Consider the following 57,323-nt stretch of genomic DNA (forward strand, 5'->3'; position numbering starts at 1 on the left):
CTGGTACGGCGCGGTAACAGCGCGACTACGCCAGCTCGAAGAGCCCCGCGGCGCCCATGCCGCCACCGATGCACATGGTGACGATGCCGCGCTTGGCCTTGCGCCGCTCGAGCTCGTGAATCAGCGTCGCGGCGAGCTTGGCGCCGGTGCAGCCCAGCGGGTGGCCGAGGGCAATGGCGCCGCCGTTGACGTTGAGCTTGTCGCTCGGGATGCCGAGCTCGCGCTGCACGTACACGGACTGCGACGCGAAGGCTTCGTTCACCTCGATGAGATCGATGTCCTTCATGCTGAGGCCGGTCTTTTCGAACAGCTTCTTCACGGCCGGAATGGGACCGATGCCCATGATCGCCGGATCCACGCCGGCGGTGGCGAAGTGACGGAACCACGCCTTGGGCTTCAGGCCCAGGGCCTTGGCCTTCTCGCCGGTCATCACCAACGTGGCAGCAGCGCCGTCGGACAGCGGTGAGGCGTTGCCCGGCGTGACGCTGCCACCTTGAGCGAAGCTCGGCTTGAGCTGCGCCAGGGCTTCGGCCGTCGTCTCGCGAATGAGCTCGTCGGTGCGGAAGTCGAAGGTCACCCGCTTGCCGTTCTCGAAGCGGATGCCGCGCACCGTCACGATCTCGTCCTCGAACTTGCCGGCCTTGCGGGCCGCGGCGGCCTTCTTCTGGCTCTCGAGGGCGAAGGCGTCCTGCATCTCCCGCGTGACCTCGAAGCGCTTGGCCACGTTCTCGGCGGTGATGCCCATCGGCGTGTAAGCCGAGGGGTCCTTCTCCATCAGCTCCGGGCTGGCGCTGATCTTGTTGCCCGTCATGGGCACCATGCTCATGCTCTCCACACCGCCGGCGATCACGATGTCGTGATAGCCGAGGGCGATGGACCCCGCGGCCAGCGCGATGGCCTGCAGCCCGCTGGAACAGAAGCGGTTGATGGTCATGGCGCTGGTCTCGTTGGGCAGCCCGCCCAGGAGCCCCGCGAGGCGCGCGACGTTGAGGCCCTGCTCGCCTTCCGGCATGGCGCAGCCGAGCACCAGGTCGTCCACCATTGCGGGTTTGACCTGCGGCACGCGCTCGAGGAGCCCGCGGATCACGTCGCCCGCGAGCTCGTCCGGGCGCTTCTGTGCCAGCGAGCCCTTGTACGCACGGCCCACTGCGGAACGAACGGATTCGATGATGGCAATGTCGGTCATGGCTTAGTTCCTCAGGGGCTTGTTGTTCATCAACATGTGCTGCATGCGGTCCAGCGTTCGCTGCTCGCCGCACAGGCTGATGAAGGCCTCGCGTTCCAGGTCCAGGATCTGCTGCTCGCTCACCGGCGCCGCGGCGCCGCCAGCACCGCCACACAAGATGTAGGCGAGCTTCTTGGCGATCACGCCGTCGTACTCCGTGGCGAAGCCACCTTGCACCAGCGTGTCCACCAGCATGGAGATGGTCGCCACGCCGCTCTCTCCCGGCAGCTTGTAGGTCTTGGGCATGGGCGGGTGATAGCCGGCCTCCGCCATGCCGATGGCGCGGGCCTTGGCTTCGGTCACCAGACGGGCCTTGTCGAAGCTGATGCCATCCGTCTTGCGGAAGTAACCGAGCTCCTTGGCCATCTCGGCGCTGGTGGCCACGTTGGCCATGGCGATGTTCTTGAACACCGCCGCCACCAGGGATTGCACGATCACGTCGGCGCCCTCGGGAATGCCTTCCAACGCGCGCCACAGGAGATTCGTGCAACCGCCGCCGGCGGGGATGAGCCCCACGCCGACCTCCACCAGGCCCGCGTAGGTCTCCGCCGCGGCCTGCACGGCGTCCGCCGCCAAGCACACCTCGAGGCCACCGCCCACGGCCATGCCGAAGGGCGCGGCCACCACGGGAACCTTGGCGTACTTCATCTTCTGGCCGGCCTGCTGCAGCGCGTCCACCATCTTGGACAGCTCGTCCCACTGCTTTTGCTGAGCCGCGACGACGACGCCGAACAAGTTCGCGCCCACGCTGAAGTGATCGCCCTGGTTGGCGATGACCAGCGCGCGGTACTCGCGCTCGGCGAGCTCCGTGGCGTCGTTCAGCATGCTGATCACCTCGGGATCGATGGTGTTGGCCTTGCTGGTGTAGGTGATGGAAAGGACGCCGTCGCCCAGATCCCAGGCTTCTGCGCCGCCGTTCTTCAGCACCGGCGCGTTGCCCTTGCGCAGCGCCGGCAGCGGCAGTGCCCGCGGGTCCTTCTTCAGCGAGACGTACTCGCCCTTCGCCAGCTCGAAGACCTTGCCGTCCGCGTAGAACGCCTTGGCGCCCGCGGCCTTCATCTTCTTCACGCTCTCCGGGATCGCGAGGCCGTCCTTTTCCATGCGCTCGAGCACGGCGGAAAAGCCCATGGCGTCCCAGCTCTCGAAGGGACCGAGCTCCCAGTTGTAGCCCCAGCGCATGGCGTCATCGATGGCCGTGATGCTGTCCGCGATCTCGCCCACCATGTTGGCCGCGTACAAGAGGGCGCGGCTCGTGACCTTCCAGGCCCAGGTGCCCGCGGGCCCGGTGTCTTGGAACAGCTTCTTCACGCGCTCACGCGGATCCTCGATCGATCCGATCTGCTTGCACGTACCCTTGATGTCCTTGTTTCCGCCCTTGGCTCGGTACTCGAGCTTGTACGGGTCGAAGGTCTGGATGTCGCTGCCACTCTTCTTGTAGAAGCCGCCCCGGGTCTTGTTGCCGAGGAGCTTCTTCTCGACCATCGTGCGGATGTAGTCCGGCAGCTTGAAGACCTCGCGCTCCGGGTCCTTCTCCAGCGCCTTGTAACAGTTGTCCGCAACGTGCATCACGGTGTCGAGGCCCACCATGTCCGCCGTGCGGAAGCTCGCGCTCTTGGGGTGGCCCATGGGCAGGCCCGTGATGGCGTCCACGTCCTCCGGCGCCAGCTCGTCCTTCAGCATCTGGTGGATGCCGAGCAGCATGGCGTGGGTGCCGATGCGGTTGCCGACGAAGTTGGGCGTGTCCTTCGCGATCACGATGCCTTTGCCCAGCACCTCGCGACCGAAGTCCGCCACGCGATCCATGATCTTGGGATCCGTGTCCGGCCCCGCCACCAGCTCCAGGAGCTTCATGTAGCGAACCGGGTTGAAGAAGTGCATCACGCAGAAGTGCTTCTTGAAGCGGTCGCTGCGGCCGCTCATCATGTCGTGGATGCGGAGGCCGCTGGTGTTCGACGCCACGATGGTGTCGGCCTTGACGACCTTCTCGAGCCGTTCGAACAGCTTCTGCTTGATGTCGAGCCGCTCGATGATGGCCTCGACGATCAAGTCGCAGCTCCCGAGCTTGTCGAAGTCGTCCTCCAGGTTGCCGGTCTCCACCAGGGCCGCGCGGCTCTTGTGGAAGAACGCGGCCGGCTTGGACTTGATCGCACCCTGAAGCCCGCCCTCGGCAAAGCGATTGCGCGCGCGTGGGTCTTTCTTCTCGGCGTCCGAGAGGTTGGGCGGAACGATGTCCAGGAGCACCACGTTCACACTCGCGTTGGCGAGGTGAGCGGCGATGCCGCTGCCCATGACCCCTGCGCCAATGACGCCGACGCGTCGGATCGGTTCAGTCATCTCGTGCCTCGTTGGGTAGGTGGGGACAAAAAGACGCGGGAACCTTTGGGCCGCCGGCCGGCGGTTGCAAGCGAGGCCCGGGGCCTCCGTGATGGACCGCAGCTTTTGGCCGGATCCCGCCCGCTTTTCTCGATCAGGATGTTGGTCCGCCGCGGAACAAAGGCGTTCCGCCAGCCACCCTGGGCGTCCCTTCCCCCGAGGTTCGGAGCTTGGCGCCGTGGTCCGCGTCCTGCACGTCGCGAGACAGATCTCGTCGCGGACGAGCGTCGTAGCTTCTGGCGCGTTTCGTCGATTGCTTGGCGCGATAGTCGGGTGGGAGCCGATCGAGCCGCTCGTACAATGTCCCATGCGCAGCATAGGGGTGATGGTCCTGGGGCTGGTGGTCGTGGCCTGCAGCTCGCAGGCCGGAAACAACGGCGGTGGAGGTAGTGGCGCGAACGGGGGCACCGGCGGCTTCGGCAACGCGGGGGGCTCCGGCAACTCGGGTGGGGCCGGCAATGCCGGGGGCGCCGGGGGCGCTTCTGCCGGCACCTGCATGGACATCATGGCCTGCATCGTGAAGTGCCCCGACGCCGACGCCACGTGTCCCGACACCTGCTACGCGGCCGGGAACCCAACGGGTCAGAGCCAGCTCTTGGCGCTGCTCGACTGCATGTCGAAGAACCAGTGCAACGACGCGCCGTGCACCGAGACGCAGTGCTCGAACGAGCTCTCCACGTGCCTCGACTCCAGCACGGATCCGGGCGGAACCACCAATCCTGGCGGAAACGTTCCGCCCGGCAGCATTCCGCCGGAGCTGGTCGGTGACTGGAGCAGCGCCGGCGCCGACGAGGTTTCGGAGCTCATCTTCGGCGCCGACGGATCGGCGCAGCACATCAACTACAAGAACTCCGGCATCGGTTCCTGCGGCGTGTCCATCGTCGCGTCGTGGAAGGTCGGATCGGTCGTCGCATCGGGCGATCAGCTGACGATAACCCTGGGCCCCGGCTCGACCTCGGTGGTGTGGGACGCGGGCTGCGGCGAGAGCTACGTGAACCCGACGGAAGGGCGGGTTCTGACCTACAAGTATGCGCTCCAGACCACGGGAACGCCCGGCATGTGGCTCACGGACCTGTCCTGCACCGGACAGTACTGCGAGGACTTCTACAAGAAGTAGGCCGCTGCCTGCCACGCCCAGGGAGTGTCGAGTTGCCACCGCCGCAGCGACGATGTGATACGTCGCCTTCATGTCGAAATGGACACTTGGAGCGGCGCTCCTGCTCCTGTCGATCGTCGGCTGCTCACGATCTCATGGAACCAATCGAGCCGTCGATTCCGGCTCCAGCTCTGGGACGAGCACGAGCTCCAAGAAAGTCGACCTTCTGCCGGTGACTGACGGACTGCAGCCGCCGCACCTGCGTGAGGCTCCACTGTTGGAGAAGGTCGCGCGTATCCCCGCTCGTGAGCATGGCGCGAAGGGTGAAACCGTAGCAAGCAGGGTCTACGGAGACGGCACGTACTACATGCTCGTTTCCGAGCTGAACGGAGCTCCCGTGTCGCCTCGCTGGTCGAAGCTCTCGTCCCTCGAGCCCACCGGCGTCGAGCAGCTGAAGGCGCTGTTCGCTCGCGCGTGTAGCAGTCCGGACACCGTGCGCACGGACGACAGCGGGCACGTCGAGTACCGCGTGACGTCGGAGCGATGCACGCGAACGTTCGTCAACGGTTTGCCGTCGAACCAGTCCCCCGTCGTCAAGGCGGACGGCATCATCAATGCGACGATGAAGCCCATCCCCCCGGGCCCGTAGTCGCTTGGCCGAAAAAGGGTAGAGCCGCGCTCACTTCTTGGGCGAGAACTTCCAGCCGTGTTCGGTCCTGAAGAAGGGTCGCGTCAGTCCGGGGCGCTCTTCGCCGTTCCGCCGCACGATGGGCCGCACCAGCGCGAACTCGAGATCTTGGGTGATCTTCTCGTTCTCGCTCGCCTTCAGAACGCCGCGCTCGACCACCTCGACACGCACCACTTCGGGGACTTCTGCTTCGGACTCCCTCGGCTTGATGAAATCGCCCAGCGCGGCGTCGAATTCGTCGCGCTGGATCTGCTTTTTCGTCAGCGCTTGCATCTCTTCGAAGCTGAGCGCGAGCTCCGTCGCCGTCCGAGTATCCCCGGTGTACACCGCGCGATAGAAACGCAGCGCCACGTCTTCAACGCTCGCGTCATCCTTGACGGGTGTGGTGGAGGGCGGAGCCGCATCGCTGACCTCCGCGCTCGCGACCGGTTCGGTCACCACGACCGGCGGCGCCGGCCGAGGGCGGTGCTGCTCCGAGCCACAGCCCAGCACCAGCAGCAGAGCCAGGCCGCTCGAGAAACGCATGAGGGCAGCTACGCAACGGGGGGCTCGATTGTGTCTGTGCTGCCGCAACGCTACGCCTCATCCCAGTGTTGGGCGCCGGCGCCGAATCACGAAGATCTCGCCCGGCATTGCGTTGCGAGCGCAGCTTGGAAGGGGCCTGCCGGTGGCCAACCACTGTTCGCGGCAGAGGGAGCTCATGGCGGCGAATCGCTCGAGGAGCTCTGCGTACGAAGTCCGGACACACACAGTCTCGCCGGCGGCAAGAGTTGCACGCTGCGCATTAGCGTAACGCTCGCCCTGTGTCGTCACATACAGTCACGCGAGCATTCTATCACGGGGCGGCCCGCAAGCAGCGCGCTACGCGACGGGCCGACCGATGGCCATCTTGGTCGTCAGGATCCAGCCCGAGCGCAGGCCGAACCAACCGTAGGCATAGGGCGCGCCCGTCTCGGGATGCGCGAGCACCAAGATGGTGCCGATGCCGAAGCCGTCCCGTTCGGTCCCGCGTCGCGTGTCGTGATCGTGCTGGTAGCGGGACGCATCGGCGATCCGGAGCAAGTAGGCGTTGGGGTGACCCGCGACGGCTTTGGGCGGTGCCACGACGAACGCGACGTGACCCGTGTTGACGGATCGAATCTCCTTGGGCCTCAGCCACGCGATCACGTCTCCGGGCAGGGTGTCCGCCACGCGCGCGACCCGCGCCCAACCCCAGCGCGGCTTGTCGGCTTTCGTTCGAGCGATGCGGCGGTAGTAGTCCCGCGCCAGTGGCCGTCCTCCGGCAGTCCACGCGACCGCGGAGCCCGCCTTTGGTGCGGAGCGGCGGAGCACCCAAGCAACCATGCCGGAGCAGTCGAACTCGTAGCTCCCGGCCTTCTCGTTGACGCGGGTTACGTGGCTGTAGCGGCCTTCCACGAGGTTGTTCTGGATGCCATCGACCACGCTCATCACCCGGGGTCCGCGGCTTTCCGTATCCTCGGCCCGAGCTCCGGTCGCCGCGAGGGCGATGGTGATGCCAAGCGCGAACCTGGTGCCAAGCATGACCAGAGTCTGTCACTGCATTCGAGTACTTGCCAGCAACGCGATGGTAGTGTCGGCGCGCCATGCCCAGCGAGAGAACCTCGAAACCGCTTGCGGGGTTGCGCGCTGCATGGCGCGAGAGCGCTTGGCCTGACGTCGCGATTGCCATGCTTCTCTTCATCGGTACGCTGCTTCTGCTTCGCGTCTACCTGTTCGACGCAATGCCTACGTTGCGCGGAAAGGTGGACTATTGGTCGGACGAAGGTACGGTCCTGTACAACGCTGACCGCCTGCGTCGCGGGCACGTGCTCTACCGAGACTTCTTCGACTTCAAGGGGCCAGTGGGCTTCTTGCCCTTCGCCTTTGGGTTCTCAGTAGCCGGTCCAGGCGTTGCGAATGGGCGATTGGCGATGTTCGTCGTCATCGGACTGCTCACGGTCGCCACCTACGCTGCGACGAGGCTCGTCACCGAGCGTCGCGTCCCCTCTGTTGCCGCTGCGCTGGCGGTCCCACTCGTGGCCTGGCCGATGTGGCCATTCGCATACCAGGACTTCACGACGCAGCTGTTCTTGTTGCTCGGCGTGGTCGCACTGCTTTGGCAAGGAAGCCTCACCTCCCGCGCTGCGGTGGCCGGGGTCTCGTGCGCTCTCGCAGCATGGACAACTCTCTCCCAGGGCCTACCAGGGGCAGTTGCACTCATGGTGGCCATCGCGCTCTTTGCCTATGTGACCGACGGTGCGCGTGGCGCGCTTCGGGTGGGTGGGAGCTTCTTTGTGGCGCTCGCGGCGACCAGCGGGGCAGTTGTTGGGACGTTTGCGGCGCAGGGGGCGGGAACCGCGCTGGTGCGTTCGGTGTTTGTGTTCCCTTTCCGCTACTACATGTCGCCCATCAACCAGATCGTCTACGGCGCGGATCGCCAGGACTATGTCGACCGATGGGCGAAGGTTGGAGTCTTGCCTGGTGAGCTAGTGCGAATCATCACGGCGGCAACTGTCACCCTGCCGTGGATTGCGCTCGTTGTCGGTGGCTGCGCGGGAGGGATGCTGCTGGGAGCTGCTCTGCAAGCTCACCGCGTTCCCCGGCGAAGCCCGGCGGAGGCCAAGGACCTCCTACGGTGGACCGTGCCAGGCGCACTTGCCGCGCAAATGCTCCCCATAATTGCCGGAACTACTCGTTCGGATCTGGCTCATATCGGGTTCGTGGTTCCAAGCGCCGTGGTCGTGACGTGCATGGCTCTCGGACGCCTGCCTGCATGGTGGGACGGACGCACGTTCCCGCTGCTTCAACGCCTTGGTTTGGCGCCGCTGGGTGTGGTCGTCGTTGCCGCACTGGGGTTCTATGGGTTTCACGTTCGCGAGCCGTTCGTGAAGCGGGACCTGGACGTGGAGGCCAAACGGAGACTTGATGTGGGATACATCACCGCGCTCACGCGTGAAGACGACACCATCTTCTCCCCGCGTTTGGGCGGATACACCTACCTGCTGTCTGGGCGTGACAACGCGACGCGCTACGCCACGTTGGGTTTCGGGGAATACTACGAGTCGCAATGGCCCACCGCGGCCTTGGAGGTGCGCGAACACCGTCCGAAGCTGCTCATCGCCAACCGCCGCGAGCTGGACGCACTGGTGCGATTCCAGCCCGAGCTTCGCGGTCGCTATGTTGCGGTGCCTGGCGGCTACCTCTTGACCGAGGGCGCTGGGCCGCATCCGTCCTTGGGAAAGACCTTCCGCATCGAGCGTTCGAACCTACCTTCACGGCCTGTCCTCGGTAACGTGGAATTCGGTCGCGTTACGCCAAATGTCCCTCGGCTTTCGGCGCGTTTGACTGAGGTGGGGCGTCCGCCACAGCAGGTACTGGCCATCTGCCATGGCAATCGGTTGGCGGTCTTCGCCGGTGGGCGTGCCTTCGTGGGCACGCTTGCTGGCGACGGCCGCAGCTGGAAGGGGCAGATGTTCCACGGCAGGTCTTCGGTGGGGACGTTCGAAGCGCGAGTGGTCGGAGATTGAGCCAGCAGCGTCCTGGGTGATACACCTTGGCCGAGTCGTGAAGCTCATCATCCAGATCCCGTGCTTGAACGAGCGTGACCACCTGCCGGCCACGTTCGCGGACTTGCCGCGTCACATCGACGGCATCGACGAGATCGAGGTGCTGATCATCGACGACGGCAGCACCGACGGCACCAGCGAGGTGGCGGCGGAGCTCGGGGTGCATCACATCGTTCGCTTCCCCAAGAACCGGGGGCTCAGCGCGGCGTTCATGGCCGGTATCGACGCCTGCATTCGGCTCGGGGCGGACGTCATCGTCAACACGGATGCGGACAATCAGTACCGCGGGAACGACATCCAGCGGCTGGTGGCACCCGTTCTCAGCGGCCAGGCGGACATCGTGGTGGGGGATCGTCAGACGGACACCATCGAGCACTTCTCGCCGCTGAAACGTGTGTTGCAGAAGTGGGGGACCCGCGTGGTGCGTCGCGCTTCCGCCACCCACGTGGAAGATGCCACCAGCGGGTTTCGCGCCATGAGCCGCAAGGCCGCCTACCACGCCTTCGTGCACAACCGCTTCAGCTACACGCTGGAAACGCTGATCCAAGCGGGGCGCGCGGATCTCGTCGTGTCCAACGTGAAGATCCGGACCAACCCCAAGACGCGGGAGAGCCGTCTCTTCACCGGCATCCCGGCGTACCTCAAGCGCAATGGTCCCGTCATCTTTCGGTCCTACGCGATGTACCGCCCGGTGCAGACCTTTGCGTACCTCGCCGCGCTGCTGCTCTTGGCGGGCATCGCGATCATCGCGCGCTTCGTGGTGCTGTACCTGCAAAACCCGGGGTACAGCGGGCACATTCAGTCTTTGGTGTTGGGGGTGGGCTGCGTGATCCTGAGCTTCATGGTCGGTCTCGTGATCATGATCAGCGACCTCTTGGCCATGAACCGCCGGCTGATCGAGGAAGTGTTGAGCCGCGTGCGGCGCCTCGACGCGCAGCTCGACCGTGAAGAGCAGCCCCAGGTGGAGGGGGTGCACAGCACCGGAGCCGTACCATGGCGTCCGGGAGGTACCGCGTCGCGCCAACAAAAGAAGACGGAAGCTCGGGTGGAGGAAGCGAGCCCGTGAGCGCAGATGCAGACGGCGTGCTCGTCGGCAACGTGTACGACAAGTACGGCACCAAGAACCCCATCGCGCGGGCGATGATGAGCGAGTTCCTCGCTGCGGTGACCGACCTCTACTCGCGCGTACGACCGGCATCCGTGGTGGAGGTGGGCTGCGGCGAGGGCAACCTGGCTGCACACTTGTGGACCAACGCTCCCCGACCGAGGACCTTCGAAGCGTGCGACGTGAGTCTTGGGCAGCTGTCGTCCGGGCTCCCTCCCGAGATCGTCTTTCGTGAAGCGTCCATCTACGAGCTGCCGTGGCAAGACACGAGTGTGGACCTGGTGGTGTGCTGTGAGGTGCTGGAGCATTTGGATGATCCGGCGCGGGGACTGCGGGAGCTGGCCCGTATCTCGAAGCGCGCGGTGCTCCTGAGCACGCCGCGGGAGCCGCTGTGGCGCGCGCTGAACCTGGCGCGCGGCAAGTACTGGCGCGATTGGGGGAACACGCCGGGGCACGTGCAGCACTTCAGTCGGCGGGGACTGACGCGGCTGGTGGAGCGAGAGCTCGAGGTGAAGGCGTCCAAGAGCCCCGTGCCTTGGACGGTGCTCTTGGGCGAGCCGCGGCGTTAGCGAAGCAGCAGCACCACCAGGACCACGATCAGGCCTGCGACGGCCAAGGCGTACAGGGGCAGGCGCGAGCGATACAGACGCCCGAACGCCCGGCCAGCCTCCGCGGCATCCGCGAAGCGCTGCTCCGGATCTCGGGCCACTGCCCGGAAGAACCAGCGATCGAAGCGCGATGGCAGGCGCTCCGCCAGACCCTGCTCGCTGGCGCGAAGGGAAGCCGGGGCGATGTCACCTCGGACCAGCTCCACCGAGAGCTCCGCCAAGCTGGAGCGCTCCTGGGCGTGACGCCAGTAGAGCTTGCCCGTGTACAGGTAGTACACGAGCAGGCCGAGCGCCCAGACGTCCGCCCGAGGTGAGGGGACCCAACCTTCGCGACCCTGCTCCGGAGCGGTCCACATCGGCGTGCCGAGGCCGGCACGCGTACTGTTGAAGGTGGCGGCGTCCATGCTCTTGGCGACGCCGAAGTCACCGATCTTGAGCTGGGCGTCCCGGGTGACGAAGACGTTGTCCGGCTTCAGGTCCCGGTGGACCACGCCCGCGGCGTGAGCGGCGGCGACGGCCGCGATGAGCTGACGGGAAAGGCGCTCAGCCACCTCGGCGGGAAGCGGCGCGCTTCGCTCCATGAAGGCATCCAGGGTCTCGCCTTCCACGAGCTCCATGGCCAGCCACGGCCTGCCGTCCGTCACGCCGGCGTCCAGGGTCTTGGCGACGTTCTCGCTGTCGATGCGCGCGCCGACGCGTGCCTCGCGCTGGAAGCGGTGGAGTGCCTTGTCTTCCGTGAGCAGCTTGGGGTGGAGCACCTTCAGCGCGACGCGGGTGCCGTCGGTGCGCGTCGCCTCGTAGACGTTGCCCATGCTGCCGCGGCCGATGCGGCGCACCACGCGGTGTCCGGCCAGCTCGTCGCCGGGGGCGAGCACGGTGCGGACATCGGGGTCGGAGCGAGGCACGATCCCCTTTTACCGGGATGTCGACTCCCTCCCCACACTGTTCTAGCTTACCGCCCGCATGTCACGCGCCCGGGCCTTGTTTCTGCCCTCCGCCGAGCCGGATGCCAGCGGGCGTCCCCACGCGGACCCGCGCGTGGAGCGCGTCGCGCTCGTCGTCACCGTGCTGGCGTGCACCTGGTTTGCCCTCGCGGCGTTCTGGGGCATCAACGCACCGTTCGGCTCGGGGCACGTGTCCAGCATCGCTGCCCGCGGGATCATCGCGGAGAACATCTGGCAGTGGCACATATTGGCGCCGGTCAAGCAGATCGTTCTCGAGCCGCCGGACCCCGCGCTGTACTACAGCCACCACCCGTGGGGTCTGTACTGGCCCACCGCGCTCATCTACAAGATCTTCGGTCGACAGGATCTGGTGTGCCGGCTGCAGGCCGCGCTGCTCAGCTCCGCCTGCCCCGTCCTGCTGTACGCCACCGGTCGCGCCCTGTATGGCCCCGTTCAAGGGGCCGTTGCCGCGTTGGCCTTCGCCACGCTACCCATCACGCTCGCCTTCGCGAACTTCAACGGCTACGAGGTCGCCGTCGTCTTCGCTGGGTTGTTCGTCACGTGGTCCACGATTCGCATGTGGCAGACCTGGCGCAAGCGGTACCTGTTGCTGTCGATCTTGGGCGTCCTTTGGGCCGTGAACACGGACTGGGAGGTCTACGTCTTCTTGGCACTGGCGGTGGGAGTGCTGGGGACGGCCGGCATCGTGCTGCCGTCGGGCTGGTTCGGTCGGGTCGACATTCGGCGCTTCGCCCAGTGGTGGATGTTCGCCGTTGGGATCTCGGTGCTCGGGGGAGTGGGCTATCTCGCCGTATTCAAGCACTTCAATCACTTGGATGATCTGCTGCAATCGGCCACGCAGCGGTCGGCTGGCAATGATCTGCCGCTAGAGAAGGTCCTCGAGCACCGACGCTACTGGATCGCGCTGATGTTCACGCCCTTGGCGATCTTCATCGCCAAGGCAGCCGTGCCCCTCTTTGCCTTGCGCTTCGTGCTGCTCCGCAGAGTGCTCGACATCTTCCCGTTGGCGCTCCTGGCCATGGCCGGCTTCGAGTACGTGTATTTCAAGCAAGCGGCGGACGTGCACATCTACTGGCCCCACGTCTTTTCGCCGTACTACGCGTTGTCCGTCGCCGTCTTCGCGCACGTCTTCGAGCAGTCGCTCTCGAGGCTCGTGCGCTGGATCCGCCGCCGCGAGGCGGTGCGAGGGCCCGCCTACGCGGCGCTGGGCGTGTCGGCCCTGGTACCCCTCGCCATCTTGCCCGACGGCGCTTCGACCCTGGTGTACTCGAAGCATACGGGGCAGCGGATGAACGACGATGGCCACGTCATCTACCAGGACGTGGATCGCGCCGCCGCGTTGGAATGGATCCGCCACCACATCGAAGGCCGCACCACAGTCGCTACGTTCGGAATGCAGACCGGTTGGTCCGTCGAATGGGCGCTGGACCGACCGACGCGGGCGACTCGCACGTTGCCCAACCCACGGACCAAGCAGCCGGAGCGCTACTTCTTGTTCGATGCGCGCTTCCTTGCGGGGGAGCAGCAGCTCACCCTGATGAAGTCGTTTGCCATCACCACACTGGGCCCCATCTGGCTCTTGGATCGCGAGGCGTCGCGCGGCCCGGCGGACGTTCACATCCTCGCGGCGAAGCAGCCGACGCTGCTGCAGCGTTACTTCATCGCGCCGGTGGATCCGGTCTACCGCGTGGAGAAGGACCCGTTCGCCACCTGGGAAGTTCGCTACCACTACGAACAGACTCCCAACCCGCCTCCCACCGAGCCTGCCGCCACTGCGGAGCAGCGTCGCATTGCCCACAACGTCGCCGTGGCCAACGGAGATACCGCGTTGGCTCAGCGGCTGGAGGGGGAGATCGTGGCGGAGCTCGATACCAGCGTGGCCACCGACTACGAAGATGGTACGCGGCTCATCGGCCAACACTACGACTCCAAGCTGCGCCACGAGCTGTGGCTCTACTTCCGCGCCGGCGGTCCCGCGCCGGGAGCGCGTCGCTTCAGCATCCGGACGACGGTGCTGGAGAAGAAGCCGCTCAGCCTGGTGACGGCGGACGACAAAGTGAAGGGCGTTGCTGCGCTCTTCGAGATCGACCCTACGCTGTGGAAGAAGGGCTTCGTCTACGTGGCGCAGGCCGAAATCCGCAAGCGGCCGGGGCGAGAGCGCTTTGTCGGCTACTGGATGCAGAATCTGCCGCGGGCCGTGGGCGGAAAGACGAGTATCCGGCTGCTCGAGCTTCAATGAGGCCGTGGTAAAGATGCGCTCGTGACCTCCCAGCATCCTCTAGCTTCGGCAAACGTTCTCGTCACCGGCGGCGCCGGGTTCATCGGCTCTCACTTGGTGCGCGAGCTCGTGCGGCGTGGCGTCGGTCGCGTCGTCGTTCTCGATTCGCTGCGCTACGGAGATCCCGGCAACCTTGGCGCCCTTTCGGACAACGTGCGCCTGGTGAAGCACACGTTGGGTTTCGACGACCGCGCCGAGCTCGAGCGCGCTCTCGATGGCGTGAGCTACGTCTTCCACCTGGCGGCGGAGAAGCACAACCAATCCAAGGACGACCCGGCGCGGGTGTACCGAGCCAATCTCGAAGGCACCCACACGCTGTACGAGGTGGCCGCCGCAGCGGGCGTGAAGAAGGTCGTGTTCAGCTCCTCGCTGTACGCCTATGGCCGCATGAAGGGCGAGCCCTTCTCCGAGACGGAAATCCCGAAGCCGCAGACCGTGTACGGCATCACCAAGCTGGCCGGTGAGCACGTGCTGCGCTTCTTCGAGGTTCAGCACGGAATGGAGTGGAACGCGCTCCGTTACCTGTTCGTGTACGGCCCCAAGCAGTTCGCAGGCATGGGCTACAAGTCCGTCATCGTGAAGAACTTCGAGCGGCTCCTCGCCGGACAGCCACCCACGGTGTACGGGGACGGCAGCCAGACCCTGGACTACGTGTACGTGGACGACGTGGTCGACGCCACCATTGCCGCCATGGAGCAAGGCGTCAGCAAAGAGGTGCTGAACGTCGGGTCCGGCAACGCCACTTCCGTGGCCATGCTCATCGATCGGATGATCGCGGTGAGTGGCAAGCAGGTCGAAAAGCAGTTCGAGCCGCCGGATTGGACGGCGGGCACCACGCGCGTGGGCAACGTCGACAAGATCGCCCGCGTGCTCGGCTGGAAAGCGCGCACGTCCCTCGATGAAGGATTGGCGCGCACCTTCGCCTGGATCTCCGAGCACAGCGCCGGAACATGAGCCGCGTCGCCGACCGGCTCCGCGCACTCTCCGCCAGCGACGCGGCCTGGTGGACGCTGGTCCTCGCCTTCACCATCGCCGTGCTCTTGCCCTGGTGGAGCACGCGGATCCTGCCGCTCATGGACTACCCGATGTTCCTGAGCTTCGTGCGGGTGTTCCAAGACCACGACAATCCCGCCTCTCCGTTCCATGGCAGCTACACCCTCGGTTTGCCCTTCTCTCCGCTGGTGGCGCCGATATTGCTCACGGCAGCCCTGGCAAAGCTCACCTCGATCGAAACCGGCGGCCGCCTGCTGTGGACGTTCTTCGCGTTGGGGCTGCCGGCTTCGGCTTGGTTTCTGACGCGCACGCTCGGCCTCAGTCGCTTCAACGTGCTCTTGGTCTTTCCGCTGGTGTTCGCCAAGTGGACCAGCTCCGGGTTCACGGGGTTCGTGACCGGCCTGCCGTTGGTGTTGCTGGCCTATGCGCTCGCAGCCCGCTACCTCATGCATCGCAGCCGCGGACGCGGCATCGCCGTCGGCGCCCTCATGATCGTGCTGGTGATGTGGCATGCGCTGATCGTGGCTCAGGCGCTGCTGGGCCTCGGCATCTTGTGGCTGTGTTGGCGCGCCCCGAACGTCAAGACTCGGTTCGTCGCGCTTTGGCCCATGGCATTGCCAGCGGTTCTCCTCGCGATCTGGTTCTTCTACAATTTCGTGGGTCATGGCGCGGGAGCGGGGGCCAAGATGACGCCGCCGTTCTGGCCACCGCCGCGAGAGCTGTTCGACGCACAGAAGATGTTCTGGGCGGTGCTCATGCTGTGGCCGGACTCCGACTTGTACGCGAAGGCGCTGCTCGTCGCGCTCGTCGTCGGCATCCTGTTCGGCGCTCGCGCGCGGATCTTCGCCGCGCCGGACGCCCCCACGGGTGATTGGCACGTGAAGAACCCCATGGCGGTCATCGCCCTGGTCGCGTTCGTTTGCTACTTCGCATTGCCCATGCACGCCTTTGGCGTCGCCATCATCAGTCAGCGCTTCGTGTGGTTCGCCGCGGTGTTCATGGCCGTCGCTTGGGACTGGCCTCGACATCCCATCGCTCGCGCCGTGGCGATTGCCTTGCCGGTGCTGGTGGCGGCGCGCTTCTTGTGGGAGGTGAACGCCCACTTCCGGGCGTTCAATCGAGAGACCGTGGCGGCTTCTCGCCTTATCGACGAAATTCCGGATCGGTCCACGCTCATCGCGCCGCTCGGTAGCGCGGAAACCAAGGCGTTCCTCAACAAGCCCATCCGAGAGGTGCAGCAGTACGCGACCATCCGCAAGGGCGGCCTCCCCACGACGTCTTTCGCGGGCTACGGCATCAACTACGTCCGCTACGTGAAACGCAATCCGAAGCCCGAGCTCTTCCCGTACAACTACCTGCGACACCCGCAGCTGCCGGAGTTCGACTACGTGTTGCTGCGTTCTCCCAGTCGCACGGAGCTCACGTCCCCGCGCCTTCATCTGGAGCGCACGGATGGCGACTGGGCCTTGTTCACCGTCTGTGGCAGCCACGCCCGCCCCCGCTGCTGAACGCCTTCTTTTTGGGCTCTCCTGGGTGCCTGAATGCGATGACGGAGCGCGCAGAGGGACGTGCTACTCGACTGGGTCATGGTTTTTCTGGTCCGGCGCGGCAAAGGGCCGAAGCGTCCCCTCTGCGCGGAACTAGAGACGACATTCGCGAGTGAAGGCTGGCGAGCTCAGCGCGGGGTGAGTCTGCGCAGCGCCTCGCGGATCAGCTGGTCCAAGGGCAAGCGTTCGGCCTCGGTGCCGAGCGCCGCGACCCCCTTGCAGCACTCTGTCTTCTTGAAGCCCATGGTGACGAGCGCCACGCGGAGCTTTTCGCACTTGTCCTTCGCATTCTGAGCTGCGCCCGCGTGCTCCGCCTTTAACGATGCCTCAGCCACGAAGATGTCAGGAGAGCCGTCTTTTTGTTGGTGCGGCGCGATGCCCGCCGCGCCGCGGAATTTTCCGCCGGTGCGACGATGAAACATTCGTGAAGCACAGCGAAACACGTCGTTGTCGAAGCTTTGATGGCGGCAGGCCCATCCCTTCGCGTAAAATCCGGCTTCTATCCTTTCGGAGGTTTTCATGAAGCGAGTGGCCACCGTGGCGTGTGTGTTGGGACTGCTCGGCAGCAGCCTGTCCCTCTCGTGCAGTAGCTCGGACGATGGCGGGGCAAGTGGCGGCAGCAGCGGCAGCGGCGGCAGCTCGGCGACGGGGGGCGCTTCCGGCAGCAGCGGCAGCGGTGGCAGCGGCGGCACGTCGGCGACGGGTGGAACCGGAGGTGGGACCGGGGGCAGCGGGGGATGCGCTGGCGCGGATACCAACAACGATCCGAACAACTGCGGTGGCTGCGGCTTCGTGTGCCCGACGGGGGCGAGCTGCGCGGCCGGCAAGTGCAAGTGCCCCACGGGCACGGATGCCTGCGGCACCGAGTGCAAGGACGTCACGTCGGACAACGCCAACTGCGGCGCGTGCGGGAATCCGTGCAGCGGCGTGGAGACCTGCAACGCGGGCAAGTGCGAGTGCAACAGTGGCGCACCCGTGAAGGCGTTCGCCGCCGACGTACAGCCCATCTTCGATGCCAGCTGCGCCACCGCCAAGTGCCACGCGGGCGCCACCGCGGAAGCGAACCTCGATTTGACCGGCGGCAATGCCTACGCGGCGCTGGTGGGTGTGGCGACGGATCAGTGCAATGGCAATCGCGTGCGCGTCACCGCCAGCTCACCGGCCGACAGCTACCTGATGAACAAGCTCACCGGTCACGGCATGTGCACCGGCAAGCGGATGCCGAAGGACAAGCCCGCGCTGGCGCAGACGGACATCGACACCGTGGCCGCGTGGATCTGCGCTGGCGCCAACGACGACTGAAACGTGTGCGGCGCTTGCCGCCAAGAGGTCCCTCTTGGCGGCGGCGCGGGACACGGTGGTTCCGCGCCGCACCAACAAACAAATGTCAGTTGGTGTCGATGCGGCGAGGAGCGCCGGATTGGAAGTCCACGGCGAGGCGCGACACGCTGGCCAAGCGCTTGCCGGTGCGGACCATGTCGATGTTCTCGACGAACTCCACGTCTATTTGCATGTCGCTGCCCAGGTACTCGCGGAAGGTCGCGAGGATCTCTTGCAGCGCGTCGTCGGAGTAGCGTCCGCCCTTCACCACGCGGAAGGTCATGGCGCCCTCGCGCTCCTGCACCACCTGGAAGCGCTGGATGGCGTGGTCGAACTCCTTCAGGTAGTGCGCGAAGAAGGTCCCCGGCACGTAACGGCGATCGGTTCCCTGGATGATGGACTGCACGCGCCCTTCGATGCTGCCCAGGAGCGGTAGACCGCGGCCGCAGGGGCACTCGAAGTCGGGGTCCATGGCCACGGCCAGGTCGCCGATGCGATAGCGGATGAAGGGCAGGCAGAAGTTGTTGAGGTCCGTGACCACGACCTCGCCGACCTCTCCGGGGCGGGCCGGCTCTCCGTCCCGCAAGATCTCCACGATGTAGCCCTCGCCCACGATGTGATGCCCGGTGTGCGCCTCGCACTCGTAGGCAATGCCGGAGAACTCGCGAGAGCCGTACTTGTCGAACACCTTGCAGCCGAAGGCTTCCTCGATGAGCTTGCGGCTGGTCTCGGGCAAGGTTTGAGCGCTGCTCATGAGGGCGCGCGGGCGCACGTCCACGTTGCCCTTGGTCTTCAGGTAGTGCGCGAGAAAATCGAGGGCCTCGGCGTAGCCGTCCATCAGCACCGGCTTCCAGTCGGCGATCTCGCGCACCATCTCGTCGAGCTTGTCGTCGCTCATCTCGAACACCGGGATGAACTTGCGGCGAGAGAGCTTGGCGTCGAGCTGCTCCTTCAGAGCTTGGCTCTTGCTCATGCCGAGCGTCTGGTGCCAGAGGCGCACACTGGGGTCGCCGAACTCGTAGCCCGTCCACTCTTGTGAGCGCAATGTGGCGGACCAACGGAACTCCAGCTGAGCCCGATCCGCGAAGCACACGAAGGGCTCGCCCGTGGAGCCGCTGGTGGTGATGCGCAGCACCTCGTCCTTGTCGTGGTTCTCGCTCAGGATGTCGAAGTAGACGTGGTCCCGCACGTCCTGCTTGGTCAAGAACGGCAGCTTGTAGAGATCCGCCTGGCCTCGGATGTCCTCCGGGCGGATGCCGGCTTCCCGCATGCGGTGTCGGTAGTAGGGCACGTTGCGGTACGCGTGGCGCACCAGGCGGCGGAGCTTTTCGTCCTGCAAGTCCCGGAGGTGCGTGGGGGAAAGCCACTGCGTCTTGCGCAAGAGCTCGTAGTAGCGCTCTACGTCCCGCGTGATCATCCAGTGGGTCTGGTTGAAGAAGCCGAGATACGCCTGCCATTCCACGCGGCGCGCCGGGCTCATCGGCTTGCTGCGATCCACCACAGGGTGGCGTCGAAGGAACTGCTCCGAGACGTCCTTCGGCTTTTGCCGGATGCGGTACTCCCACGCCGCCTTGCCCAGATCCACCAAGGCCTTGGCGGACGCCCGATACGCAGTCCCGTCCAAGAAGCTCTTACCGGCGCGGCGGTTCTCGAACAGCGTTTCGATTTGCTTGTAGGAGTAGCCCTTGGCGTGGGCCGCCACCATGATGAACGACTGCCAGTAATAGTAGTGGCCGCGATAGGTGAGCAGATCTTCCATCACCTCCTTGGCGCACATCACGAACCCGCTCTTGTTGTCTTGCAGGTCCATGCCAAAGGTCTTGTTCAAGAGCGTGTTGAGACCGCGGCTCAAGTTGTAGCGCGTGCCCCGCTCTCGCCCGACGGCGCTGCGCCAGCCCTGCACCACGTCCACGCTGTGCTCGAGGAGCGCGTGGTACAGGCGCAGGAGGTCCTCCGGCTGGTACTGGAGGTCGGCGTCGATCACCGCCACCACGGGCGCTCGAGCGGCCCCCACACCCGTCTTCCAGCCATGGGCGATGCCCATGTTCTGCGGGTGGAAGCGCCCGACGACCTCCCCGGGGTACTCTTTCTCGGCTTGCTCGATGGCGGCGCGGGTGCCGTCGGAGCTACCGTCGTCCACCAGGATCAGCTCACCCTTGAGCTTGCCGCGGCGGAAGACCTCGACCACGCGGCGGGAGAGCTCGGGGATGTTCAGCTCTTCGTTGAAGCAAGGAGCGATGACCGAAAGCGCGAAGTTTTCCATGCTCAGCGGCCGAACCATAGCTCATTGTGGTTTGCCGTACACCTCGACCTCGCCGAGGCACAAGTGCCCGGGATTGTTCTTGCTTCGGATGCGAACGTAGCGCGCGAGCTCGCCCGAGAGCCGGGCCTTCCAGGGCGAGGATTCGCTGAACGGCTCACTACGCTCGGCGACCTGCTTGAAGTTGTCGCCGTCCGCGGAGAGCTCGATCACCAACGGCACCAGGGTCTCGTCCTTCTCGGCGCGGCCGAACACCCGCACCTCGCTGATGGAGTGGTAGCGGAGCAGGTCGATGCGGAGCCAAGGCTCGCGCTCCTGGTTGGTGATGAAGCCGCAGCGCCCGTTGAGCACGCCGTCCGTGGCTCCCGTGGCGGGGGGCGTGCCCGGACGCCGGCTGCTGGCGATGGCAGGCTTGTCTCGCCCGATGTTCTTGGGCGCGTTCGCGGTGAGCAGCAACGCGATAACCAGTGCCACCGGCGCGACCACGAAGAAGAACAGCTTCAGGCCGCGGAGCACGCGCAGACGCCGCGGCGTTCGCGTCTCGAATTGATCGCACACGAATCGCAAGAGCCGATCCGCCTCGTCGCGCCGCCGCCGCGCCTCGCTCGCCTTCAGGCGATCGGGCGCCAGCGAGTCCGGCTTCGTCATCAGCGCTTCCAGGCCGCGCAGGGCCTTCGGAATTTCGCCTTCCAGCTTGGCCCACGCCACCTGCGGCGGCAGAGGATCCGTGAGGGTCTCGGTGCGTGCCACCAGCAGGGCGGATACCGCCAGCCCGAAGGCTTCGCGGTACAGCGCGAGGGCGGCGGTGTCCTGACCGTCGTCGCTCAACGCTCGCGCGGCCGTCGCGCGCGCCAGCGCCGCGCCGCCGAACTGCCGAACGCGCATCGCGTCCCGGTAGCTGGTGGCGCGTTCGATCGCGCGGCGCCCGAGCAGCGGCTCGGTCAGTCGAGCCCAGATACTCACGGCCTTCCCGGAGGTGGCGGTGGCGCGTAGTAGACCGGCGCCGGCGGGAACCGACGGCGTTCGGCGTGGTCGTTGTAGATGTTGATGGCGTCGTACTGATACGGCTGCGCCGAGATCAGGACCACGGAGCCGGCGATTGTCGTACCCACGGCGCAGGCCAGGGCGCCGAGGCCCACCGTGGTCTGCGTATCAGTGCGGTCTTCCCGCGGAGAAAGCAGGACGATGCCCCCCACCGCGCAGGCGGCGCCCAGCACGCTGAGGACGAAGCCCGACGTCATTCGCGATTCGTACGTCTCCGCGGCTTCCCGCGCTTCGGGGTCGTCGCTCACCGCCTCCACCAGACCGCTCCCCGCAAAGCCGTGCGGATAGCGTCGCCCATCCCGCTCGTACGCCGGGGAGCCGCCCTCCATCACGATGGACAGCCGAGGACCCCGCTGCGGCGTGTAGTGCGTGGAGCACGCCGAGAGCTCGAGGGCGAGCAGCGCCAGGGCCAACCGTTTCATGCGCGCCGGACCGTACCAGAGGGATCCCCGGGGGGTACACTGGGCTGGTGGATCTCACGGCGCTGGCCTGGGCAGGCGATGCGGAAGGTACCGCGGCGGCACTGAAAGCGGGGGCGGATCCGCTGGAGCAATGCCCCTACACCGGCATGACCGCGCTGCTCGCCGCTTGTGAGGCAGGTCACGCACCCGTGGCGGAGCTGCTGCTCCGCGCCGGAGCCGATCCCAATCACCAGCATCGGGATGGCTACGACTGCTGGGGCTCCACCAAGAGCGACGCGGTCAAGCACCTCTTGCTTCGCTTCGGGTGCACGTTGACTCGCGAGGCCAACGAAGAAGCCCGCGGCAAGCGCGGTCGCCACGTCCTCGCGCTCACTCCTCACGACTCCACCTGGACTGCGACGGTGCCGGGTCGGTCATTGGAAGTGGAGGCGAAGCTCGCGACCCTTCCGCCCAAAGCCGGCAGTGCGCGCTTGGTCGTGGGAGAGAGCGTGGAGCTCGACGTCGGCGCGGTGCACTACCGGGACCAATCCGAGGTCAGCCTCGTGCTGTCGGGTTTCGTCGGCGAGGTCTGGGTCCGCATCTACGATCGGGAAACCCTCGCCCACAACGCCGGGCCTCTGAGCTTCTGGCTGCCCCCTTGGGATTGATCAGCGAAGCCAGCGGAACCATCGCGCCATCCAGTGCGCCACGGAGGGCGTGAGGCGCGAGCGGTTGTAGGCATCGCCCAGGCGTTTCACGAGCTCCCCGGTGGTGGGATAAGGAAACACGGTGCTCGAAACCGCGCTCAAGTTCAGCCCCGCGCTCATGGCCAGACACAGCGTTGCGATCAGGTCCCCCGCGTTGGGCGCAACGATGGTCGCACTCCGGATGCGCCCGCGCGAGTCGTGAAGAACCTGGGCGTAGCCTTCGGTGTGCCCTTCGACGATGGCGCGGTCGTTGTCTTCCAGGTCGACGCCGATGGACGCCAAAGTCTCCCCTTCGCTCGGCATTCCGACGTGGGCCACTTCGGGATCGGTATAGGTGACCCAAGGAATCACCAGCTCCGAGGCGCGCCGCCGCCCGAAGAACAAGGCGTTCTGCAGCACCAGGCGCGCCATCGCGTCAGCGGCGTGGGTGAACTGCCACATGCCCGCGACGTCCCCGGCAGCGTACACGCGGCGGTTGTCGGTGCGCAGGTGAGCGTCCACCACGACGCCGCGGTCGTTCACTCTCACGCCTGCTGCGTCGAGTCCGAGCTCCTCCACGTTGGGCCGACGTCCGGTCGCTACCAAGATTGCGTCCGCGGAAACACTACCGGTCGAGGTCGCGAGGGTCGCACCATCCACGCGCTCCACGCGCACGGCCGTGCGCACGTCCACGCCATCTCGGATCAAGCTCGCCGCCACGATCTCGGCTGCGCGCGCTTCGTCCCGCGGCAAGAGCCGCGGCCCTTGCTCGAGCAGCGTGACCTGCGATCCCAGCCGTGCAAAGGCTTGCGCGAGCTCCACGCCGATGGGTCCGCCTCCAATGATGGCGAGACGCCGCGGAAGCTCCGTGAGCGAGAACACGGACTCGCTCGTCAAGAAGCCACTTTCCGCGAGGCCCGGGATGGGCGGTACTGCCGGGCGCGCGCCCGTCGCGATGACTGCGCGGCGAAACTCGAGCTGCGTCCCTTCCACCGTCACGGCGTCCGGCGCCACGAAGCGAGCGTCGCCGAAGTACACGTCGACTCCGGCGCCCGCCAGCCGCGCCGCCGAGTCGTGGGGAGCGATGTCCGCGCGGGTCCGCCGCACCCGCGCCATCGCCGCCTCGAAATCACCAGCCTTCGCGGCGGCCAGCAAGGCCTTGGACGGCACACAGCCCGTCACCAGGCAATCGCCGCCGAGCAGCGCGCGCTCGACCAGCGCCACCTTCGCTCCCAAGCCGGCTGCGCCCATTGCGGACACCAGGCCCGCCGTGCCGCCACCGATCACGACCAGGTTGTAGCGGCCGTGGGGCGAAGGATTCTTCCAGCCGCTGGGGCGCACCGCCTCGACCAGGCGCTGGTTGTCTTCGTCCCAGGGGGAGAGCCGCACGAGGAGTGTACGGTGACCGACCTTCGTTGGTTTGCGGACAAAAAAAAGGCGCGGCGGTTCAGACGGAGGGGGGGTACGTCTGAACCGCCGCGCGGGAGAAAAACACGGCGACCTGAACGGAGGGGGGGGACGTTTAGGTCGCCGTGCGGAGAGAACACGGTGCTCAGTCGGAGGGGGGGGACGGCCGAGCACCGTGCAGTAGAGTTCGGCGGGGGTGGAACCTTTCTGGCGATCCCTGACCGCCGCCGCTCATATTGTTTGCAGGCGCCGTGCCAAGCTGAGAGTGGTGATCTCTGGGCCCTTAGCGCGCGATCTGCAGAGTTGGCTTTCAGATCTGAAATAGCGCAATGCGTCGCAGAAAGCGGAGCGCATGGAAAGTGTCCCTGGCCGGCTCAGCGCCAGCGCGGGTCGTCCGCGATCAACCACTCGAACGCGTCGCGGATGGCGTCGTTCAGGGGGCCACCAAAGACGTGTCCGGCGCCCGCGGTGTATTCGCGCCGCCCCGACAAACCAACTCTGCGGATCCATTCGAGAGATCGGGTGGCGTCGCGCGCGCAGTGGGATTGTCCACAGACGAAGGCGACGCGTTTGCCTCCGCCTTCGCGGAAGCGGGTGGCCGTGGGCACGTCCCATTCTGATGCACCGCCTTCCACCAGCAGCAGTCGCGAGAAACGGTCCGGGCGGCGCGCGGTGAACAGCGCGCCCATGATCGCCCCCTGTGAATAACCTGCGTATATCGCGGGGCCGCGGTCAGCTTCAGGGAAGCGTGCGTGGAACGCGTCGACGGCGGCCAGCACCTCGCTCTCGAGCCGGTGGTGGTCGCGATAGAACCAGCCGGAGTCGGGAGCGCGGGTCATCGGAATGCCGCGGGGACACAGCACGAAGCCTCGCGCGCCGACGAGGTCGCGCCACCACGCGCAGTGCTCCTCGGCGCGATCGCCCGCTCCGTGCGCCGCCACCAACAGCGGCCCCCGCGCGCCCGGCGGCACCGATACCACCGCGGGCCGCTCGCCCTCGATCTCGAGATCGATCACCTCGCCACCCGGCTTGGCCGTGGGCACTTCCGCGTGTCGTGGTGCGGGACGCGGAACGGGTTTGGCGCAGCTCACGAGCAGCACCAGCAGCGAGAGTTGACGGATCCAGCGGGGCGCGTTAGCGCCTCGATCGATGAAACGCCTGCATCGCCCCGACCTGTACGGGTGGTCTCGGTTCGACGAAGCGCGCAACATCGATTTCCACAGCGTGCTCTGGGTGCGCGAAGGGGGCAACGTCGTCATCGACCCCTTGCCCCTCACGGAGCACGACGCGCACCACCTGCGGGAGCTCGGCGGTGTTTCGCTGATCGTGGTGACCAACTCGGATCACGTGCGCGCCGCGGCGGAAATCGCGCGAGAGCACCACGCGCGGGTCGCCGGGCCCGTCGCCGAGAAGGCGACATTTCCCATTCCGTGCGACGTGTGGCTGGCGGACGGAGACGAGCCCGTGCCCGGCCTCACGGTGCTTGCCCTTTCGGGATCGAAGACCGCCGGGGAGCTGGCGCTGGTGCTCGAGAAGCGCACGCTGATCACGGGGGATCTCGTTCGCGCCCACGAGGGCGGCAAGCTGTGCCTCTTGCCCTACGGCAAGCTCGAGGATCTCGAGCAGGCGCGGGCTTCCGTACGCCGCTTGGCGGCGCTGTCGGGCATCGAAGCCGTGATCACCGGAGACGGCTGGCCCATCTTCCGCCACGGCGCCGAAGCGCTGGCAGAGCTGGCTCAGCCGCCGATGTAGCTCATCTCGATGCGCCGGGCGCCCTGAGTCTCGGCCGAGCGCTGCTCGGAATAGCGATCTTCGCGCCCCCGCCACAGGGCGCGCACCAGCTTCTCGAGCTGGGCATCGTCAGCGCCGCTGCGGAGCAGCTCTCGGAGATCCGTGCCCGCGCTGGCGTACAGGCAGGTGTACAGCGTGCCCTTGGCGGAGAGCCGGAGGCGCGTGCAATCCCCGCAGAACGGCTGCGTCACGCTGGTGATCACGCCGATCTCTCCGCTGCCATCGGCGAAGCGAAAGCGGCTGGCGACCTCGCCGCGATACGCCGGGTCTGCTTCTCGAAGGGGCAGCTCGCGATGGACCCGTTCCACGATCTCGCGTCCGCTCACCACCTCGTTCAAGCGCCAGCCATTGGTGCTGCCCACGTCCATGTACTCGATGAAGCGCACCGTGTGGCGCCCCTTGAAATGGCGCGCCAGCTCCACGAGGGTGTGGTCGTTCACGCCGCGGCGAACCACGCAGTTGATCTTGATCGGGCCGAGCCCCGCGGCGGCCGCGGCCTCGATGCCGGCAAGCACTTCATCCACGCCGTAGTGCGCGTCCGTCATCGCCCGGAACACGCCCTCGTCCAGCGAGTCCAAGCTCACGGTGACGCGACCGAGCCCGGCGGCAGCCAGCTCCCGCGCGGACTTCTCCAGCAAGGAGCCGTTGGTAGTGAGCGCGAGGTCCACGTTCAGCTTCGCCAGTTGCTCCACCAACCTCGGCAATTCTGCGCGGAGCAGCGGCTCCCCGCCCGTGAGCCGCAGCTTGCTCACGCCTTGCCCCACGAACACCCGCGCCACCCGTGTGATCTCCTCGAAGGAGAGCAGGTCCGCACGCGGTAGGAACTTGAAGCTCTTCCCGAAGTGCTCCCGCGGCATGCAATACCGGCACCGGAAATTGCAGCGGTCCGTCACGCTGATGCGCAAATCCCGGAGCGGCCTTCCGCGGCGGTCTTCTATGGTGGGCAGGTGCTTCAAGCTTCCGAGAGTATTGTTGGTTCGGCGCGGAACCGCCAGGGGTGTCACTGCACGCGGATCGCGGCCGTACCCGTCAGAGACACCACCGGTACCAGGCTCCGTTCGTCGAGCAGCACGGGCGCTACCTCGCTGGGCGAGAGCTTCACCTCCGCACGGACGGGCTCCGGCAGATCCTCGGAAAGCCGCGCGACCAGGGACTCGAGGGCATTGGGCGCGCTCGCTGCATCCAGGGGCAGCGCGATGGCGGCGTGATCGGTGATCAGCGCACTGACGGCGCTCACGTCCGCACCGGTGCCCGGAGCGGCCGTCACGGCGCGCAGGCGTATGCGCGCCGCGCTGGCGTCGTACCAGGGCTCGGCGAGCAGGTGCGCGTCGCCGCACAGGCGCCCGCTCACGGTGGCCGTGAGCAGCACCCGCGGTATGCCGTTCACGAGCACACCGCGCGCCTTGGCCTTGACCACGTGCACGTCGGCGGCCCGGGCGGAGGGCGCCGCCAGAGAGCGCGTCAGATCCGCCGACACGTCCTCCCAGTCGATGCGCAGCGGCACTTTCAAAGCCACGCCTTCGGCCAGATCCTTCTCGGCGGAGAGCTTGGGCAGCGGGGTGGGGGCAACCGCGTCGTCGGGATTGCACGGCTGTTCCACGCTGAGTGAGCCCAGCACGCCGAAGCGCAGACCCAGCGTGCCGGCGGTGAGCTTCGGCTTCTTCTGCACGATGCCGGAGGGGGCGATGCGCAAGCACGTGTCGCGACCCAGTGCTACCGGCGTGTGGAGCAGGCGCCAGGTCCCTTCCACGTAGGGCTTGAGGTCGGGCACGGAGCCATCGATGCGCCGTTGGATGCCGCCCACCTGGCGCGCGGCGTTCCTGCGGATCTCGTCGGACGCGTCGAATCCGGCGATCACGCAACCGCGCGTGAGGTTTACCGACACGCGGCTGCTGCCGAGTCGGTAGTCGTCCGTGAGGGTGAGGGGGACGCTGGCCACGGCGGCGAGGCGCGGGCTGCAGCGCCCGTAGATGGGGCAGATGGGTCCCAGCGGTTTGCACACGCGCGCCTCGACGGACACTGGGGTGGCCACGACCAGGCGATCCCCCGAGAGGCCGACGTCGAAGCTGCCGCGGGACACGGTGTAGCTCACCTCGCCCGGGGTGCCGATGGGTTGATTCGTCGCTCGCGCAAGCTCGAGGGGCACGTGCTTGCCGAGCTCGCGCTTCAGGGATTGGACCGAGGCGTTCACGTCCACGGCGATGCGTGAGACCGGAGTCTCGACGGCAGGTGGTGCTGGAAGATCCGGCGCCGGACCCGAGAGCACCTCGCTACATTCCCCCGCGCTCGCGCTCTCGGCCCCCGGCCGCGGACCGCAGGCCGCGGCGACGACGAGGACGAGGGGCCAGGGGCGACGCATCGCCCTTGGTCTACACGATGGTCGAGGGCGCGTCGAAGTCACTCTTCGGGATACACGCACACCCGGGTGAAGGCCGGCGCCTGCTGCGCCTCGGGCGGTGCGCAGTCGCTCGCCGCCACGCCCCAGTGTTTCGGGCAATCTGCCACGGTGGCGCACAAGATTGGAAAGTAGCGATCTCCAGCGAAGCCGCGGGTGGCGCAGGAGAACGCTCGAAGCGGCATCTCCGCCATCTTGCCACAGGCGTAACCCGCGCAATCTTTGGCGTTCGCACACCCGAGCCAAGCGATGTCGTCGTCCGGCGCTGCCAGGTTGCCATCCACGTCAGCCACGCACTTGCCGTTCGCGGTGGAGAACTGCCAGCGGCACACCGGCGTCTTGCCGCTGCAGCGCTTGCCCCCGCACTCCACGCCGGGATCGTCCATCCCACAGAAGCCTTGGTTCTTGCCCGGCTCCAGCCGACACGAAAAGCCCGGGCTGCACTTGCCACCGGGCAAGCACGCCTCGGCGATCTCCGTCTGACACTGCTTCTCTTCACAGTCGAGCTTGGCCGGGCAGCCACCGGAGCAGTCGTACGTGCGGCAGCACAAGGAGCCCCGGCCGCAGTCCGCGCTCTCGTCGCAGAACTTGGCAAGCTCGTCGTCCTTGCAGGGCTGCTCCGTGCGCGGGGCGCAGTGCCCGCCGCTACCGTCGCTCTTTGCGCAGCACACCTGAGAGTCGAGATCGCAGGTCTCGCTGCCGCAGCCAATGCGGCCCGGTGTGCCAGCGCGTGCAGGCGGGACAGCGGGTGGCTGAGCAGAGGCAGCGGTCGGCGCGCTGGCCGTGACGACGGGCGTCTGCGCCGGCGGCCTCCCTTCGGCGCAGCCGGCCGCGAGCAAGACGCCGACAACCCAGGAGCCCACTGCCACGCAGACGTAGTGCCGCACCATGGGCCGGGAGCGTAGTCCACCCAAGGCGGGAGATCCGTGGTAAACGCCGCCCTTCATGTCGCGTGAGCCGAGCGCCCGCGAACGCGCCCTCCGCTGGGTGCGAGCGAATCCGGGCAACGCGCTCCTGGGCGCGGCGGTGGTGGCCGTGTCCGCGTACGTGATCGGCTATCCGTTCCTGGTCGTGAAGTATCCGCCGATCACGGATCTTCCATTCCACGCTGCCAGCACCAGCATCTTGCGCCACTACTGGGATCCTTCTTTCGGGTTCCACAAGCAGTTCACCTTGCACTTGCTCGAGGTGCCGTACGTGTCCATGTACGCGATCGGTGCACTGCTCGCGCTGGTGATGCCCATCGACATGGCGGTCAAGGCATCCGCCGTGGTGATGCTCGCCCTGCTCCCGGCCGGCCTGGCCGTCTTGTTCCACGGCATGAAGAAGACCCCGCTATGGGGCATCTTGGGGCTGGGCCTGGTGTGGACCAACCTCACCCACTGGGGCTTCTTGAACTTCATGGGTGCGGTTGGCCTGTACGCCATGAGCGTGGGCTTCGCGCTCATGGTCGTGGACCGCCCCACCCGCGGCCGACAATGGGGCCTCGCCCTCAGCCTGCTGGCGGTGTTCTTCACCCACATCTACCGCTTTCCCTTCGCGGTGCTCTCGGTCGCCGGTGCGGCCGTGCTGATGTACCCCGCCACGCGTCGCATCAAGTCCATCCTGCTGCCCCTGCTCCCGAGCCTCGCGGTGTTCGGCGTGTGGCGCCTGGTGCGGCAGGACAACATGGCGATGGACGCCAAGCTCGGCCTCTTCCCCGAGCGACTGAAGGAGATCCGCGATCATGTCATTGCGGGTTTCCAGGGCCCCGTCGGAGCTCACGAACAGCAGCTCTTCGATCAAGCCCAGAATGCGTTCTGGGTCGTGGCGCTCGTGGCGCTGATCTGGTTCGTGGCCTTCGGCCGTTGGCGACACCTCGAATCTCGAAAGCTCTGGTGGGGCATCGGCGTCACGCTGCTCCCCCTGATTCTCGCGGGTGGCTTCGTTCTCACCTATTTGATGCTGCCGATGCGCATCGGGCCGTGGTGGTATGTCTACCCGCGAGAGGCCACGACAGCGCTGTTCATTGGTCTGGCGGTGGTTCCTGACATGCCACGAGCGTGGTGGCTCAGGTTGCCCCTCGTCGCGCTAGTTGCGGTGGCCGTGAGTCGCATCGGCTTTCTGGTCGCCGAGCAGTACTACGACTTCAACAAGGCCACCGCCGACTTCCAGCGCATCGAGAAGTTGGTCCCCAAGGACGCCAAGCTCATGTACCTGGTGTTCGATCACGACGGCTCCTCGCGACGAACCACTCCGTTCATCCACCTGCCGGCATGGATTCAAGCGGAGAAGGGCGGGGCACTCTCGTTCCACTTCGTCGGTTGGAACCACAGCCCCATCCGCTACCGGAAGGACGACCCCAACGTTCCGCCGCCGGTTCCGGATCGCTGGGAGTGGACACCGTATCGCTTCCAGGTGCTGAAGCACGGCAAGTGGTTCGACGAGTTCTTGATCCGCCAGCACTCGAACCCGAGCGCGCGGTTGGCCGCAGATCCCTCCATCCACTTGGTTGCCCACGAGGGCAGCTGGTGGCTCTATCGTCGAGTTCAGGCTCCGTCGTTGAATCAATTCCGCGAAGAAGACTCAAGGTGAGCAGGGGCCGACTCGTTCGAGCTTCCACTTTGGATTGCTGCTGACGCCTGGAATGTTGTCGCCGTAGTAGTCATCCTTCAGCCAGATCCCGAGCTTGCCACCAGAATGCTGAAACATGACTGGGGTGCTTTGGAGGCTCGCCGTCACGCAAGCGTTGAAGGTGGAGTAGGCGCCGCCACCCACGGCGTATCCAACCGTTCCGGGAAGCTCGAACTTCATGTCGGCGGGGCTATCACCAATCATCCACCACTGGCAGCAGCCGGCCTCCGAATAGGCATTGACCGTCCAGCCTTGACTGGCGGCATACTTCAGGCAGCCGTCTTCATAGGTCACGACGTAGGTGCCTGCAGGGAGGTCGGCACCGCTGTTGAAGTAGACTGGAGCGGCGAACACACTTGGGCTGTTGCTCGTTGCCGAGCTGCTGACGCTCCCAATCGCGCACTTCCCGGCCTCCGTAGTTGCGTCCGTTGAAGCGTCCATGCCTGCGTCTGTCGCACCCGCGCCGGCAACTCCTGCAAAACCACCGAGACCTCCACCAGCTCCGCCCGTCGCGCCGGCACCGGCAAAACCGCCCGCTTGCGCGCCCGCTAACCCAGCGGAGCCGCTTCCTCCAGCGCCGGTACCTCCGAAACCACCCGTCTGCGCGTCTCCCGTGCCTCCGGGCCCGCCGTTGTTGCTGGTCTGTCCGCAGCCTGCGAACCAGAGGACGATGCAGGCACTGGTCAAAGCGCGTGCGCGCGCCATGTAGGTCATGTTCAGCGTCTCCTCAGTTCGAGCAGGGGCCCACTCGCTCGAGCTTCCATTTGGGGTTGTTGCCACCCTCTCCCGGAACGTTGTCACCGTAGTAGTCGTCCTTGAGCCAAATCCCCAGCTTGCCCCCGGCGTGTTGGAACTGGATTGGCGTGCTCTGTAGGCTGGCGCTAACGCACTCTGAGAAGTTCGCATAGGCGCCGGAACCGACGGCGTACCCGGTGGTACCGGGAAGCTCGAACTTCGTGTCTGCAGGGCTATCTCCGATCATCCACCACTGGCAGCAGCCGGTTTCCGAATACGCGTTCACGGTCCAGGGCTGGCTGGTGGCGTACTTCACGCAACCATCTTCATACGTCACGACATAGCTGCCCGCAGGTAGGTCGGCGCCATTGTCGAAGTACACCGGGGCCGAAAACACGCTTGGGCTCCCTGACGTGGCGGCGCTGCTCACGCTTCCAATGACGCAGTTGCCGGCTTCCGCAGCGGCGTCGCCTCCCCCGTCCTCCGAGGCATCCATTCCGCCGTCCATTCCGGCGCCTCCAGCCGCACCTGCCGCACCTGCCGCACCTGCGACACCCGCCGTACCACCGGTTCCGCTTCCGGCAGTACCGCCCGTTCCTGCCGCGCCGCCGGTGCTCGAACCGCCGGTCCCGCCATCCGTCGCGTGATCCTCGAATGAGCTGCTGCTGCATCCTAAAAAGCAGGCTGAGAGAACGATTCCTGACAAGCCAAAGAGAATGACCGCTTGATACCGCATGAGTCGACTTTGCTCCGGCGTCCGAACGGCTTCAAGGAACTTCGATAGAGGGCGGTTCGCCTGCGACAGGGGCGGTCGCAGGAGTAGCTAATGCCGTCACCCCTTGCACTGAAATCGTGCGTCGCCCGCGCGGTGCGTGCCGGCGTCCCGTTTGCGCTCGAAGTACAGCACCCGGCGCGAGCCGTAGCCTTGGAAGCCGTGGATCCAGTAGTCGCCGTGGACGTTCTCTTCGCTGGCGTGAAATAGGCGGTAGCTGGCGTTCAGCAACGGCCAAAAGCGCGGGCCGAGCCAGGTCAGGTCGGCCTGGTGCAGCAGGATCACGTCGTACTCCTGGTGCCGGATGCGATCGAGCAACCCGAGCTCGGCGAAGCGGCCGGCCTCGCCGACCTCGTGAATGCTCGTCATGCGGTCCAGCGGCACCGAGTGGCCGCCGCGGGCGTAGCAGGTGGCGCCCCGGCCGAGCCACACGCGCTCCCCACAGCGCAGACGCTCCGCTGCGTAGTTGCAGATCGCTTCGGCGCGAGCTTCGTCGTCGGTCGTCGGGACATAGCGTTGAGGGAACCAGACGACGAGTTGGAGCAGCAGGGCGGCGGACGACAGGGTGCCTACGGCCGTGCCGGGCCATGTGCGTGCCCAGGCGATCAGGGTCGGCACCGCGCCGAGCGCGAGGACGAAACCAAGACTGGAAAGGTTGTTGGGGCCGCCCAGCACCTTGAACAATGCGGCGATCGCAAACGGGGCGTAAATCAAGCCGAGCAGGGCCACGCGGCGGACCGCGGGGTTTCCGCGGCGGACCGACATGATCGATACGAGGGCGAGGAGCGCGTACCAACGGCCGAGGCCGCCGTACAGGTCCCAGACCTTGGACGCCTCGAAGTGGTGTGCTGCGAGGATTTCGATGCCCCACACGCGGAACATGCCGCGAGTCCAGAGATCCAAAGCGAGAGCGGTGAGCACGGGTGAGAGCGCCGCAGCGATGGCGCGTGGTTTCGAGCCACTGCGAAGCGCGACCCAAGCGAGGGCGAGAGCGACGGCCGCGCCCGCGGACTGCTTGGCGAGGAACGCCAGGGCGGGAAGCAGCAAGACCGACGCCCATTGCCGGCGAGGCGAGAGCTCCGGGTAGCGAAGCAGGGCCCACGCGGATGCCACCAAGCACAGCTCTTCCAAGTTCGTTGGGTGGAGCGCGTCGGCGACGGGATTCGAGTACGCGCACAGGAGCAATGCGGTGGCGATGAGCAGCGCCGCCCCGACGCGCTGGAAGCGCGACGGGGGCCAGACGTCCCAACGGCGAAGCAGGTCGACGCCCACCACGGTTCCGATGGCGATGGCGGCCAGCTGCCACCCCTGGGCGAGCATTCGGTTTGCGGTGAGGGAAGTGGCCGCGCCGAAGGGAGCCAGGAGCGCGTAGTGGAGGTACGCCTGCCCCGGCGAATAGATCGTCGAGTTGGCGTCGGCCACGGAGGTGAGCACCGGCGTTCCGGCGGCCAGCTTCTGCATGCTGGTCATGAAGTAGTCTTCCGACCAGAAGTTCAGATCCGTGGCGTAGGCCAGACGCTGCACCACGCGGCGCAGGGCATCGACGGAGAGCGCCAGCCCGACCGCCAGACCAACGGCGAGCAAACCGTCGGAAAGGGCTGGGCGGCTTGGGCGCGTCATGAGCTTCGGGGGATGGTAGTCTCCGACGCCGTGAAGCTCTACGCGTTCGACGAAGATACCGAAGGGCTCGAGCTCGTGCCGCTCGCTGCGCGCCGCGCTCTGGATCACGCCGGGCTCAAGATGTCGCGCAAGGGTTGGCGCAGCCTTCCGCTCGCGGCGCGTCGGTCCATCGTGGACCTCGGATCCGCGCGTACCGTGGACGTGGCCACCGTGGCGCGGGCCTGCAAGCCCGCGGAGCCAGCTGCGGAGCGGGGGGACGTGGTGGAGGATCCGCCCGCCAAGGCTCCTCCCCAGGTCGTGACGCAAGCTTTCGGCACCGAGCGGCCGATCGCGGACGCCGTGTGGGCGGGGCTCTCGCCGCTGGATCGCTACGTCCTGTGGAAGGTCGCCAGTAAAGGGCGTGCGGAGCGCATGGCAGCGGCGTATCAGGAAATCGTGGGAGCCAGCGCGCTCTCCACTCACCTCGCACCCGGGGGCGGCGTGCGCATGGTGGACGTCGCCGAGAAGATTGCCACGCAGCGCACGGCCATCGCCGAGAGCCGCGTCACGATGGGCGGCGAGGCGTTCGCACGGCTGGAGCGGGCGGATGCGCCCAAGGGTGACGTGCTCGGCACGGCACGCCTCGCGGGCATCATGGCGGCCAAGCGCACGGCGGACCTCATCCCGCTATGCCATCCCATCGCGCTCACCCGCGTCGCGGTCGAGCTGAAGCTGGAGCCCGGAGAGCGGAGCGTGCACGTCACGGCTACCGTCGAAGCGTTCGACCGCACGGGGGTGGAGATGGAAGCGTTGGTGGCGGCGTCCACCGCGGCCCTGACCGTCTACGACATGCTCAAAGCCTTCGACCGTAGCATGCAGATCAGCGGAACACGGCTGGTTGCGAAGTCCGGCGGCCGCTCCGGAGACTATCGACGATGACCTTGTTCGACATCCGTGAGGAAGCGCTGGCCTTGGAGGAAGCGCTGGCGGCGGTGCGCCACCCCGGCGCTGGCGGCATCACGTTCTTCCTGGGAGTGGTACGCGACGAGAACGAGGGCCGCGCGGTCACGCTCCTGGAGTACGAGGCCTACGGCAGCATGGCGAAGAAGGAGCTCGCGGCGATCGGCGCCGAGATCGAAAAGGAGATACCCGGCGCTCGTGTGTCGGCGCTCCATCGCGTGGGCAAGCTCCAGGTCGGAGATGCCGCCGTGATCTGCGCGGCGAGCGCGCCACATCGTGACGAGGCATTTCGTGCGTGTCGCGCCCTCATCGATCGCATCAAGGAGCGTGTGCCGATCTGGAAACGGGAGCACGGACCGGACGGGCCGTATTGGGTGGGCTGGGAAGATGCGCGGTGCGGAGCGCACGGGCACGAACACTGACGGGAAACTCTAGCGAGCCCCTGGACAGGAGCTGGTGATAGGCTCCGCAGCCGCCAATGCACCCTCGGGCCCACAAGGCGCTCGCCGCCACGACAGGCTTCCTAAGGGCCCAAGCGTTGCCGCTTCTGGCGCTCGCCGGCGCGACTCTCGGCGCGCTCAGCATCCGAGGCTATGCAGCGCTTGGCCCGAACACCGAAGCCGCGGTTCCGCCGATCCTCGCTCGCCTGGATCCTAGCCTTTTCCACAAAGACTACTGCATCCAAGAGATGCTGCGTCCCGGTCCTCGGATGTTCTTCGAGACGCTGGTGACCAGTGCAGTTCACGCTGGCATCGGCGACGTGACGCGAGTGTTCTTGGTCCTCTTCGTTGCTGCCTACGCTTCCTACATCTTCGGGTTGGGCAAGCTCGGCGCAGTAGCCGGCTCCAGGCTGGCGGGCGCGTTCCTCGCGTTTCTCGGTCTGGCCGCGACCAAGGGAACGATCGGAAACATCGACATCATTCACTTCATCAACCACTTCGAGCCCGCCATCGTCGCGATGGCGATCGGCATATGGGGGTTGGTTGCGTGTTTCCGTGAACGTTGGGTGCTTGGCTACGCGCTTTTCGGCATTGCCAGCCTGTTCCAGTTCTTGGTCGGGTTCCTTCCCGGCGCGCTGATCGCTCCCGCCCTGCTGCTTCAGGCCTATCAGAAGCGCTCCGCCAAAACGGCTTGGCTGCCGTTTGCGCTGTTTGCTGGGGGACTGGCTGCGACATTCCTACCCATGATCCTGGCGGGGTCCACCTCGACGGACCGGTTGTCCAACACGGACTTCGTGTACATCTACGCGCACGTCAGGGTTCCGCACCATGTGCTGCCGAGTGCCTGGCCGGATTCCGCCTGGTGGGAGATTTTCTACTTCTCGGCAGCAGGCATCCCGCTAGCACTGGCCAGCAAGACACTGAGTCGCGCTCAGAAGAGCATCGTGTTCAGCGTGATCGCGTGTGCCGCGCTGGCGCTGCTCGTCAGCCATATGTTCATCGATGTGTGGCCCGTCGCCATCGTGGCAAAGCTCCAGCTCGCGCGTTCTACGGCCTTTTCCAAGCTCGTGGTCTTGCTCGTGACCGCAATCGTGGCGGCGGAGAGCATCTGGAACAAACGCGAGGGTCTTGCCGTTCCTCTGATCTTGGCGCCCATTGCGCCGTTCTCGGGGGAGTTCGTGCTCCACGTCGCTCTGGCGACCCTTGCTGTGGTGGCGGTGCTGGGTGACCGGCGACCGCGCTGGGTCCGCGTCACGACGTGGATCGTCGGAGGTCTGACGCTTTGGTACTTCTTCTCCTTCGACGGTCACAAGTTCGCTGGAACCGCCGCCGCGCGCGAGGCACTGGCTGGCCCGCGCTTCGTTGGTGGTCCGATCCTACTGCTCGTTGTCGCGATACCGCTGCTCGTGGATTGGTTGCTGCAATGGAAGCCGAGTCGCCGCTATCTGCCATGGGTACTCGCAAGCGCAGCCGCGCTGGGGTCGGTCGGTCTTGGGCTCGCCCTTAGGAACCCACCCAAGCCGTATCAACGCTTCTTCACTCGTGGCATCGCGCTCGAGACGGCCCCGGGATCGCCGGTGGACCGAATCGCTCGCCGATTTCGCGACGTTTCTCCCGTCGATGCGATGGTGATCGTGCCGCCTGGGGTTGCAGGCTTTCAGTACTTCTCGCACCGCGCGGTCCTCGTGGATTTCAAGTGTTTCGCCTTCACGGATAGCGGAATCGCACGCTGGCGAAAGCGCCTTGGCGACCTTCTGGGCATGCCAGTTAGCGAGCGCACATCGTGGCGTGGCGACTTGGACGGGCCCTTCTTTCGTCGAAGCGCTGCCGACTTGGAACGGATAGCTCGTGAGTACGGGGCGACGCATGTGCTGACGCGCACCGGAGCCAACCGTGGTCTACACGGGCACATCATCCTGGAGGACCGAGGGTGGGTCCTGTACCAACTAGACCTCCCCTCCGATTGACTGTCAGCGTGGTCGCTCGTAGATCCACACTACGGGGACACCGTGAAACGCTCCAATGTCCACGGGCTGGATGGTGCCGTAGTCCATCCAGATCTGCTGCTCTACGCGCTGCATGTGGGGTTCCTGGTGGTAGAGCGAGAAGGCCGAGCCCTCGATGGTCCAGCCGGCACGGATGTCACTCCGCAAGCGGCCATCGGCCTTCATCTGATCGAAGCTCTGCACCGCGGTGTCGTGAACGAACACAGCGCCATTGGGCGGCACGTGATCGTTCAGGTAGTCCTGCACTGCGCCCGTCGTGTAGCCCCAGAACGTTCGGTTCAAGCCCAAGTTCGCCGCTCCGGGGGCGCCGCCTACGATGGGTGTGTAGGCCGAGAGCCCCCAGGGGTGCGAGTCCAGCGTGATCACAGTGGGTCCGAGCAGCACCGTGAGCGCCAGCGTGCTGCTGACGATGGTGGAACGAGCCGGAAGCTTCCAACGTTCGCTGAGCTCGGTCATCTTGCGGCGAACGAGCTCGAAGCCGCGAGCCGCGAACAAGCACAAGAACGGGTACGCCGTGATCCAGTGCTTGGTGCCGCCGAAGATGGGCGTGTTCTTGCTGAGCCAGGGGGCGTAGCTCGTCAGGATGCACAAGAGCCACAGCACGTTGGTGGCAAAGGCCGCGCGATCTGCCGCCGTGGGCGGCGCCGGAGGGCCTTTTCCGCGGCGGGCCAAAAACCAGGAGCCGATCTTCACGTAGCGCGTGGTGAGGGCGTGGACGGTGGCGCCACCGAGACCGAGCAGGAAGAGCAGGAGCGTGATGCCCGGCACCGTGCCCAGCGTCATGAGCCAGGCGTAGGAGAGGGGCATGGGCGGCTTCCAGTAGGTGCGGCCCAGAAACTCCATGTTGTAGTACTCGTGGTGCATGTGGAACGCCACGTAGGCAGCGAGCCGCTTGCCGGTGTCGTGCCAGATCCACGGCCACAAACAGTAGAAGACGACCGGGCCGATCAGCGCCATGGCGTACAGCGCGGTGGGTAGGCCCAGACGCCCGGTAACGAGATCGCGGCCGAGCTTCTTGCCGCGCACGATCACGAAGTGGGCGATGAGCGCCGGGGGCAAGAGCCAGGAGTTATGCTTGGTGTCCAGGAGCAGGCCGTACAGCACGCCGGCGAGCAGGATCCACTTCCAGCCGCCATCCAGCGAACGCCAGTACACGTACACGGTGATCAGCCACATCGCCGCCACCGGCATGTCGAAGCAGGCGAGGTGCGCGTGATAGAACACCCGCGGCATCATCGCGAGCAGCACCGCGGCGACGAATCCGCCTGAGCGGCTCACGGCGCGGCGTCCCCAGGCGTAGGTCACCGCCACGGCGATGCCGCTCATCACCATCCCGGGAAAGCGGAACGCAGTGCCCGCGTCCGGGAACAGCTTGTGCTTGACGAACAGGTACTGGTGGGAGAGCGCGAACAGCGACTTCATCAGCGCCGGGTGCTCGCTGTTGTTCTGCCAATAGCGGTCAATCACCGCGGGCTTCATCGCCTCGGAGGCGTTCTGCAGCAGGATGTCGAACCAGCCCTGGTAGCTCCGCGCTGCCTGGAAGTAGAAGCCCTCGTCCCGGGCGTAGCCGAGGTTCTTCACGGTGGAGAGCAGCAGCACGACGTAGCCCGCGCCCAGGGCGATGGCGATGGCCGGATCCAGCAGCCGCTTGCGAAAGGGCACTACGGTCATCGGGCGTCGGCGTAGAAGCAGAAAGGCTTCTGATAGTCGTCCGAGGTCACGGAAAACTCCACGGCTGCGCGTCTTCCTGAGAACTGCGCCGTAGAGAACGAGAAGCGCGCCCATCCCATCTGGTCGCGTTGAACATGAGAACCCACGACCTCACCGTTCACGCGTGCTTGCAAAGTGACGGGGGAGCCGTCTCCATCGCGTACCATTACCCACGGAGAGCCGGCGTAGCCGTATATGGAAGCGCCAAGCGGGACGTCCTTGAACGTGACGCTGAGCGGCCCGCCCACCGCCGGCGATGCCCAGATACAACGCCGGGGACGGTAGTCCTTGTCGTCAATGACGGTGACACCCACGAAGTGCGAACCACCGCCGCTGCAGTTGAAGCGGTGAGCGGGGTAGGTCGGATGCCCGCCGAGGCCACCGTTCTCGACGCGAGCGCGCTCTGTCCATGCGCACTCGCCGCTAGGGCCCCTTACATGAACGGCAGCGGGCCCCAGCGCGTTCACGAAGTCGTACCGAATCGAGATCGGCTCGGGATTCGACATGACACGAACACGAAAGCGCCCGTGCTGCTCGCTTTGCTCGACCTGCCATCCCCTGAGCTCCGGAGCGTTCTGTCCCAGAATGCTGACCTCGACAACGCGGGGGAACGGAGACGCGTCGGGACGCGCCACCTGTGCCAGCGGCATTTGCCCGTCCCCCAGCACGTGGCGGGCCCAAGGCTCTGCCCAGTAGGGCGCGACAATCACGGCTTCTCCATCGCTCCTCATCCTTCGGATCACGGGAGCGATGTCCTGCCATTCGGCCTCGCGCGGTGCACGACGGGCGTCGTAGAACTGCGCGCCGAGCTCAGCGAGGCCGAGCACGGGAACAAGGAGCCACAACGCGCTTTTCCACATGGCGCCGGGAGCCTGCCACAACTTCGACGCCGGACGGAGAGGGTGGGATCAGCTATGGTTCCCCGGGCCCTGCGGCCGACCCCTGACCCCCAAGACCACGATGACTGAAACCCGAGCATATGAAGACCTGATCGGAGCGGCGACGGACGAGTATGGCGCGGACTTCTTCTCGAGCGAGGAGTTCGCCCTGCGCGAAGCGATGGAGCATGGTCACTATTGGCATCTGCATCGGAGACAGGTCGTCTTGGAGGAGTTGCTGCGAGCGGGAGTTGCGCGCAGTAGCTCTCTCATCGAAATCGGCTGCGGCATCGGTACCGTCGCGACGTATCTCAACGGGCACGGATATCGCGTGGACTACGCGGACGTACACGGTGCCGCTCTCGAAGTCGCGCGCCGAGTAGCGGAGCGGGAGCTAGGAAACACTAGTCGCAGGTTCGTGCGGCTGGACGTCACCAAGACTCCGCTGGAGGCGAGGTACGACGGGGTGCTCATGCTCGACGTCTTGGAGCATCTACCGGACGACGTCGCTGCGCTCACCAACGTATGCAAGGGACTACCGTCGGGCGGTGTCGTCCTGTTCACGGTACCAGCCTTCAAGCTGCTTTGGTCACCGTGGGACGACATCGAGCATCACAAGCGCCGCTACACACTGTCTCAAGCCAAGGGTTTGGCGACTGATGCCGGGCTCTCCGTCAAGCGAGCCACCTACTTCTTCTTCCCGTTGTTCTTCGCCGCACTCGGTGTGAAAGCGCTGAGGGGCGCGCGCTCCTTCTTCGAGAATGGTGAGCGGGGTGCGGCGCAGAACATCAGTGAGATGGCAGAAACCAAGACCAGCCCGCTTCTGAACCGCTTGGCCCTCGGCACTCTCGCGCTCGAGAACCCCGTGCGTCGCGCCTCCAAGCTGGCACTTGGAACCAGTGTGCTCTGCGTGGCGGAAAAGCCCTAACGCGTCACGTCCTCCGGCGTGTCCCAGTCTTCCACGGCGACGCTCTCCGCCGCAGTCAGCTCGATGACGTGGAGGTCGTCGCCGATGGCGTCCAGCACCGCGTGGAGCGAGCGCTTGCCGCCCGACAGCACGGCCTGGGCGACGCTGCGGACCGACGGCGCGTAGCGCGCGCACAGGGGCTGCAGATGCTCGCCGGCGCGGGGCACCACGGCCACCGCATCCACGCCCACCACGCGGCCGAGCAGCGCCGTGGTCACGAACGGCAGGTCGCAGGCCAAGGCGACGGCAAACGGCGCGCCCCGGCGCTCCGCTTCGGCCAGCAACGCCGCGAGGCCGCCCAGGGGGCCCACTCCGGGCGGGTCGTCGTCGAGCGCCGGCAGGCGCACCGCGGAGTACGACGTGGCGTCGCCGACCATCACGGCATCCACATCGCCCAAGGCGTCCTGCGCGATGGTCACCAGGCGATCCACGATGCTGCGCTCGCCGGACGGAGGTCGCATCAGGCCCTTGGCGACGCCCCCCATCCGTCGTCCCTGGCCGCCCACGAAGATGCCGACCAGGGGGCGCACTACAAGTCTCCCAGCTGAATCACGTCCACCTCCGTACCCGCTTCGAAGCCTTCCGAGTCCTCCGGAACGATCACGAGGCAGTCCGCCCACGCCATGCTGGTGGGCGCGCCCGACGCTTGATTGTCGAGGGGTATCACACCTTCGGCCGAGTGCTGGGCGCGATAGTAGCCGCGGCGCCCGGGCTTTTGCCGGAGCGGCTTGGCGAGGCGCCCTCGGCGCAGTGGCGGCCGTGCCTGAGCGTCGCCCTGCATCGTTCGCAACAGCGCCATGCCGAACAAAGCGAAGGTCACCTGGGCCGACACCGGGTTGCCGGGCAAGCCCAACACGTGGGTCGTCCCCGCGTTGCCGAACACCAACGGCTTTCCCGGCTTGATCCGCACCTTGTAGAAGTCGAGGGTCGCGCCGGCGGCTTCCAGCGCGGGGCGCACGACGTCGTGATCCCCCACGCTGACGCCGCCCACCGTCAGCACCACGTCGCTCTCCGCCAGCGCGGTTCGAAGCGCCATCGACGTCGCCTCGCGGTCGTCCCGGGCTAGCGGCGCGATCACCGGCTCGCCCCCGGCTTGCCGCACCCACCCAGAGAGCGCGATGCCATTGGACTCCGGAATGCTGCCGGGCCACGGCTTCTCTCCGGGCGCGCGCAACTCGTCTCCCGTGCACACGATGGTCACCCGGGGCCGCCGCGCCACGTGCACGTGCGCGCGGTCCAGCGCCGCGCACAACCCGAGCTGCCCACCGCCGAGGCGCGTGCCGGCCTTCACCGCGACCTGTCCGACGGCCAGATCCTCGCCGGCGTGCCGCACGTGATCCCCCGCCTTCGGCTGCGCCGAGAACGTCGCGCGATCGCCGTCGCGCTCCACGTTTTCCTGCATCACCACGGCGTCGGCTCCCGCCGGCAGCACCGCGCCGGTAAAGATGCGGCATGCCGTGCCGGGGGTGAGCGCCGGAGGCTCGTGCCCCGTCTGACTCTCACCGACGACCGGCAGCGTGACGGGCATCGCGCCGTGAAAACCAGAGGAGGCGACCGCATAGCCATCCATCGCGCTGTAGTCGAAGGCGGGCATGGGACTGTCGGCGCGCAAGGTCTCAGCCAGCACGCGTCCGAGCGCATCTCCAACGGCGACGCGCTCGCTGCCCAGTCGACGAGCGTTACCCAGCACGCGCTCCAGCGCTTCTTCGAACGGCAACATCAGTGGCACTGTACTCGGGAGTGTGGCGGATTCACCACGAACGCCGGTTGACACGGGGCAGCCTGGCCCGATCCCCCGTGATTCATGAATTTTCGCAACTGATGCGGGGACTTGGGCGAATGAGCGGAGGTCTTGTCCCGTCAGACTGAACACCGGCACGCCGGTTGCTCCACAGGAACCCGAGTAGCATGATTCAAGAGATGTTCGCGCGAGGCTTGCGGCAGATCCTGCTCACGGCGGCGCTGGTTGCGCTGCCGGCGCCAGCGTTTGCCCAAGCCACCTGGGATGACGCTCCAGCCGACGAGGCGCCGACGGAAGTCGAAGCCGACGCTAACGCCGCACCGGCCCCCACGCCGGTGGCGGACACGGCAGACCGTGATCCGAGCGCCCTGACGGAGTTCAACGACGCCCTCTCCCCCTATGGCCACTGGCGGGACGATCCCACCTACGGTCGCGTGTGGGTGCCGAGTCAAGCCGCGGTGGGCGCCGACTTCGCTCCCTACGTCACCTCGGGTCACTGGGCCGTGGGCGAAGACGGCCAATGGCTGTGGGTCAGCGACTATCCCTTCGGCTGGGTGGTGTTCCACTACGGCCGCTGGGTCTGGGTCCGCAACGTTGGCTGGGCATGGATCCCCGGCCGAGAGTACGCGCCGGCGTGGGTGGTGTGGCGCGTGCCGGACGCCGGCTACTATTACGTGGGCTGGGCACCGATGCCACCGGACTACCTGTGGTGGAACGGCGCGGCAGTCACCATCTGGTTCGGCGTGTACACGCCGTGGGTGTTCTGTCCGAGCGCCTACGTGTACTCGCACCACGTGCACACGCACATCATCCACGATCACCACCACGTGCACGCCATCGCGGGGCACACCCACCACTATCAGCCGCCCAGTGGTCGCCCCCCGTACTACGGACCCTCGCACAAGGCAGCGCACGTCCCGGCGCACGCGGTGCCCAAGCAGCGCACCCCCGCCAACCCGAAGGCCATTGCTGCTTCGCGTCCGAGCGCTGCCAAGCGCATCGCACCGAAGCCGGTACAACGGCCGGCCACCGGTCCCGCGCGGCCGCTCCGCAGCTCGCGCTCCCTAGGGTCCACGCCGTCCGGGTCGGCGCGTCCAGCGCCTTCAGCGGGTGCGCGCCCGAGCTACCGCCCGGCGCCCACGTATCGCGCCGCGCCCACGCGGACGGTTCGTCCCGCCCCATCTTATCGCCCGGCGCCCACGTATCGCGCTGCCCCCTCTCGCGCCGCTCCCAGCTATCGCTCCGCGCCTTCCCGCGCGGCTCCGAAGCCCTCGCGCGCCACTCCCAGCTACCGCTCCGCGCCCTCCCGCGCGGCCCCGCCCGCATATCGTCCCCCCGCGCCCTCACGCTCGGCGCCCTCCCGTTCGGCACCCAGCCGGGGCCGGCGGCGTTGACCGAAACCAGGTACCACCATGATGCCTAAAGCGATCTTCGTCTCCGCCATCCTCGCCCTCGCCACGGGCTGCACCTACGACAACGGCCGCGACAACATGGGCGGTGGTGGTGGCGGTGGCGGCACCGTCGACAACATCGCCGAGTCCACCATAGACCCCGGCGCCACCCTCGCGGAGATCGAGCCGGGCAAAGGCGCGGGCGCGTTCGTGGAGGTGTCCGCCAAGGGCGTGTGGCACGTGTACACCGCCTGCGATACCGACATCTCCGGCTACTCCTGCGGTTGGGACATCATCGTGACCCCGCTGGGAGACAACACCATCACCGCCAAAGAAGGGGATCGCCTCGAGAAGGCCGATTACCTCGGTTGGTACGGCGACTACAGCGTGCAGATGGTCACGGACACCAGTTACGACATCGACGGATTCTTCTTCGAAGCCAATCCCGACGGCGCCATGCGCGTCGACGTGTACCTCGATGGCGCTCCGGCACCCCGCTTCATCTACTGGGTGGGCGACGGCGCGCTCCACAAGGGTTCCCCCACGAACCCGATAGACCTCACCCCGACGACTCTTTGAATTTGGATGTCGGGGCGGCGCGAGCCCCGTCGCGCCCTCAGTCGTCGTCGCGCTTGTCGCGCTTGCGGCGCTTCTTGCTCTTGCGCCGGAGCTTGTCGATGGCTGACGGCCGCGGCGCGGGCGCGAGCTGTCGCGACAGCGGAAGCTCCGACTCGCGGGCACGCTCGCGCGCGAGCTCCATGAAACGCTGTTGGCTTCGTACCGCGTCTTCCTCGGTGGACTCCATGTGGCCGTAGCGGCCGTCCGCGCCGAGCTGCCAGCTCTTGACGTTGTCCCGGCGCATGGTCCCGAGGATCTCGTCGCGAACCCGGCGCTTCACCTGCTCGTCCAGGATCGGGAACATCAGCTCCACGCGGCGGCGGAAGTTGCGGGGCATCCAGTCCGCGCTGGAGCAGTACACCTCGTCTTGCCCGCCGTTCTCGAAATGGAAGATGCGCGCGTGCTCCAAAAAACGGTCGATCACCGCGAACACGCGGATGTTCTCGCTCACGTCCGGGACTCCCGGGCGGAGGCAGCAGATGCCGCGAATCAGCAGATCCACCTGCACGCCGGCTTGAGACGCCGCATACAGGGCGGAAATCACGTCGGCGTCCACCAGTGAGTTCATCTTGGCGACGATGCGGGCCGGGCGCCCTGCCAGGCCGTGTTCCGTCTCCCGCGCGATGAGCCCGAGGATCGCCTCGTGCAGCCCCAGCGGCGCGACGATCAGCTGGTTCCAGCGTGGCGGCGCGCTGTAGCCGGTCAGCAGGTTGAAGAGCGCGGTGGCATCCTCGCCGATGTCCTCCCGCGCCGTGAACAGCGACACGTCTTCGTACAGCCGTGCGGTCTGCTGGTTGTAGTTGCCGGTGGCCACGTGAACGTAGCGGCGTAGCCCGGTCTTCTCCTTGCGCACCACCAAGAGCACCTTGGCGTGCGTCTTCAGACCCAAGAGCCCGTACATCACGTTCACGCCGGAGCGCTCCAGGGCGCGCGCCCACTGGATGTTGCTCTCTTCGTCGAAGCGCGCCTTCAGCTCCACCACGGCGGTGACCTGCTTGCCCTGCTCCGCCGCGCGCTGCAGCGCCCGCACCAAGGGCGACTCGCCACCGGTGCGATAGAGCGTCTGCTTGATGGCCAGCACCTGCGGGTCTTCTGCCGCCTGCGACAAGAAGTCGATGACCGCCTCGAAGGACTCGTAGGGGTGGTGCAGCAGCACGTCGCGCTCGCGAATCGTCTCGAAGAAGTCGTCGGAATCGCGCAGCGGCATCACGTACACCGGGGAGTAGGGCTCGTCCCGGTGCTTTCGTTTGTCGTCGCCGGACGCCAGCTCGGTCATGTCTCCGAGAAACAGCGGGCCGTCCACCATGTACACGTCCCGCTGCGAATCGAGATCGAGCTCGCGGCACAGCCAAGCCAAGGAGTCGTCCGGCGCCTCTCCGCTCACCGTGAGGCGCACGGCGTGCCCCCGTTCCCGCCGGCGGAGCTCGGCCTGCAGCGTCAAGAGCAGGTCTTCGGCTTCGTCCTCGTCCAGCTCGATGTCGAAGTTCCGCGTGACGCGAAACACGTAGCTTCCCAGAATGCGCATCTGCGGGAAGATCAGCTGCTGGTGGCGCAGGATCATGTCCTCGAGGGCCACGAAGGCGCGTCGCGTGTCCGTGAGCGGAACGCGAATCAGTCGTGGCAGGGTGATCGGCACCTGCACCAGGCCAAAAGAAGGGTCGTTGCTGTTGTCGCTGCTCTCGAACAAGAAGCCGACGTTGATGCTCTTGTTGCGCACGTGTGGGAACGGGTGCACCGGATCGATCGCGATCGGCGTGAGCACGGGGAAGATGTCGCGGCGGAAGTGCTCGTCGAGGGCGGCCAGGTCGTCGGGCCCGAGCTCCTCCGGCGCCACCAGCGCGATGCCCGCCTGGCGCAGCTCCTTCACCACGCTCCCGTTCCAGATTGCGTAGCTTTGGGCCACCAGCTCGTGAGCGCGGTCGGAAATCGCGACCAACTGCTCTCCCGGCGTCATGCCGTCGGGCGGCACTTCTTCGATCTCGCCGGAGAGCTGAGCCTGGAGCCCGGCCACCCGCACCATGAAGAACTCGTCCAGGTTCGAAGCGAAGATGCCGAGGAACTTCAGGCGCTCGTAGAGTGGGATGCTCGGGTTGCCGGCTTCGGACACCACGCGGGCGTTGAACTCGAGCCAGGACAGCTCGCGGTTGATGTAGAGCTCGGGATCCGAGGCGCGCCGCTCTTTGGAGGGGGAAACGGAAGGGGCGGGGAGTTGGTGGTCGGGGGGGATCGTGTTCATTGGGAGCTGCTTGGTCGCGCGGCGAAAGGGCATCCTACATCGAACCCGAAACAGGCCGGCCGGACGCCCGTCAGCGTCATCGAATCGTCACCATATCCCGGCTGATATCCGGGCGTTACGTCACGATCGCGCCGCCGCCGGCCTTTGCCGCTATGGTTTTCTGCGTGCGCATCCAGCGAGCGTGTTTGGCTCTGACGATCGCCCTGAGCGGGCTCGCCGCTTGTAGCAGCTCGGACCCACCCGAGGTGGCGCACCGGGACGACGCGGGCACCGGCGGCGGAGGAGGGGGCGGAAAAGACGGCAGTGCGGACGTCTCGGTTCCGGACTCCGCCGCGCCGGACGCCGGCGATGGCGGCGGTATGGACGCCTCCGTCGCGGCGGTCCGGCTCGGGATAGAGCCGAACCCACCCCCGGGTGGTTCCGCGACGGACCAACTAAAATCCCAATTGGACGTGTTGGCTGCCGGATCCCGTGGCATTCCGTTGGTGCGGCGCTGGTCGGAGCTGTACCCGTCGCCCAGTCAGGCTGACGCCAAGGTCTGGGCGCGGCTCGCATCCACCGCGGAGCTGATTCGAAACGCGCAGCAACAAACGCTCTTCTGTCTCGCGGTGGTGAACCACGAGCAAGATGCGCGGCCGAGCGGCTTGCCTTCGGATTGGGGCGCGCCGGCCACCCTCGCGGCGGCGGATGCGCTCGTCGACACCACCTACGCGACCTTCGACGACGAGCTGGGCTATCTGGCGGTGGGGACCGACGTGGATCTCTTTCTGGCGCAGCTGACGTCGGCGCAGAAGCAAGGCTTCGTGGCGTTCGCGAAGCACGTGCTCAGCTATGCCAAGAGCCATCCCGACAAGCCCGCCATGCTGCGGGTGGGAGTCACGATCACTTCGAACGGCATCGCGAAGGGGCCGACGCCGGAGCTTTCGGAGCTGCTCGCCGCGAGCGACGTCGCCATCGTCACCTACACCGCAGTGGACGAGAGCTTCATGGCGCGGCCCGCGTCCACCGCGGCGGGCGATCTCGACGCCATGGAAACGGCCCTCGAGGTGGAGGCAGGCGCCGCACTGCCGATCGTGCTCCAAGAAGTCGCCTACCCGAGCTCCGAGGAGGCCGGCAGCTCGGAGACGAAACAGACGACGTTCTTCGATGGACTCGCGCAGGCGCTGTCCGCGCGCCGAGCGCATCATCCCTTCGTGGGCATCCGCTCTCTGTACGACGCGGACCCGAGCACGTGCGCCGCCGAGGCCCAGGCGCTGGGCGCTCCTGGCAACGCTGCAGCCATTGCGACGAGCTGTTCCTTGGGGCTGCGCCGGGCCGACGGAACGCCAAAACCAGCACAGGCGTCGGTGTACCAGGCGCTCGCCACCTTCGCGACGCCTTAGCGCGGTCATCTGCTATTCTTGGCGGCGGTTTTCGGCGCCCGTGGACATCCGCCGCGTGTCGAGCCAAAAGGACATCATGAGCGAATCGGACTTCTCCACGCCCAGCGACGGCGGTCGCACCAAGAGCAACACCAACATGGTCGCCACGATCGCGTCCATGCAGGACTACGATCGCTATCGCGATCTGGCGTGGGAGGGCTCTTTCGAGGACTACCTCGCCATCGTGCGGGAGCGGCCGCAGGTCACGCGCAACGCCTTCCAGCGCGTGTACGACATGGTGATCTCCTACGGCACGGAAGAGTACATCGACAACAAGAAGAAGCTGGTTCGTTACAACTTCTTCCGCGACGAGATCGACAGCGGCAAGGACGCAATCTTCGGGTTGGACATCCCGCTGATGCGCATGATGAACGTGCTCAAGGCCGCCGCCGAGGGCTACGGTCCCGAGAAGCGCGTGATCTTGCTGCATGGCCCCGTGGGCTCCAGCAAGTCGACCATCGCGCGGCTGCTCAAGAAGGGGCTCGAGCTCTACTGCGCCATGCCCGAGGGCGCGCTGTACACCTTCAAGTGGGTGAACTTGGGGGATACGGGGCTCGCCAGCGGCGGCGCGGACGAGTTCGAGTCGCCCATGCACGAGGAGCCCCTCAAGATCATTCCTGCAGAGTGGCGCGCGCGCGCGATCGAGCAGCTGGGCCTGTCGAACGAGAAGTTCAAGGTGCGCGTGGACGGCGAGCTGGATCCGGCGAGCCGCTTCATCTTCAAGGGGCTCTTGCTTCGCTACGGCGGAGACTGGGGCAAGGTGGTGGAAAACCACATCCGCGTGCGGCGCCTGATCCTGAGCGAGAAGGATCGCATCGGCATCGGTACGTTTCAGCCCAAGGACGAGAAGAACCAGGATTCCACCGAGCTCACCGGCGACATCAACTACCGGAAGATCGCCGAGTACGGCTCGGATTCGGACCCGCGGGCCTTCAACTTCGACGGCGAGTTCAACATCGCCAACCGCGGCATCGTCGAGTTCGTCGAGGTGCTGAAGCTCGACGTAGCGTTCTTGTACGACCTCTTGGGCGCCTCGCAGGAGCATCGCATCAAGCCGAAGAAGTTCGCGCAGACGGACATCGACGAGCTGATCATCGGCCACACCAACGAGGCCGAGTACAAGCGCCTCCTGAACAACGAGTTCATGGAGGCACTTCGGGACCGCACCATCAAGATCGACATCCCGTACATCACGAAGCTGTCGGACGAGATCAAGATCTACGAGAAGGACTTCAGCCAGGAGCGCGTGCGCGGACGTCACATCGCGCCGCACACCCTGGAGGTGGCTGCCATGTGGGCCGTGCTCACCCGGCTGGAGGAGCCCAAGAAGCACAACCTGCAGCTGGTCCAGAAGATGAAGCTGTACGACGGCAAAGTGCTGCCGGGCTACACGCAGGACACCGTCAAGGAGCTCCGCAAGGAGAGCAAGCGCGAGGGTATGGAAGGCATCAGCCCCCGCTACGTGCAGGACAAGATCTCCAACGCGCTCGTGAGCGACATCGGTGAGGGCACCATCAACCCGTTCATGGTGATGAACGAGCTGGAAAAGGGGCTTCGCAACCACTCCCTCATCACCAACGAAGAGCAGCGCAAGCGCTACCGCGACATCATCGGCGTGGTGAAGCGGGAGTACGAAGAGATCGTCAAGAACGAGGTCCAGCGGGCCATCAGCGCGGACGAAGAGGCCATCAACAAGCTGGCCGCGAACTACATCGACAACATCAAGGCCTACACCCTCAAAGAGAAGGTCAAGAACAAGTACACCGGCCAGGACGAAGAGCCGGACGAGCGCCTGATGCGGTCCATCGAGGAAAAGATCGAGATCCCCGAGAACCGCAAGGACGATTTCCGCCGCGAGATCATGAATTACATCGGTGCTCGCGCCGTGGAAGGCAAGAAGTTCGACTGGCAGACGAACGATCGCCTGCGTCGCGCCTTGGAGCTCAAGCTGTTCGAAGATCAGAAGGACAGCATCAAGCTCAAGACGCTGGTCTCCGCCGTGGTCGACAAGGAGACCCAGGAGAAGATCGACATCATCAAGAGCCGGCTGATGCGCTACTTCGGCTACAACGAGGTCAGCGCCACGGATGTGCTCAACTACGTCGCGTCGATCTTCGCCCGCGGAGACGCGAAGAGCGGAGACTGAGTCATCGTGCGGCGAACGGCTGTCGCCTTTGCCCTACTGCTGTCCGGCTGCGGCTCGGACGAGGCCCTGGACAAGGCACCGGGGCCGCGTCCGGCCACGGTCATGACTTTCAACGTGATGTGCTCCATCTGCGGCTCGAGTGACTTCGACCCGTGGGAAAAGCGGCTCGCCTACTTTGGAGACATTTTCGAGCGCTACGATCCGGATCTGGTCGGCATCCAAGAGCTGACGCCGATCGGGGACGAGGTAGCTCAGGTGCAAGCAGAGCTCTCGGGCCACTCCGCGGTGTACTTCGCGCCAGAAGACGCCTTGCCGTATCCGGATGCCACCATCTTCTACCGAACTTCGCGCTACGAGCTGTTGGACAGCGGGGAGTACTGGCTGAGCCCCACGCCGGACGTGGCCAACTCCACCGGCTTTTCGCCTCCGCAGTTGGCACGGCTGGTGGTGTGGGCGCACTTCGAGGACAAGGCGGGGGGGCGCGACCTCTACTTCGCCACCACGCACTTCGACAACAACTCGCCCAGTCAGGAGAAGAGCGCGCCGCTGGTCAAGCAACGCACCTTGGACTGGCAAGCGCAGTACCCGGCGATCGTGGTGGGGGACTTCAACTCCAAGCCCAGCTCCACGGCGTTTCAGATCCTCACCAGCGACAGCGACGGTTTCGCTTTCGTGGATTCCCAGTCCCTGGCGGAGGAATGGAGCGCGGTGTCGAACCAGGATCCCACGCCCAGCTACGATCTGACCGATCGTATCGATCACATCTTCCTCGCCGGACAGGACGTGAGCTGGACCGTGAAGGAATGGCACCCGGACCTCAGCGTGTACGGTGACAAGAACCGCTACCCGTCGGATCACTTCCCCATCGCCGCCACGCTGGACTTCCACTGAGTCCCACATCTCGGCACACCTGCGCCCCTTGACCGGGGCCGGCATGGGCTGTGCAATGACAGGTTGGGAACTCAGGAGGTCGCCATGAAATTCCGCTTGTTGCCCGTGCTCGCGTTGCCCGTCGTTCTCAGTGCTTGCCCCAAGGACAAGCAGGACGACTCCCTCACTTTCGCCGAAGCACAGCAGGCGGTTCAGGAGGCGAGCCTCGCTTCTCAGGCGGAGAATTTCACCAGCGCCAGCGTCGAGATCAGCACCAACTTCACCATCGGCGACGCCGTGGAGAAGGCGGCGTCGGATCTTCGGGACTTCGTCGGGTCGCAGCTTCCCTGCGCCGACATCACCCTTCAAAACGCCACGCTGACGATCACGTATGGGGCCAAGGCCGGAAACTGCACCTACAAGGGGCAGACGTTCTCGGGCAGCCATAGCATCGAGGTGGCCAAGAACGACCAGGCGCAGGTGGAGGTGCACCACACCTGGACGGACCTCAGCAACGGCAAGGTGACCCTCAACGGCAACGCGGACGTGACCTGGGACTTCTCCGCCAAGACGCGGAGCGTGGTTCACACCGCGCAGTGGACGCGCGTTTCCGATGGTTACACGGTCACTGGAAGCGGCAATCGCCAGCAGTCCCTGCTCGAGGGCGGCCTGACCGAGGGCATCCAGGTGGACGGGACCCGCACGTGGGAAACGCCCAAGGGCAACTGGGACCTGGTGATCCAGGGCGTGCAGATGCGCTGGGTGGATCCCGTCCCGCAGGCCGGCAGCTACGCGCTGCAGACGCCGTTCGACAAGACCTTGAGCCTCAGCTTCGAACGCGTGGACGAAGACACCATCGCCGTGACCGTCGCCAACGGCAGCAAGAAGTTCACCTTCAAGGTCACCAAGCTCGGCTCCGTCAGCTCGAGCTGAGCCGGCGGAGGCGCGCCGGGAGCTGCGGGCGTGGGCGGCTGCCGAAATGACGCTGCAGGTGCTACGCTCCCGCGCGATGCGAACGCCGAGGTTGGGTGGGCTATGGGCCGTCGCGTCGTGCGCGCTCTTGGTGTGCTCGACGACGACGGCTTTTGCCGCGGATCGTCAAGGCGACCCTCCCGGCATTCGCCCCACCGGCCCGCCGCCGCGCACCCTCACCGAACCCATGCTCGGCCCCTATGTGCGTCCGCCCTACGCGCCCCTCGAGGACGAAGAGCTCCGGGATGAGAGTGAGCAGAAGGATCATCCGGGTCCGCGTCACCACGGCGGCTTCTACCTGCGCTTTGGCGGCGGCATCGGTATGGGCAGCGACGGCATCCAGAGCAGTGATTCCTTCGACAGCCTGCGCACCGGGGAGAAGACCTCCTTCGACGCTCGCGCATCGGGGTTCGCCGCCGCCACGGAGATCGCCTTCGGAGGGACGCCGTTCCGTGGCGTGGTGCTCGGCGCCGGCGTGTACACGGCCACGCTACCCGCGGCGAGCGCGGATGCCAGCGACATCGCCGCGGGCAGCTACGAGTACGAAGTCAGCCAGCTCGCGCTGTTCTCCCCGCTGATCGACGTCTATCCGTGGCCCACCCGCGGTCTGCATTTCCAAGGCGGCTTCGGTTTCGGAACGCTGGTCATGGGCCAGGGGTTTCCCAAGACCGGCCCCGACGCCCGCGCCCACACCGCCGTCGGCCCAGGCTTCATGCTGGGCGTCGGCCACGAGTGGTTCGTCGCCGACGAATGGAGCCTCGGTCTGCTCGCGCGCGTGCTCTACGCCTGGACGGACGGCGACGATCCCGAAGGCGTCACCTGGCAGCACCACACGGTCGCCCCCGCGCTGCTGCTCACGGTCACGTATCACTGAGGGTCGGAGATTAGCCTCGGCGATTCGCCTTTGGCGAATCGCCTCGGGGATTTTTCTACACCGCTCCATCCTGTCAGGCCTCGCGACTCCTCCCATCTGACAACAAGCACGCGCCCGGCCTCGCCGGGTTCTCACTGGGGTTTCAGTTCAGAAACGTGATCTGATCGTGCCAAAGACTGTCCATGAGGTTCCAGCGAACGGGTCCCTACCCGTTCGCGTTCTGACCGTTCGCGTTCTGACCGTTCGCGTTCTGACCGTTCGCGTTCTGACCGTTCGCGTTCTGAGCCGAGAGGCCTCGAGTGCACTGCTTAGGGGCGTTCGCTGTCTGCTGGGCGGCGTTGCTTGCCCTGCTGGGCGCGTCCAAGTTGGCGTGTGCGCTCTTAGAACGCGCCGTAGAAATCCAGGCTGGCGCGGTGCGACGAGAAGCTCGGCAGCACGTGCACGGCGGTGCTTGGTGTGCGTACCAGCTGCTGGCCGCCGCTCGCGATGCCGCCGATCAAGATCAGCGCGCCGGCGGCTTGGAACGCACCGTCCGCGATCAAGAGTCCCTTGTAGCCCTTCTCTTCGACCTGGCCGAGGGTGAGCCAAGGGCCGAGCACCGGCGCGTACATCCACGAGAGTCGCGCTGGGTAGCTGAGCGCCGAGACGTAGGCGGCGCCGTAGCCCACGCCGAAGAACAGGATCCCCGCGCGGCGCGCCGTAGCGCCGGAGTCGCTGCTGGCCGTTCGCACGTCGTACCCCGGCGGCGGCTGCCCTTCGTGCAGGTCGAAGTCGCGCTCCGCACACACGCCTTCCGCACACAGCCCGCTCACGCAGTCCCGCGCGGCGCTGCACTTCTTGCCGATCGCGCAGCTGCCGCAATCCCCGCCGCAATCCACGTCGGATTCCGGGCCGTTCTTCATGCCGTCGTTGCAGGTCGAGTCCGCGCGTGCCCGCGCCGTCGCGCCGAACAGAGCGATCGCACCGAGCGCCGCCACCCACCACTTCATGGCCGGCATGCTACGCCGGAACTCAGCGCGACTAGAAGCGCGATGCGTCCGCGAGCTTCCCCTCCTTCTAGGGTTCCGAAGCGGCTCGCGGCGGATCGACATGAAGACGAACATCGAGCGAAGCTTCCGTCTGCCTTTGTTGGTGCGGCGCGATGCCCGGCTCAGTGCGGAACCAGTGAGCGTTGCTGCTCGTCGGAATCTGGCTCCGGGAGCGGCGTGGGCGGCGGCTGCGTCGGGGCACCGCTCGCCGCCAAGGCGGTGCCCGTCGGCTGCGGCGTGGTGGACGGCTGAGCTTGCAGTCGATGCCCGAGCTCGAACCATCCGCGATCGAGGAGCGCGCGGCGATCGGACCGCAGGGCGCCCGGGAACGCGCGCTCTACTTCGTAGGAGTAGGCCAGCCAGCGGTGTGCGTTCTTCAGATCACCGAGCACCAACAGCGTCATGCCGCGATAGAGCCCATACTCCGCGCGCTGTTTGGGGGACGACTCCGTGAGGCGACCTTCGGTGCGTTCGAAGACCTCCGCGGCTTCGATGTAGCGACCGTCGGCGTACAGCGCGCTGCCCCGCTTCACGTAACCGCTGCAGCCCACGAGCCCCAAGATCAGAGCCGCGCCTGCACACCAGAGGAGCAGCCGACAGCGCATGGTTCCGAGAATAGCGAGGATCCCGAGGGGGCGCCAGTGAAGCCCTGGACAGGTAGGACATTGGAGGAAAGTGTCGCTTTTCGGCACCCGGCACCCATGGAAGGATGCTCGCGATGAGCATCAAGGACGAGGTCAAGAAGAAGGGCCTTCAGCTGATGGGCGATCCGCGGGTCGCCAAGCTGATGCAAAACGAGCAGTTCATGAAGGCGATGATGACGGTCGTCCAGGTGCCGGGGAAGGTGAACACCTTCACCACTGAACAGACCGAGCGCTTTGCCAAGTCGATGCGCCTCGCCACGGCGGACGAGCTAAAGACCCTCAAGCGCCAGGTGAAGAGCCTGGAAGCGGAGGTCGCTCGCCTCAAGAAGCGGTTGGACGAGCGGAAGTGACCCGCGGCTCGCTGTGGCGCTGGAGCCACTGCTCGAGCACGGGCCAGGTGGTGAGCGGTGCGTCGCGCCCCACCAGCAAATCGACGTGACCGAAGGGTAGCTCCCGATACTTCTTGTCGCTCGACCTGGAGAGCGTGAAGGCCGGCTTCACGCTGGCCGGTGGCGCCAGGTCGTCGTAGCGGCCGGCGATCACCAGCAGCGGTAGCTCGCGCTCTTGGAAGCGGCGCGCATAACCGAACAGGCCCGCGTCGCTGTCGACCTCCCGGCGCGCGTCCCGTGCCCAAGCGAACATCGCGCGCATGGTACCGATGCTGCCGTTGTCCATGGCCAGCGCCATGTGCTCTCGAAGGACCTGGGGCTCGATGGCGCCGCGATGGAAGCCGCGTAGGGGTAGGGGATAGAGCGGGCTCTCCACGATGCGACGGGCGCGCCGCACGAACTTCCCGTACGCGCGCGCGGGCACCGGGAAGTTCGGTAGCGAAAGCCGGGCATCCAGCGCCAGGAACAGGGATCCCACGCCCGCCAGGAAGGGTGAGCCGCGGGTGAAGTGGTACGGCGCGCCGAGGGTGGCGACTCCGGCAATGCGCGACTCCTCCGCCACTGCCATGCAGTAGGAAACGACTCCGCCCAGGGAGTGCCCGACGAGGAACACCGGGCGCTTTCCGCTCAGGCGCTCGATCTCGTCGAGGGCGGCGGGCACGTCCTCCCGCACGAAGTCGACGACGGCGCCCGGTCGGCGTGCGCCGAGATGCGCGCTCCTCCCACGGCCCCGGAGATCCACGTTGAACACGTCGAATCCGGCCCGCGCGAGGTAGTTCACCAGGCTGCGGCTCGGCAGGTGGAAGGCGTAGCGGTTCTGACCGTAGCCGTGGATCAGCAGCACCGGGGCGCGGGTGGGGGCGGCCAGCTCGGCGGGATCCGTGCGGCTGGAGAGCCGCCCAAACGGCCGCGCCGCGCGCTTGCGCACCATGGCGATGGGCATCGCCCCGCGGGCCAGCACCAGCTCCTTCACGAAGGTGCCGCGCTCATGGAGGTCGACGTTTTGCTCGACGACTTGGCTGTGCAGGATCATCGCGAGGCGGGGCCAAGATTTTCCCAGTCGCCAAAGCGCTTTGCAAGCGCGGCCTGTGCCATGGCACAATGCTGCCCACGGGTGGCACGGCACGGCACACCCGTTGGCCCACGCAGGAGGGAACTTCCCATGCTTCTACGCCGCTCTGCACCATTTCTCGGCGCTGCCGCCCTGGTCCTGTCGTCTGCCACCGCGGTGGCTCAAGAAGAGCCACCGGCGGAGGAGCCGACGGCTGCGGAGGAAGCCCCCGCCGAAGAGCCGGCCGCCAAGGAAGAACCCGCCACCAAAGATGCGGAAACGGCCGAGGCGGTGGCGGAGGCCGAGGCGGGCAGCTCCCCGGTGGAGGAGCCGGGCAAGACCTACCGATTCGTGGGTCTGCGCTACCGCGGGATCATCGTGCCCAAGTTCATGATGAACCTGTTCGGGGACGGCGGGCGCACCGTGTACGTCCACGGCTTCGGTCCGGAGTTCACGATCCGCAAGGACGCCTTCGAGTACGTCTTCAGCCTTTGGTACGCGGCCTACAGCATGAAGGACACGCCGTTCAAGGCGAGCTCCGACGGCGAGGACGCGTGGGAGATCGTGCGGAGCGAGATCAAGGTCCTGTACCTCACCTCGGACTTCCTCTGGAGTCACGAGTTCAGCCCGGAGTTTTCTCTCAACTACGGCATGGGCGCCGGCTTCGGGTTCGTGTTCGGCAACCTGTACCGCAACCAGGCGTATCCGCCGAATAACACCACGGACCCGTACCAGTACGTCAAGTGCCCGGGCCCCACTCAGGGCAACCAAAGTTACTGCGGCACCGACAACGATCACTACGGCAACTACACGGAGCCGAGCTGGGCGAACGGCGGCTCCAAGCCGATCATCTTCCCCTGGCTCGCGCTGCAAACCGGCCTCCGCTACAAGCCGCACAAGAACTTCACCGCGCGGCTCGATGCGGGCTTTGGTCTGAGCGGCTTCTTCTTCGGGCTGGCCGGCAACTACGGGCTGTGAGTCTTGAGTGAGCTGATCCTTCCGGATCGCTACGAGCCGGTGGCGCGGCTCGGCCAGGGTGGCGGAGGTGAGGTGTGGGCGGTCAGGCACCGCCACTCCGGCGCGCGCCTCGCGCTCAAGGTGTTGGCGCACGGCGCCAGCGAGCGCGAGATGGCGGCGCTGGTGCGCGAGGCGGTCGCGCTCTCGGGGCTCGAGGGCCTCGGCGTTCCCCGCGTGGTGCACTTCGGCCGCATGCCCGACGGTCGCCCCTACATGGTGCGCGAGCTGGTGGAGGGCCGCAGCCTCCACGAGCTGATCGAGCAGGGCGTGGAGGTGGAGCGCACGCTGGACGCTCTGGCTCGCGCCGCGGCGCAGCTCACGGTGCTGCACCGGGCGGGGCTCCTGCACGGTGACGTGAAGCCCGCCAACGTCATCGTCGAGCCGGGGGGCAGCGCCACGCTGGTGGATCTGGGCCTGGCGGCCACCTGGCAAGAGAAGGGCGCCGAGCCGGAAGGACTCACGCCGCGCTACGCCGCACCGGAGCTGTTCGCCGGGCG

51 protein-coding genes (1 of these 51 only partly in view) are annotated in these 57,323 nt (G+C 66.4%); 26 read left to right on the forward strand and 25 right to left on the reverse strand.

What is annotated here, in order from left to right; translation table 11 throughout:
- Positions 1–25: 25 nt before the first annotated feature.
- Positions 26–1,186 (reverse strand): thiolase family protein, encoded by a 1,161-nt coding sequence (locus tag H6717_21850; GenBank protein ID MCB9579689.1) that lies wholly within the window; start codon positions 1,184–1,186, stop codon positions 26–28.
- Positions 1,187–1,189: 3 nt separating this feature from the next.
- Complete coding sequence (locus H6717_21855; protein ID MCB9579690.1) at positions 1,190–3,559, reverse strand: 3-hydroxyacyl-CoA dehydrogenase/enoyl-CoA hydratase family protein; 2,370 nt, start codon at positions 3,557–3,559, stop codon at positions 1,190–1,192.
- A gap of 346 nt (positions 3,560–3,905) precedes the next feature.
- Between H6717_21855 and H6717_21860 the strand changes: the two genes are divergently transcribed.
- Both H6717_21860 and H6717_21865 read left to right on the forward strand, forming a co-directional pair.
- On the forward strand, positions 3,906–4,715 hold the full coding sequence (locus tag H6717_21860) for a hypothetical protein (protein MCB9579691.1): 810 nt from the start codon (positions 3,906–3,908) through the stop codon (positions 4,713–4,715).
- A 211-nt stretch (positions 4,716–4,926) separates the two neighbouring features.
- Complete coding sequence (locus H6717_21865) at positions 4,927–5,343, forward strand: hypothetical protein (GenBank protein ID MCB9579692.1); 417 nt, start codon at positions 4,927–4,929, stop codon at positions 5,341–5,343.
- 30 nt (positions 5,344–5,373) lie between these two features.
- Here H6717_21865 and H6717_21870 read toward each other — a convergent pair whose 3' ends face one another.
- Together H6717_21870 and H6717_21875 are read right to left on the reverse strand one after the other, a co-directional pair.
- Positions 5,374–5,907: a hypothetical protein gene (locus H6717_21870; protein MCB9579693.1), complete on the reverse strand. Its 534-nt coding sequence runs from the start codon at positions 5,905–5,907 to the stop codon at positions 5,374–5,376.
- Between the two features lie 336 nt (positions 5,908–6,243).
- On the reverse strand, positions 6,244–6,924 hold the full coding sequence (locus tag H6717_21875; GenBank protein ID MCB9579694.1) for a CHAP domain-containing protein: 681 nt from the start codon (positions 6,922–6,924) through the stop codon (positions 6,244–6,246).
- 146 nt (positions 6,925–7,070) lie between these two features.
- Here H6717_21875 and H6717_21880 point away from each other — a divergent pair, with 146 nt between their 5' ends.
- Genes H6717_21880 through H6717_21890 form a run of 3 tightly spaced genes read left to right on the forward strand, consistent with a single transcriptional unit; the run spans position 7,071 to position 10,622 of the window.
- Positions 7,071–8,909 carry a hypothetical protein gene (locus tag H6717_21880; protein ID MCB9579695.1) on the forward strand — a complete coding sequence of 613 codons (1,839 nt, stop codon included), beginning with the start codon at positions 7,071–7,073 and terminating at the stop codon, positions 8,907–8,909.
- A gap of 37 nt (positions 8,910–8,946) precedes the next feature.
- A complete protein-coding gene (locus H6717_21885) occupies positions 8,947–10,014 on the forward strand; it encodes a glycosyltransferase family 2 protein (protein MCB9579696.1) in 1,068 nt (355 codons plus the stop codon).
- Positions 9,942–10,622 (forward strand): class I SAM-dependent methyltransferase, encoded by a 681-nt coding sequence (locus H6717_21890; protein MCB9579697.1) that lies wholly within the window; start codon positions 9,942–9,944, stop codon positions 10,620–10,622. The genes H6717_21885 and H6717_21890 overlap by 73 nt, the downstream gene beginning before the upstream one ends.
- On the opposite strand, the gene H6717_21895 is transcribed toward H6717_21890, so the two are convergent.
- Positions 10,619–11,566, reverse strand: a complete 948-nt coding sequence (locus H6717_21895; GenBank protein ID MCB9579698.1) for a serine/threonine protein kinase — start codon at positions 11,564–11,566, stop codon at positions 10,619–10,621. The two genes, H6717_21890 and H6717_21895, sit on opposite strands and share 4 nt — an antisense overlap.
- A 58-nt stretch (positions 11,567–11,624) precedes the next feature.
- On the opposite strand from H6717_21895, the gene H6717_21900 reads away from it, so the two are divergent.
- The 3 genes from H6717_21900 to H6717_21910 are packed head-to-tail and all read left to right on the forward strand — an operon-like array spanning position 11,625 to position 16,405.
- Positions 11,625–13,865: a glycosyltransferase family 39 protein gene (locus tag H6717_21900; protein ID MCB9579699.1), complete on the forward strand. Its 2,241-nt coding sequence runs from the start codon at positions 11,625–11,627 to the stop codon at positions 13,863–13,865.
- A gap of 21 nt (positions 13,866–13,886) precedes the next feature.
- Positions 13,887–14,858 carry an NAD-dependent epimerase/dehydratase family protein gene (locus H6717_21905; protein MCB9579700.1) on the forward strand — a complete coding sequence of 324 codons (972 nt, stop codon included), beginning with the start codon at positions 13,887–13,889 and terminating at the stop codon, positions 14,856–14,858.
- Positions 14,855–16,405 carry a hypothetical protein gene (locus H6717_21910; GenBank protein ID MCB9579701.1) on the forward strand — a complete coding sequence of 517 codons (1,551 nt, stop codon included), beginning with the start codon at positions 14,855–14,857 and terminating at the stop codon, positions 16,403–16,405. The genes H6717_21905 and H6717_21910 overlap by 4 nt, the downstream gene beginning before the upstream one ends.
- A gap of 167 nt (positions 16,406–16,572) precedes the next feature.
- Here the strand turns inward: H6717_21910 and H6717_21915 are convergent, their stop codons facing one another.
- Positions 16,573–16,965 (reverse strand): hypothetical protein, encoded by a 393-nt coding sequence (locus H6717_21915; GenBank protein ID MCB9579702.1) that lies wholly within the window; start codon positions 16,963–16,965, stop codon positions 16,573–16,575.
- Here H6717_21915 and H6717_21920 point away from each other — a divergent pair.
- The gene (locus H6717_21920; GenBank protein ID MCB9579703.1) at positions 16,964–17,746 is read left to right on the forward strand and encodes a hypothetical protein; all 783 of its coding nucleotides are present in this window, start codon (positions 16,964–16,966) and stop codon (positions 17,744–17,746) included. The genes H6717_21915 and H6717_21920 overlap by 2 nt on opposite strands.
- Positions 17,747–17,831: 85 nt before the next feature.
- On the opposite strand, the gene H6717_21925 is transcribed toward H6717_21920, so the two are convergent.
- Genes H6717_21925 through H6717_21935 form a run of 3 tightly spaced genes read right to left on the reverse strand, consistent with a single transcriptional unit; the run spans position 17,832 to position 21,490 of the window.
- On the reverse strand, positions 17,832–20,045 hold the full coding sequence (locus H6717_21925; GenBank protein MCB9579704.1) for a glycosyltransferase: 2,214 nt from the start codon (positions 20,043–20,045) through the stop codon (positions 17,832–17,834).
- Between the two features lie 3 nt (positions 20,046–20,048).
- Complete coding sequence (locus tag H6717_21930; protein ID MCB9579705.1) at positions 20,049–20,987, reverse strand: discoidin domain-containing protein; 939 nt, start codon at positions 20,985–20,987, stop codon at positions 20,049–20,051.
- Positions 20,984–21,490, reverse strand: coding sequence for a hypothetical protein (locus tag H6717_21935; protein ID MCB9579706.1), 507 nt, complete (start codon positions 21,488–21,490; stop codon positions 20,984–20,986). The genes H6717_21930 and H6717_21935 overlap by 4 nt, the downstream gene beginning before the upstream one ends.
- A 47-nt stretch (positions 21,491–21,537) precedes the next feature.
- Between H6717_21935 and H6717_21940 the strand changes: the two genes are divergently transcribed.
- Positions 21,538–22,137, forward strand: a complete 600-nt coding sequence (locus H6717_21940) for a hypothetical protein (protein MCB9579707.1) — start codon at positions 21,538–21,540, stop codon at positions 22,135–22,137.
- Here H6717_21940 and H6717_21945 read toward each other — a convergent pair whose 3' ends face one another.
- Both H6717_21945 and H6717_21950 read right to left on the reverse strand, forming a co-directional pair.
- Positions 22,138–23,544: a mercuric reductase gene (locus H6717_21945; GenBank protein MCB9579708.1), complete on the reverse strand. Its 1,407-nt coding sequence runs from the start codon at positions 23,542–23,544 to the stop codon at positions 22,138–22,140. It abuts the gene before it with no gap.
- A 392-nt stretch (positions 23,545–23,936) separates the two neighbouring features.
- The gene (locus H6717_21950) at positions 23,937–24,578 is read right to left on the reverse strand and encodes a hypothetical protein (GenBank protein ID MCB9579709.1); all 642 of its coding nucleotides are present in this window, start codon (positions 24,576–24,578) and stop codon (positions 23,937–23,939) included.
- A gap of 133 nt (positions 24,579–24,711) precedes the next feature.
- Between H6717_21950 and H6717_21955 the strand changes: the two genes are divergently transcribed.
- Entirely contained in the window at positions 24,712–25,314 is a 603-nt protein-coding gene (locus tag H6717_21955; protein MCB9579710.1) for an MBL fold metallo-hydrolase, read from the forward strand.
- On the opposite strand, the gene moaA is transcribed toward H6717_21955, so the two are convergent.
- From moaA to H6717_21970, 3 genes are read right to left on the reverse strand one after another with little or no spacing between them, the layout of a single operon-like run.
- On the reverse strand, positions 25,299–26,300 hold the full coding sequence (moaA, locus tag H6717_21960; protein ID MCB9579711.1) for a GTP 3',8-cyclase MoaA: 1,002 nt from the start codon (positions 26,298–26,300) through the stop codon (positions 25,299–25,301). The genes H6717_21955 and moaA overlap by 16 nt on opposite strands.
- Before the next feature lie 53 nt (positions 26,301–26,353).
- Positions 26,354–27,712, reverse strand: coding sequence for a DUF4403 family protein (locus H6717_21965; GenBank protein MCB9579712.1), 1,359 nt, complete (start codon positions 27,710–27,712; stop codon positions 26,354–26,356).
- Positions 27,713–27,750: 38 nt separating this feature from the next.
- The gene (locus H6717_21970) at positions 27,751–28,638 is read right to left on the reverse strand and encodes a hypothetical protein (protein ID MCB9579713.1); all 888 of its coding nucleotides are present in this window, start codon (positions 28,636–28,638) and stop codon (positions 27,751–27,753) included.
- Positions 28,639–28,693: 55 nt separating this feature from the next.
- On the opposite strand from H6717_21970, the gene H6717_21975 reads away from it, so the two are divergent.
- Positions 28,694–30,322, forward strand: a complete 1,629-nt coding sequence (locus H6717_21975) for a hypothetical protein (GenBank protein MCB9579714.1) — start codon at positions 28,694–28,696, stop codon at positions 30,320–30,322.
- On the opposite strand, the gene H6717_21980 is transcribed toward H6717_21975, so the two are convergent.
- From H6717_21980 to H6717_21990, 3 genes are all read right to left on the reverse strand, one after another.
- Positions 30,314–30,655, reverse strand: coding sequence for a hypothetical protein (locus H6717_21980; GenBank protein ID MCB9579715.1), 342 nt, complete (start codon positions 30,653–30,655; stop codon positions 30,314–30,316). The genes H6717_21975 and H6717_21980 overlap by 9 nt on opposite strands.
- A gap of 433 nt (positions 30,656–31,088) precedes the next feature.
- A complete protein-coding gene (locus tag H6717_21985) occupies positions 31,089–31,604 on the reverse strand; it encodes a hypothetical protein (GenBank protein MCB9579716.1) in 516 nt (171 codons plus the stop codon).
- Positions 31,605–31,928: 324 nt separating this feature from the next.
- On the reverse strand, positions 31,929–33,488 hold the full coding sequence (locus H6717_21990) for a hypothetical protein (GenBank protein ID MCB9579717.1): 1,560 nt from the start codon (positions 33,486–33,488) through the stop codon (positions 31,929–31,931).
- 30 nt (positions 33,489–33,518) lie between these two features.
- Here H6717_21990 and moaC point away from each other — a divergent pair, with 30 nt between their 5' ends.
- The 3 genes from moaC (at position 33,519) to H6717_22005 (ending at position 36,834) form a co-directional block, all read left to right on the forward strand.
- Positions 33,519–34,406 carry a cyclic pyranopterin monophosphate synthase MoaC gene (moaC, locus tag H6717_21995; GenBank protein ID MCB9579718.1) on the forward strand — a complete coding sequence of 296 codons (888 nt, stop codon included), beginning with the start codon at positions 33,519–33,521 and terminating at the stop codon, positions 34,404–34,406.
- 2 nt (positions 34,407–34,408) lie between these two features.
- A complete protein-coding gene (locus tag H6717_22000) occupies positions 34,409–34,849 on the forward strand; it encodes a molybdenum cofactor biosynthesis protein MoaE (protein MCB9579719.1) in 441 nt (146 codons plus the stop codon).
- Positions 34,850–34,965: 116 nt separating this feature from the next.
- A complete protein-coding gene (locus H6717_22005; protein MCB9579720.1) occupies positions 34,966–36,834 on the forward strand; it encodes a hypothetical protein in 1,869 nt (622 codons plus the stop codon).
- Between the two features lie 3 nt (positions 36,835–36,837).
- Here H6717_22005 and H6717_22010 read toward each other — a convergent pair whose 3' ends face one another.
- Both H6717_22010 and H6717_22015 read right to left on the reverse strand, forming a co-directional pair.
- A complete protein-coding gene (locus tag H6717_22010; GenBank protein ID MCB9579721.1) occupies positions 36,838–38,544 on the reverse strand; it encodes a glycosyltransferase family 39 protein in 1,707 nt (568 codons plus the stop codon).
- Entirely contained in the window at positions 38,541–39,410 is an 870-nt protein-coding gene (locus H6717_22015) for a hypothetical protein (protein ID MCB9579722.1), read from the reverse strand. The genes H6717_22010 and H6717_22015 overlap by 4 nt, the downstream gene beginning before the upstream one ends.
- A 133-nt stretch (positions 39,411–39,543) precedes the next feature.
- Here H6717_22015 and H6717_22020 point away from each other — a divergent pair, with 133 nt between their 5' ends.
- Complete coding sequence (locus H6717_22020) at positions 39,544–40,389, forward strand: class I SAM-dependent methyltransferase (protein MCB9579723.1); 846 nt, start codon at positions 39,544–39,546, stop codon at positions 40,387–40,389.
- Here the strand turns inward: H6717_22020 and H6717_22025 are convergent.
- Together H6717_22025 and H6717_22030 are read right to left on the reverse strand one after the other, a co-directional pair.
- Positions 40,386–40,958: an NTP transferase domain-containing protein gene (locus tag H6717_22025; GenBank protein ID MCB9579724.1), complete on the reverse strand. Its 573-nt coding sequence runs from the start codon at positions 40,956–40,958 to the stop codon at positions 40,386–40,388. The genes H6717_22020 and H6717_22025 overlap by 4 nt on opposite strands.
- Complete coding sequence (locus H6717_22030) at positions 40,958–42,148, reverse strand: molybdopterin molybdotransferase MoeA (GenBank protein MCB9579725.1); 1,191 nt, start codon at positions 42,146–42,148, stop codon at positions 40,958–40,960. Before H6717_22030 ends, H6717_22025 begins: the two co-directional genes overlap by 1 nt.
- A 188-nt stretch (positions 42,149–42,336) precedes the next feature.
- On the opposite strand from H6717_22030, the gene H6717_22035 reads away from it, so the two are divergent.
- Both H6717_22035 and H6717_22040 read left to right on the forward strand, forming a co-directional pair.
- On the forward strand, positions 42,337–43,563 hold the full coding sequence (locus H6717_22035) for a hypothetical protein (GenBank protein MCB9579726.1): 1,227 nt from the start codon (positions 42,337–42,339) through the stop codon (positions 43,561–43,563).
- A gap of 18 nt (positions 43,564–43,581) precedes the next feature.
- Positions 43,582–44,139 (forward strand): hypothetical protein, encoded by a 558-nt coding sequence (locus H6717_22040; protein ID MCB9579727.1) that lies wholly within the window; start codon positions 43,582–43,584, stop codon positions 44,137–44,139.
- Positions 44,140–44,176: 37 nt separating this feature from the next.
- Here H6717_22040 and ppk1 read toward each other — a convergent pair whose 3' ends face one another.
- Complete coding sequence (ppk1, locus tag H6717_22045) at positions 44,177–46,447, reverse strand: polyphosphate kinase 1 (GenBank protein MCB9579728.1); 2,271 nt, start codon at positions 46,445–46,447, stop codon at positions 44,177–44,179.
- A 131-nt stretch (positions 46,448–46,578) separates the two neighbouring features.
- On the opposite strand from ppk1, the gene H6717_22050 reads away from it, so the two are divergent.
- The 5 genes from H6717_22050 to H6717_22070 all read left to right on the forward strand — a co-directional run bounded on the left by H6717_22050 (position 46,579) and on the right by H6717_22070 (position 52,697).
- Positions 46,579–47,796 carry a hypothetical protein gene (locus H6717_22050; protein MCB9579729.1) on the forward strand — a complete coding sequence of 406 codons (1,218 nt, stop codon included), beginning with the start codon at positions 46,579–46,581 and terminating at the stop codon, positions 47,794–47,796.
- Between the two features lie 76 nt (positions 47,797–47,872).
- The gene (locus H6717_22055; GenBank protein MCB9579730.1) at positions 47,873–49,981 is read left to right on the forward strand and encodes a serine protein kinase; all 2,109 of its coding nucleotides are present in this window, start codon (positions 47,873–47,875) and stop codon (positions 49,979–49,981) included.
- Positions 49,982–49,987: 6 nt separating this feature from the next.
- Positions 49,988–50,872 (forward strand): endonuclease/exonuclease/phosphatase family protein, encoded by an 885-nt coding sequence (locus tag H6717_22060; protein MCB9579731.1) that lies wholly within the window; start codon positions 49,988–49,990, stop codon positions 50,870–50,872.
- Between the two features lie 84 nt (positions 50,873–50,956).
- Positions 50,957–51,784 (forward strand): hypothetical protein, encoded by an 828-nt coding sequence (locus H6717_22065; GenBank protein MCB9579732.1) that lies wholly within the window; start codon positions 50,957–50,959, stop codon positions 51,782–51,784.
- 76 nt (positions 51,785–51,860) lie between these two features.
- Complete coding sequence (locus tag H6717_22070) at positions 51,861–52,697, forward strand: hypothetical protein (GenBank protein MCB9579733.1); 837 nt, start codon at positions 51,861–51,863, stop codon at positions 52,695–52,697.
- 380 nt (positions 52,698–53,077) lie between these two features.
- Here H6717_22070 and H6717_22075 read toward each other — a convergent pair whose 3' ends face one another.
- On the reverse strand, positions 53,078–53,686 hold the full coding sequence (locus H6717_22075) for a hypothetical protein (GenBank protein ID MCB9579734.1): 609 nt from the start codon (positions 53,684–53,686) through the stop codon (positions 53,078–53,080).
- A gap of 161 nt (positions 53,687–53,847) precedes the next feature.
- Entirely contained in the window at positions 53,848–54,330 is a 483-nt protein-coding gene (locus tag H6717_22080; GenBank protein ID MCB9579735.1) for a hypothetical protein, read from the reverse strand.
- 113 nt (positions 54,331–54,443) lie between these two features.
- Between H6717_22080 and H6717_22085 the strand changes: the two genes are divergently transcribed.
- Positions 54,444–54,719: a hypothetical protein gene (locus H6717_22085; GenBank protein ID MCB9579736.1), complete on the forward strand. Its 276-nt coding sequence runs from the start codon at positions 54,444–54,446 to the stop codon at positions 54,717–54,719.
- On the opposite strand, the gene H6717_22090 is transcribed toward H6717_22085, so the two are convergent.
- Positions 54,691–55,791, reverse strand: a complete 1,101-nt coding sequence (locus H6717_22090; protein MCB9579737.1) for an alpha/beta hydrolase — start codon at positions 55,789–55,791, stop codon at positions 54,691–54,693. The two genes, H6717_22085 and H6717_22090, sit on opposite strands and share 29 nt — an antisense overlap.
- Positions 55,792–55,920: 129 nt before the next feature.
- Here H6717_22090 and H6717_22095 point away from each other — a divergent pair, with 129 nt between their 5' ends.
- Complete coding sequence (locus H6717_22095) at positions 55,921–56,787, forward strand: hypothetical protein (protein ID MCB9579738.1); 867 nt, start codon at positions 55,921–55,923, stop codon at positions 56,785–56,787.
- A 3-nt stretch (positions 56,788–56,790) separates the two neighbouring features.
- Positions 56,791–57,323 carry the start of a sigma 54-interacting transcriptional regulator gene (locus tag H6717_22100; GenBank protein ID MCB9579739.1) on the forward strand. The gene runs 3,871 nt beyond the window's last position, so 533 of the gene's 4,404 nt are visible here — the first part of the coding sequence; it begins with the start codon at positions 56,791–56,793; its stop codon lies beyond the right edge, outside the window.

It is taken from the genome of Polyangiaceae bacterium (assembly GCA_020633235.1).
GTDB lineage: Bacteria > Myxococcota_A > Polyangia > Polyangiales > Polyangiaceae > JACKEA01.

What these genes read in the sequence shown, in the direction of transcription:
- H6717_22035 (MCB9579726.1), top strand. Translation starts at nt 42,337, where the DNA reads ATGATTCAAGAGATGTTCGCGCGAGGCTTGCGGCAGATCCTGCTCACG.
- H6717_21870 (MCB9579693.1), bottom strand. Translation starts at nt 5,907, where the DNA reads ATGCGTTTCTCGAGCGGCCTGGCTCTGCTGCTGGTGCTGGGCTGTGGC.
- H6717_22070 (MCB9579733.1), top strand. Translation starts at nt 51,861, where the DNA reads ATGCGAACGCCGAGGTTGGGTGGGCTATGGGCCGTCGCGTCGTGCGCG.
- H6717_21890 (MCB9579697.1), top strand. Translation starts at nt 9,942, where the DNA reads ATGGCGTCCGGGAGGTACCGCGTCGCGCCAACAAAAGAAGACGGAAGC.
- H6717_21970 (MCB9579713.1), bottom strand. Translation starts at nt 28,638, where the DNA reads ATGGTGCGGCACTACGTCTGCGTGGCAGTGGGCTCCTGGGTTGTCGGC.
- H6717_21875 (MCB9579694.1), bottom strand. Translation starts at nt 6,924, where the DNA reads ATGCTTGGCACCAGGTTCGCGCTTGGCATCACCATCGCCCTCGCGGCG.
- H6717_21910 (MCB9579701.1), top strand. Translation starts at nt 14,855, where the DNA reads ATGAGCCGCGTCGCCGACCGGCTCCGCGCACTCTCCGCCAGCGACGCG.
- H6717_21975 (MCB9579714.1), top strand. Translation starts at nt 28,694, where the DNA reads ATGTCGCGTGAGCCGAGCGCCCGCGAACGCGCCCTCCGCTGGGTGCGA.
- H6717_22085 (MCB9579736.1), top strand. Translation starts at nt 54,444, where the DNA reads ATGAGCATCAAGGACGAGGTCAAGAAGAAGGGCCTTCAGCTGATGGGC.
- H6717_22090 (MCB9579737.1), bottom strand. Translation starts at nt 55,791, where the DNA reads ATGATCCTGCACAGCCAAGTCGTCGAGCAAAACGTCGACCTCCATGAG.
- H6717_21935 (MCB9579706.1), bottom strand. Translation starts at nt 21,490, where the DNA reads ATGAAACGGTTGGCCCTGGCGCTGCTCGCCCTCGAGCTCTCGGCGTGC.
- H6717_22010 (MCB9579721.1), bottom strand. Translation starts at nt 38,544, where the DNA reads ATGACCGTAGTGCCCTTTCGCAAGCGGCTGCTGGATCCGGCCATCGCC.
- H6717_22055 (MCB9579730.1), top strand. Translation starts at nt 47,873, where the DNA reads ATGAGCGAATCGGACTTCTCCACGCCCAGCGACGGCGGTCGCACCAAG.
- H6717_22080 (MCB9579735.1), bottom strand. Translation starts at nt 54,330, where the DNA reads ATGCGCTGTCGGCTGCTCCTCTGGTGTGCAGGCGCGGCTCTGATCTTG.
- H6717_21985 (MCB9579716.1), bottom strand. Translation starts at nt 31,604, where the DNA reads ATGGACGGCGGAATGGATGCCTCGGAGGACGGGGGAGGCGACGCCGCT.
- H6717_22075 (MCB9579734.1), bottom strand. Translation starts at nt 53,686, where the DNA reads ATGAAGTGGTGGGTGGCGGCGCTCGGTGCGATCGCTCTGTTCGGCGCG.
- H6717_21900 (MCB9579699.1), top strand. Translation starts at nt 11,625, where the DNA reads ATGTCACGCGCCCGGGCCTTGTTTCTGCCCTCCGCCGAGCCGGATGCC.
- H6717_21990 (MCB9579717.1), bottom strand. Translation starts at nt 33,488, where the DNA reads ATGACGCGCCCAAGCCGCCCAGCCCTTTCCGACGGTTTGCTCGCCGTT.
- H6717_21860 (MCB9579691.1), top strand. Translation starts at nt 3,906, where the DNA reads ATGCGCAGCATAGGGGTGATGGTCCTGGGGCTGGTGGTCGTGGCCTGC.
- H6717_21965 (MCB9579712.1), bottom strand. Translation starts at nt 27,712, where the DNA reads ATGCGTCGCCCCTGGCCCCTCGTCCTCGTCGTCGCCGCGGCCTGCGGT.
- H6717_22030 (MCB9579725.1), bottom strand. Translation starts at nt 42,148, where the DNA reads ATGTTGCCGTTCGAAGAAGCGCTGGAGCGCGTGCTGGGTAACGCTCGT.
- H6717_22065 (MCB9579732.1), top strand. Translation starts at nt 50,957, where the DNA reads ATGAAATTCCGCTTGTTGCCCGTGCTCGCGTTGCCCGTCGTTCTCAGT.
- H6717_21850 (MCB9579689.1), bottom strand. Translation starts at nt 1,186, where the DNA reads ATGACCGACATTGCCATCATCGAATCCGTTCGTTCCGCAGTGGGCCGT.
- H6717_22095 (MCB9579738.1), top strand. Translation starts at nt 55,921, where the DNA reads ATGCTTCTACGCCGCTCTGCACCATTTCTCGGCGCTGCCGCCCTGGTC.
- H6717_21920 (MCB9579703.1), top strand. Translation starts at nt 16,964, where the DNA reads ATGAAGCGAGTGGCCACCGTGGCGTGTGTGTTGGGACTGCTCGGCAGC.
- H6717_21855 (MCB9579690.1), bottom strand. Translation starts at nt 3,559, where the DNA reads ATGACTGAACCGATCCGACGCGTCGGCGTCATTGGCGCAGGGGTCATG.
- H6717_22020 (MCB9579723.1), top strand. Translation starts at nt 39,544, where the DNA reads ATGACTGAAACCCGAGCATATGAAGACCTGATCGGAGCGGCGACGGAC.
- H6717_21925 (MCB9579704.1), bottom strand. Translation starts at nt 20,045, where the DNA reads ATGGTTCGGCCGCTGAGCATGGAAAACTTCGCGCTTTCGGTCATCGCT.
- H6717_21955 (MCB9579710.1), top strand. Translation starts at nt 24,712, where the DNA reads ATGAAACGCCTGCATCGCCCCGACCTGTACGGGTGGTCTCGGTTCGAC.
- ppk1 (MCB9579728.1), bottom strand. Translation starts at nt 46,447, where the DNA reads ATGCCCTTTCGCCGCGCGACCAAGCAGCTCCCAATGAACACGATCCCC.
- H6717_21880 (MCB9579695.1), top strand. Translation starts at nt 7,071, where the DNA reads ATGCTTCTCTTCATCGGTACGCTGCTTCTGCTTCGCGTCTACCTGTTC.
- H6717_21915 (MCB9579702.1), bottom strand. Translation starts at nt 16,965, where the DNA reads ATGAAAACCTCCGAAAGGATAGAAGCCGGATTTTACGCGAAGGGATGG.
- H6717_22040 (MCB9579727.1), top strand. Translation starts at nt 43,582, where the DNA reads ATGATGCCTAAAGCGATCTTCGTCTCCGCCATCCTCGCCCTCGCCACG.